We start from the raw sequence: 57,098 nt of genomic DNA, 5'->3' as shown, positions 1-57,098 counted from the left end.
GGCGGCCGCGATGCGCAGCTTGCCGTTGGCGTCGGTGGCCGGGGTGTAGATGCCGGTGCGGATGGCGCCGGTGCGGGTCATCACGCCCGCGAGGGTGCCGTCGGCATTGACCAGCACAGCCAGGTGGGCGTGCTTGGCCTCGAGCAGGCCGAAGATGTCGCGCGGGGAGGCGTCGGCGGGGGCGCTGACGAAGTTGGTGTCGGCGATCACGCTCAGGCGGGCGAAGCGGTCCACGTCGGCGCAGGCCGCCTCGGTGACCACGCCGACCGGCTTGCCGTTGTCGACCACGACGACCGCGCCGTGGGCGCGCTTGTGGATGAGGGCCAGCGCGTCGGAGACCGACTGCTCGGGATCCAGCACGACAGGGGTGTCGGCGGTGAGCGAGCGGCTCTTGACGAAGGCGATGGTGTCCGAGGCCGCCGCGATCGGCAGATCCTGCGGTAGCACCACGATGCCGCCGCGGCGAGCGACGGTCTCGGCCATGCGGCGGCCGGCGACGGCGGTCATATTGGCGACCACGAGGGGGATGGTCGTGCCGGTCCCATCCGTGGTGGAGAGGTCGACATCGAACCGGGACGCTACATCCGTCCGGCGCGGGACGAGGAAGACGTCGTCGTAGGTCAGGTCATAGGGCGGGGTCTGCCCGGGAAGAAACTGCACGTTGGACCATGGTAGCTGAATGCTGTGAGTTCGCCAGCGCTTTGCCCGGGAAAATATCGATTGCCGTGCGAGGCGCCCTGTCCTAGCGTTCGCGACCGTGACCGATCTTGCGGCGCTCGCCGATCGACTGGATGTCAGCGACACCATCACCAAACTCTTCGTCTACTGCGACCAGGCCCGCTGGGCCGACCTGCGCGAGTCGGTACTCGCGCCGGAAGTGTTCTTCGACAACGGCTTCGGCGGCCCCGCCGGCCCGCGGCCCGGCGCCGACATCGTCGACGCCTGGTCCACCGGCCTGGGTTCCCTGGACGCCGTCCACCACCAGGCCGGCAATCACCTCGTCGAAATCATCGGCGACACCGCCCTCGCCCACGCCGACGCCATCGCCGTTCACGTGAAGAACGATGCCACCGGCGGCACCACCCGCTGGTTCGTGGGCAGCTACGTGCTGGGTCTGCACCGCACCGAAAAGGGCTGGCGCATAGACCGTTTCGAATACCAGCTGAAGGTCATCGACGGCAACGCCGACCTGATCTGACCGTCGGCGCGGGGCGCGCGGGGCTCAGGACGCGGTGGGGATGAACAGCGCTTCGAAAGGCGGTTCACCCACCGCGACGGTCGTGTGACCGCGCCCCTCGGTGTCGGCGGCCAGCACCACGTCCCCCGGCGTGAACCGCCGGCACTCGCCGTCGGTGGTGGTCACCTCGATCGCGCCGCGCAGCATGACAACCCACTGCCGGGCCGGAGCTGGATGCGGTTCGCTGTCGAAGCCCTCGCTGCGCAGATAGGACACGCCCGCGGTCGAGGACATGTCGCCGACCGCCATGGCGGGTACGCCGACCGCGAGAGTTCTTTCCGCCAAACCGATCTCGGCTTCGGTGAACGTCGACCCGCCGTCGAGGGTGGAGGCGATCATCGTGTAGCGCAGGTTCTTTCGTTCGATCATAGTTCCGAGGCTCGTCGTCCGGTGCCCGCGACGCGATTCCCTGCTGGGAATGGCGCGGCGGATCGCTCGGAATTCGCCACCCACGCAGATTTGCTAAATGATTGCTGGAGCCACTTTCGCCCTCCGAGTTATCTCAATCTCGTCGGATTTGCCGGAAATGGGCCGCTATTCGAGTGGGCGTGTCGTATGAACCTACAAGCGTGTCGGGCTCAGCGGGACGAACGGCGGGCTGCGCCGGGTTTGCGCTTCTTGTTGTGCGGGCGGCTCTCGCCGCGCGGGCGCTGTTGGCGGAACCTCGGCTGCTCGGGTTCGGCCTTCTGCGCGGGGGCCGGCGGGGCGGCGGGGTCGGCGATCGGGCGGCCGCTCGGGCGGCGGGCGCCGGTGATCTCGGTGAGCGTGCGGTCGCCTGGGCGGACCTCGACGTCGGTGAGGGTCACCGAGGCGCGCTCGGCGAGACGGGCCGCCTCCTCGCGGTCGTCGGGGGTGACGATGGTGACGACTGTGCCCGACGCGCCCGCGCGGGCGGTCCGGCCGGTGCGGTGCAGGTAGTCCTTGGGGTCGGCGGGCGGATCGACGTGGACGACCAGTGAGACGTCGTCGATGTGCAGGCCGCGGGCCGCGACGTCGGTGGCGACCAGCACCGGTGCGGTGCCGTCGGCGAAGGCGGCGAGCATGCGGTTGCGCTGGTTCTGCGCCTTGCCGCCGTGCAGCGCGACCGCGCCGATGCCGATCTCGCGCAGCTTGCGCGCCAGCTTGTCGGCGCCGTGCTGGGTGCGCACGAACAGCAGGGTCCGGCCTTGCCGCGCGGCGATCTCACTGACCACCGCACGCTTGTCCGGCCGCCGGACGTGCAGGGCGTAGTGCGCGATATCGGGACCTGCGGCGACCTTCCCCATGCGGGAGGTCTCACCGCCCAGAGAATCCGCACCGGACTCCGTGGCGGCGCTCGTGCTCGGCGCAGCTGAATTCGCTACCGCCGCAGCCGTTCCCGCTTCGGCGTCGGCCGCCACCACGGCTGTGGCGATCGCGTGGGTGGCGGGTTCCCGCAGGTACTTCTGCACCAGCCCGTCGATCGACTCGTCGAGAGTCGCCGAGAACAACAGCTGCTGAGCGTCGTCGGGCACCTTGTTGAGCAAGGCGGTGAGCTGCGGCAGGAAGCCGAGTTCGGCCATGTGGTCGGCCTCGTCGACGGTGACGAGGCGAATATCGGCCAGCTGTACCGCTTTCCGCCCCAACAGGTCGGTCAACCGGCCGGGCGTCGCGATGACCACGTCCACGCCGCGCGCCAGCCGCTCCTCCTGCTTCTTGATCGGCAACCCGCCGACCGCCGTCGCCAACCGCAGGCCCAGCGACAACGCGGGCTCGTCCAGCGCCGCCTCGATCTGAATCGCCAGCTCACGCGTGGGTGCGAGGATCAGCCCGCGCGGTCGCTTCGGCACGCTCGGCGCACCGAAGAGCCGCACCAGCATCGGCAGCCCGAACGCCAAGGTCTTGCCGGAACCCGTTGCGGCCCGGCCCAGCACGTCGCGGCCCGCGAGAATGTCGGGAATGACCGCGGCCTGAATCGGAAACGCGCTATCCATCCCACCCCGCCGCAGCGCCTGCACCAGCACCGGCGGCAGACCGAGATCCGCGAATCGCGCCGCGGCTGGCCGACTGCGCTGGTCGGTTACTCCGGCCTTGCCGCCGACACCGCCCGCCGATTCCACGGGTGTCGCCGAGGCTTCCGTGGGTGCCGCGTCCGTCGTGGACGCCGGGTCGGGTGCTGATGTCGGGTCGGTGTGGATGGTGTCCTCCATGGCTGGATTCGGGTTTGATGCGGGCACGGCGGATCCAGCCGCGCCCGAGTCGGATTCGGGGGCGGGCGGATCGGATTCAGGCACGGCTGACCAGGCGGCTGAGTTCGACCAGCCAGGGGATCGCGACCGCGAGGGTCGGGACGACGAGGATGGCCATGGCGGCCAGGTAGGCGGCGACCGCGATGCGGAGGTCGCCGATGGGACCGGCCAGGCGCTGGATGCGGATCAGCGTGCTGGGGCCGCCGGCAGCCATGGCGCCTTGCGGGGCGGGCGAGTTCGAGCAGGCCACGAGTGCGCGGGCCAGCGGCGTGGGTCCGGTGACCTTGACCGCGGAGTCGTCGGCGAGCAGTTCGATGAGCAGCTTCACCGAGTCCAGCGCGGACTTCGAGCGCACCACGCGGGGGAAGGCCTCGTGGGCGGCGGTGAAGGCTTCCAGCACCAGGTCGTGGCGGGCGCGCAGGTGGGAGCGTTCGTGACTGACGATGGCGGTGAGTTCCTCGTCGGTCAGGTTGGTGACGGTGCCCTGGCTGAGCACCACGCGCCGGCGCAGGCCGGGCAGGCAGTAGGCGATCGGCTCGGCGGCGGCCAGTACCCGGATGTCGGCCGATTTGCGTTGCACGCTGGACTGATCGAGCAGGTCGACCAGCATGCGGTGGCGGGCGCGGCGGCGGCGGGTGTGGATGCCGACCCGGATCACCGACCAGATCAGCCGCGCCCCGACCAGCAGGGTGAGCGCGAAGACCAGCACGAGCGCGAGCCACAGCGGCAGGCCCAGGGCATCGATCTCTTTGCTGGGGGTGGTGGTCGGCCGTCCGTCGGGGCCGGGCACCAGCAGGCGGGAGGCGATGGCGAGGCCGGAGCCGAAGGCGCTGAGCACCGCGGCCAGCGCGATGGCCTGCCACAGCACCAGCGCCGCGCGCGGGCTGCGGAAGGGCCAGGTGGCTCGGCTGAGCAGCGCTGGCACCGGTCCCGCCAATAACAAGGCGAGACCGGCGAAAACCGGCGCTGTCCAGTCCACTGTCCTCAGCTCACTGCGTTGTGGGGCTCGGGCCGAGGGTACAGCTACCTGGACTCGGGATTGTCCTTGCGCGCGACCTCGGTGGCTTCGAGCTTAGCGAGTGCGGCGCGCAATGCGTCAGCCTCGTCCGCGCCGACCTGTTCGACGAAGTGCACCAGCGCGGCGCGGCGGCTGCCCACCTCGTCGGCTTGCTGCAGCGCGTCGAACATCAGACTGGCGACGAGTTCGTCGCGGGTGTGGACGGGTGCGTAGCGGTGTGCGCGGTCGTCGCGCTGCTGGACCACGAGGTTCTTCTTCGCCAAGCGCTGTAGAACGGTCATCACCGTGGTGTACGCGAGTTCACGACGCTCAGCGAGGGCTTCATGGACCTGCCGGACGGTTTGCGGTTCGTCGGCCGACCACAACTGGTCCATGACCGCTTTCTCGAGTTCACCAAGACCTGCCATCCCACAAGCTTACGGAGACAACGACAGCAATGCGTACTACAGGTCGTCGTAACCGGCGAGTTGCTGGTGTGGGATTCCTCATACCCGGACGTGCCGGCTGCCGATCGGCACGATCATGGGCCGCCCCGACACCGGATCCTCGAGCACCTCGGCGCGCAGACCGAACACTTCCTGCAGCAGCTCGGCGCTGATGATGTCGGCGGGCGCGCCCTGAGCCACGATCCGACCGGCCCGCATCACGATGAGACGATCGCTGTAGCGGATGGCCAGATTCAGGTCGTGCAGCACCATGACCACGGTCCGGCCCAGATCGTCGTGCAGGCGATCGACGAGATCCAGCACCTCGAGCGCGTGGGTCAGATCCAAATAGGTGGTCGGTTCGTCGAGCAGCAGGATGTCGGTGCCCTGGGCCAGGGCCATGGAGATCCAGGCGCGCTGGCGCTGTCCGCCCGACAGCTCGTCGAGGGTGCGCCCGGCCAGGTCCGCGATGCCCGTCTGGGTGAGAGCGGCCAGTACTTCGGTCTCGTCGTCGGCCGACCACTGTCGCAGCCACGACTGATGCGGGTGGCGGCCGCGGGCGACCAGATCGGCGACGGTGAGGCCCTCGGGCGCGACCGGTGTCTGCGGCAGCATGCCGACCACGCGGGCGATGTCCTTGGTCTTCATGGTGGCGATGGCCTTGCCGTCGAGCAGGACCCGGCCCGCCTTGGGGCGTAGCAGCCGGCCCAGCGACCGCAGCAGGGTCGATTTGCCGCAGCCGTTGGGGCCGATCACGGTGGTGACCAGCCCGGGTTCGATGGTCAGCGACAGTCCGTCGACGATGACCCGGTCGCCGTAGCCGAGGGTGATGTTCTCCGCCGCGAGAGTCACAGTGCCGCCTTCGAAGTCACAGTGTTGCCTTCCGAAGTCACAGTGTCGCCTTCCGGTTGGTGCGAACGAGCAGATACAGCAGGAACGGTCCGCCGACCGCCGCGGTGACCACGCCGACGGGCAGCGATACCGGGAACGCGGTGCGCGCGAGCAGGTCCGCGCCCACCACCGCGATCGCCCCGACCAGTGCCGACGCGATGATCGGCTCGCCGGGCGTGCGCAGCAGCCGGCGCGCGATCTGCGGCGCGGCCAGCCCCACGAAGCCGAGCGGACCGACCGCGGCGGTCGCCAGTGCGGCGCAACAGACCGCGGCGGCAAGAAGAATCGCCTGCTGGGTCTGGATGCGGACGCCGAGGATGCGGGTGGTGTCGGTGCCGAACCGCAGCGCGGCCAGCGTGCGCGCCGACCCGGCGGTGACGAGCAGCGCCACTCCCAAGCCGATCGAGGCGGGGATCAGGCTGGACCAGTCGGCCATGTTCAGTGATCCGGTCAGCCACTGCTGGGCGTGGGCCGCGTCGTTGAGGGTGGCCCGGGTCAGCAGCCAGCTCACCACCGACAGCAGCGCCGCGTTCACGCCGATCCCGATGAGCACCAGCCGAAATCCCATCACCCCGGCGTCCCCGGAGGCGGTCCGTCCCCAGGCCAGCAGGTAGATGAGGACCGCGGTCAGCAGCCCGCCCGCCAGCGCCGCCCCCGAAACCCCCAGCGCCGCAGCGGTCCCCGTTCCGGCCCCGCCGAGTCCGACCAGTACCGCGACCGCTCCGACGCTCGCGCCGGAGGTGATCCCGAGCAGGTCGGGGCTGGCCAGCGGATTGTGCAGGATCGACTGCGTCACCGCGCCCGCCAGTCCCAGCGCCGCCCCGACCACCACGGCGGTCAGGGCCCGGGGCAGCCGCGAGTCCATGATCACGAACCGCTGCGCCCGAGTTCCCCCGCCGCCCAGCACATCCAGCACGCGCCCGACCGGAATCCGGAACTCGCCCACCGCGATATCGAGGGCGAACAGTCCGAACAGCAAGGCCGCCAACCCGATCACTGTGACCAGCGCGACGGGCCGCAGCACCGTCGACGCCCGGCCCACCCGCACGGCAGGGCGAACAGCGCGCAGACTGCCTGCGGCAGCGGTGCGCTCGGCCGCTGTGGGGTTTGCGGTGCGATCGCCGGAGCTCACCGCGGTTCCGGCGGCGTTGGGAGGTGTCGGGAGTGTCACAGGCTCACCAGCTTTCGGCGGCGGACGAGCAGCAGGAAGAACGGCGCGCCGAGCGCGGCGAGGGTGATGCCCGCCTGGAGTTCGCCCGGGCGGGCGATCAGGCGGCCGGCGGTGTCGGCCAGCAGCAGCACCACAGCGCCCAGCAGCGCCGAGTAGGGGAGCAGCCAGCGATAGTCGGGGCCGGTGACGGCGCGGGCCAGGTGGGGGACGATCAGTCCGAGGAAGGCGATGGGGCCGACGGCGGCGGTCGCCGCGCCCGCGAGCAGCACGACGGCGGTCAGGCCCAGGGCCCGGCTACGGGTGAGGTTGACGCCGAGGCCGCGGGCCACGTCGTCGCCGAGGCCGAGCAGGTTCAGGGCCGGGGCGCAGGCCAGCGCCAGGAGCGCGCCGACCAGCAGGAAGGGCAGGATCTGGCAGATGGTGGCGGCGTCGTGCCCGGCGACGTCGCCGACCACCCAGTACCGGTAGGTGTTGAGGGCCGTGCCGTCGAGCAGGACCACGATATTGGTCATGGCCTGCAGGAACGCGGTGACGGCCGCGCCGGCCAGGACCAGGCTCAGCGGGCTGGCCTTGCCGCCGCCCAGGGCGGAGACGCCGAAGACGACCAGGCCTGCGAGCAGTGCGCCCGCGAACGCGAACCAGATGTACTGGGCCGGCGCGGTGAGTGCGAACAGGTGGATGCTCAGGGCCGCCAGGAACGCCGCGCCCGCGTTGATGCCGAGTAGTCCGGCGTCCGCGAGCGGGTTTCGGGTGTAGCCCTGGATGAGTGCCCCGGCCATGCCGAGCGCGAGTCCGGTGCTGAGGGCGAGTCCGGTTCGGGGGAGCCGCAATTCGCGCACGATCTGGGCGGCGGTGTCGGTGGCGGGGCACGAAAGTGGCAGTCCACCAGGGCAGATGATGGCGTCATAGACGGTTCCCAGGCCCAGATTGCGGGTGCCGAGGGCGATGCTGGCGGCGACCGCGCACAGCAGGAGCACGGCGAGGACGAGAAGTCCGGACAGACGTCGCCGTCTGGTGGTGACTACGGCGGGCACGGTGACGAACTACTCCTGACACGCTCTATGGTCGGCAAGTCTGGTAAGCCTAACCTATCTTTTGAACTCGTTGTCCATGCTCCGCGCTCTGTGTCCCCGCATTGGCCGGATAGTCGATGAATGAGGAGGTTCGATGCTCGAACCCGTAACCGTGTGCCCGCCGCGCGATTCCAGGCTCGCCTTCGGGACGGCCTGTCACCGCCTGCGCGCGCTGCAACCCGACCACCCGCGCGTCTACGCCGTCGCCGCCATGGCCGACCAGGGCAAACGTCGCTGGTGGCGGCTCGCGGACGGGATCCGCGAGGGTCGCATCGAAGTGATGTACCGGCGGCACGCCGCGGAGATGAGCAATGCCGACATCGCCGCCGAGGTGGTCGCCACCGCGCTGATCCACGCGGTCGTGGGCCGGGTGATGGCCATGGTGGTCTCCGAGGCCCGCGCCTGGGATCCGGGCCTGGAGAACCTCTGGATCCACTCCGACAACGACGGCGGCATCGACTGGGCCGGCTTGTCCGACACCACGATCCGTGTGCTGGACGGTGATCCGCTGGCCGAGGAGGACGGCGTGGTGGCGCTGCCGTGTGAGCGGGCGCTCTACGTCTGGCTCGTGCACCGCTGCCTGCCCGCGCTGACCCTGATCCAGGACGCGATGGCGCATTGCGCCGGGTTGAGCGTGCGACGTTTCTGGAGTCTGGTCGCGGAATCGGTGGTGGGTGCGGCGACCTATGTTCCCGCCCTGGCGAATACGTCCTCGTCGGAGGGTGCGCGCCGCGGCCAGGCCATGCTGGCGGCGTTCGAGGACCGTGGTCTGCCGGTCCGCCGCGTCTGCGTCCGGTAGCGCCGAGATCGGTCCTGCCGAAGGTTAGCTGTAACCGATGAGGTGATGCCTTACCGTGCCCGCGCGGGCGACGCAAGTCGACTGTGCGGCAAACGATCTTGATGCACTGACCCTGCAAAATGACGACCGCCACCGGGCGCGCGCGAGCGACGTCCGGTTTGGTTTGCTGCCCACTTGCTGCTGCTACTGTTCCGTCCGCGGTGCCCGATTTCTCGCGAGAGATGTGCGGCGGCACAGCGGTAGTGGATCGAACTGGTGGAGGCGTGGATGGCGGTCGTGTTCGACACCGCGGTGTTGGCTCGGCACGAGCGCGCGGACGCGATGGCGGCCGTCGCCTCGGAAACGGTGGCCGCCGCCGATGTGCGATTCGCCGAACGCGATGCGGCACACGGTCGTATGGAGGCGTGGACGTTCGGGCCGGTGGAGCTGCTGCGCACCGAGACCTCGGGTGTCGATCTGATCAGGACGGCCAAACACGTGCGGACGAGTCCGGCGGGGCTGTTCTCGGTGACGCGGCAGATCGGCGGCACCCGGATCCATGAGCATTTCGGCGTTCAGGAGGCGCTCGCCCCGGGGGACTGCGGCGCCATCGACTATGACAACCCGTTCACGGCGGTGATGCGGGGCGCGTCGATCGGCGTGAGCCTGCGTCTGTCGGTGGACGAGCTGGAGTTGCCGGGTGACATCGTGCGGACCGCGGCGCTCGCGCTGCGTACCAGCCCGTTGTGCCCGATCGTGTCCACGTTCATCGCCGACCTCGTGGATCGCGCCGACACCATCGAATCCGATCCGGGCGCATCCGATCTGGGGCGGGCGGGGGTGGATCTGGTTCGCGCGCTGCTGTTGTCGGCGGCCGGCGCCGAGTCGGCCGAGGGCCTCGCGGCGGGTCTGCCCGCGCCGCTGTTGTTGCGTCAGATCGAGACCTATCTGCGCGCCCATCTGCGCCGCCGGGATCTGACTGCCGAGGAAGTCGCTGCCGCGCACCATATCTCGGTGCGCAGGCTCTACCGGCTGTGGTCGGATCAGGGGCTGTCGATGCGGCAGTGGATCATCACCGAACGTCTGGAGCTGGCCAGGCGCATGCTGGCCGATCCGCGGCATGCGGAGCGCACGATCGGCTGGATCGCGCGCACCGCGGGATTTCGCGACGCCAGCCACTTCACCCGCCGCTTTCGCACCGCCTACGGCATCGGCCCGAGCGAGTGGCGGGCCGAGGCGCGCGGTGCGGCCCGCGGGACCGCGGGCTAGCGGTCAGGCGGTGGCCGCCGCGTAGCGCCAATCCCGCGGTGTCATCCCGTACGCGGCCCGGAACCGACGCGTGAAATGCGTGGCGTCGCGGAAGCCGACGGTGTGGGCGATGGCGCTGATGGTGCGCCCGCCGTGCGCGGGATCCACCAGCAGGGCGCGCGCGGCCGCCAGTCGTTCGCCGATGATCCACTGCTCCAAGCGGATTCCGGCGCCCGCGCACAACCGGTACAGATAGCGGGCGGACATGTTGTGGGCCGCGGCGATCTGCTCGACCCGCAGGTCCGGGTCATTGAGGTGGCGGCGCACGTAGCTCTGCACGTCGCGGACCACGGCCTGCTGGTGGGCCGGGGTGTCGTCGCCGGTGGTGGCGGGCCCGGATGCGGACAGCAGCAGGGCGCGCACCATTTCGACGCAGCACTGGCCGACCATGACCGCGGCGGGATCGCGTTCGAGGGCTTCGGCGCCCTCGATGAGTTCGGTGATCTGCCCGGCGATCATGTCGTGCAGCGGGCTGTGCCGGAGGCGTCCGGTGGCGGCGGCGAGGGTCTCGCTCGACAGTCCGAGGCGATCGCGCGGCACGGCGATGCACCAGGATTCGCCGAGGCCGTCCCAGCCCACCTCGAAGGGGGTCGCGAAGTCCCAGACCGCGCATTCGCCCGGTGCGGTGACCGTGTGCCGGCCGTTCTGGTAGTGATGGCGGACCGCCTGCTTCTGCAACACCACGGCCACCGCCGAGGAGGGCGTGCGGAGCACCTGCGCCGGGGTGCGGCGGACTCGGACCGCGGAGATCTGGATCCGGTGCAGTGTGGCCACACCGAGCCGCCACTTCTCGTGGCGAGTGACAACGCGTTCCGGTGGATCGAGCAATTCCGCATCGACCTGCAGCGCCACCGACTTCGCGAGGTCGGTGACCAGGCCGTGCCGATTCTCGATCGGGCACGACTCCGTATCCAAAAGGACAGCCATCTCAACTCCCCTCGGAACCCGCCCGACTCGGGTTCCAGCTTTCGTGCTGAACAATGTGACCGACCTGATTTTAGGAAGCGCGAGGCAAACTCCATGCATGCGCCGACCGGCCATTATTAGGAGCGGATTACTGAAAAGTCCGGCAAATAGAACCGATCGGTCATTCGACCAGTGACTTCACGAGCAGGACTCGACTGTGTGTGCCCTGCGGAGTGGCACTCAGAGGCGACAATCGTGCGCCCACAGCAAAACTGCGGGCAGCGCTCGACGTGTCGGTAGCAGCATTCCGCACATCGCCCGGTCGGGGCCCGCAATGTGCGCTGCAGGCACAATGCGCGGCACACAAGGCACGCTCTTGCACCGTTCGTGGACCTGTCCGACGATGCGGTGCGGAGGTGGGCACAGCTCGGCCCCCGCCCCGAATATCGAGGAGCGGGGGCGAGGCATTCTTCAGCGGTGGGTACGTGCGAGTACCCGATCACGGGATCCGGTGCGGAATGCCGAGTCCGGTGCGGTGGGCGACTCGATCGGCCCGAATCGCACCCGTTCCACGGCCATCACCGGTACGCCCGCGGCATCGGCGCGGTAGCCGCCCGCGCTGCGGTGAACGGTGTCGACGTCCACGCAACCGGGTAGCAATACCAGTCGATCGATCGACAACCGCTGCGCGTCAGCACCTTCCGAACCGAGCCGCGCGTCCTCCAAGATGGCCGCCAGCGCTGGGTGCGGCAGGCACGAGCGTGGCGCGCCGGGCGTGCACCACAGATCGGCGTCGCGGTGCGGCGATACCGCGCCTCCGTCGGCGACCACCGGCTCGTAGGCGAGCGGGACGGGATGCTCGGCATACCTCAGCGTCATCGCCCCGATTCCGGCGACCGTGACCCGCACCGTCCACAATCCTTCCGACCACGCGCCACGGGCGGTGATCCCGACGTCGTGTGCGGTCTCGCGGGACAGCCGCAGGGCCGGCAGATCCACGGTGAGATCGCCGATCTCGAGCAGATGCTGCCGAGCGCGGTTCTCCGGCCGCACCCAATCTCCCGCCGCGAGCACGTATTCCAACAGCATGGCCGTCGACAACTCGGCTCCGGCCAGATGCGGTTCGGAATCCGGGGTGAGCCGGTGGCGGGTCGCGAACACCCGATGCTCGTCGAAGGTCTCGACCGTGCCGAGCAGTCGCCGTGCGGTGGCGAAGCGCTGCGCGTCGGGATGCCCTTCGGGCAGCACGATATTGCGCAGCGTTCCGGGACGCCACACGACGCCGAGCCGTCCGAGGTAGGTCACCTCGCCCGACCGGCCCGCGTCCGGGTCGTGCGGTGCGATGAGTTCGGCCTGCCAGTGCGCGACCGCCTCCTCGGGGAGCACCGTCGAGCAGTACTGCGCCGCGCCTTCGTAATTGACGATGTTCCCGACTCGCTCCCAGGTGGGCCAGCAGATGGTGCGCACCGGGATGCCGTACCGGCGGGCGGCCCAGCAGCCGAGCTGAGTGAGGGCATTGTTGGCCGCGGCGTACGGGAAGTGGCCGACCATGCCGCCGAAGCGGCCCGAGACCGAGCTGACCCCGCAGACCATGCGGGGCGTGGTGTGCAGCAGGGTGGCGGCCAGCAGGTTCTCGAAGCCGACCACCTTGGTGTCCATGGTGACGGCGAGGTCGGCGTCGGTCTGGGCGGGAATGCGCACGCCGCGGTAGACGCCCGCGTTGTGGACCAGAATCGTCGGTGGCCGCTCCAGCCGGGCGAACAGCGCGTCGACGCTGGCCCGGTCGAGAACGTCGCAGACCTCGAAGTCGATCGTCAGTCCCTCGGCGCGGGCGTCGTTCAGGTTCCGCTGCAGCTCGCGGAGCCGATCGGTGGCCCCCAATTCCTGGACAGCGGAACGGATTCGGTCGGGATCGCCGGATCCGGCCGCGGCGTCGCGCAGGACGTCGCGATGATGGGCCGCGTAGCCATCGTCATCGGTGAGCGGTCCGTGCGGGCACGGCGTGCGTCCGGTGACCACGACTGTCGCCCCGGTGCGGGCCAGTGCCTTGGCGAGTTCGAAGCCGACCCCGCGCCCGCCGCCGGAGATCAGCACGCAGTCCGCGGGTCCGATGGCCTCGGCGTCGTTCTCGGCTGCGAGCAGTGGTGCTTCCCGCATGGTGAGGACCCGTCGGACGCCGTCGCGGTAGCCGACCTCCAAATCGGTCCAGTCGCCCACCTCGGCGCACATGATCTCGACCGCCGACGGCGCATCGGCTCGATCGAGGTCGATGGCTTTGACCGCGACCGCCGGCAATTCGATCGGCAGGGTCTTGGCGACGCCGGTCCACGCGCCGCTGAGCGGTTGTGCCGGAACTGCGTCGGATCGGCCGAAGACCCCGTCCTGATGCCCGACCGCCAGATAGAAGTGGCACGCGAGCCCAGACTCGGTGAGCCAGGACGGGTAGACGAGCTTGATCGCGGTGACGGTCCGGTCGTACGCCTCGCGCCAGGCGGCGTCGCCCAGCACATAGTCGGCTCCACTCGTGACACCGAGATCGACGATCCCGTCGCAGGTTTCGACGGCGCGGGCGGCAGCGCCGAGCTCGTCGCGGTCGGTGGCGGTGTGCACCGTGACACCGCGGGCGCGCAGGTGCGTCGCGGTCTGCGCGGTGAAGTCGTTGGGAAGCCCGAGCAGCAGAACGGTTTTCCCGGCCAGCCGATCGCCGTGCGGGTCCGCGAGCGGACGGGGAATCGGATCCGTCACGTAGCGGCCGACCGGCCTGGCGAAGTTATGTCCGTCGTAAGCGAGCAGGTTAGGGCGCACCGCTGGTTCGTCCTCGGCCGGCGATGCCGGCTGGTCGTCCGGTGTCGAGACGGGAACCGTTGTGGGCCTGCCCTGCTCGTAGTCGGCGGTGGTACGGAACTCGCCCGTTTCGCGGTGCACGTAGCCGATGACGTCGCCGGTGAGGTCCGACATCCGCAGCAGGAGGCGGCCGTCCGCGGTGGTCACCGCCGCCCAGTCATTGGTGTAGGTCTCCGGGCCGGGTCGGGGCGGGCGGGTGTACAAGTTCAATTCGCCGTCGCTGACGGCGAAATCGTTGCGTCCGCCGTAGACGTCGATGCGGCGAACCGAGCGCGGCACCACGATGGCGCTCCACTCGTCGCCCCGGACGGCGACGGCGGCTTGGGCGACGGCGTCGCACAGCACGGCGGGCACCAGTGCTCCGGAGAACCACCGCGCCAGCCGATCCCGGTTCAGCCGCATGCGCGCCCGGTTCCCGGCCGCGCCTACCCCGACCCGGTCGAATGCGGCGAACACGCCACCGAGGCGGGCGAAGGGACTGTCGACCTGGTAGGGGTTGCGCAGCTCGACCGCGTCGGTGGGGGACGGCAGCAGTCCTGGATCGGGCCGCGGGCACGCGGGTGGGGCGTCGCGCAGGACCACCCGCATCCTGGCGTGCAACTTGTCTCTGGCCAGGACCGTGCCGTCGGGTGCGATCAGGTCGCAAAGGATCCGTACGTCGACGACCGAGCGGCCCTCGGCGCCCGGCTCGTGGCCGATCAGCGTGGCGACGAGCTTCTTGCGGTCGGGCCGGCGCGCGGTGCGGTAGACGCGCAGGAATCGCTCGAAGGCCAAGTCCTCGAACGCGACCGGAACCCGGCCGGGCACGAGTTCGGCGGCGGCCTCGGCGGCCACCTCGGTGAGGACCAGTCCGGGCATGGTCGGGTGGCCCTGGATCAGGTGGTCCTCGAGATAGCCGTCGCGTTCGATGGTGAAGTCGCGGTGGACAACCAGGCGTTCGGGGGTCCGTTCGGCGACCTCGTCGACGAAGAAGCGGCCGCCCGTGGAAGTCGGTGCCGTCCGGGTGGATGATGTCGTCGGAGCGGGTTCGAACAGTGCGCGCCACCGGGGCCGGTCACGGTCGAGGGAGGCGCGCTCGGTGTCGCCCAGAAAGGCCGGGCAGACACCGGGTTCCGCGAGCGCGAGTTCGCCGAGCAGATGTCCGATGCCTTCCGCGGTGGGCATGCGGGCGAGGTCGGCGTTGTCGTCGAGCATCTTGCCGATGAACGCCTCGGTGCTGCGGCCCACCTCACCCCAGAGCCCCCAGCCGAAGCTCACCTCTCGGTGGCCGCGGGCCGCTTCGAACCCGCCGCTGCTGAGCAGGAACGCGTTGCCCGCCGAATAGTCGGTCTCGCCACGGATTCCCAGCACTCCGGCCAACGAACTCGTATTGATCCAGGTGTGCGGCGGATGCGCGGCGAAGGCTTGTTTGAGGTTGCGGTAGGAACTCACCTTGAGGTCACGCACGGCACGGAAGTCGGCCAGGCGCTTGTTCTCGAGGTTCGCGGTGCGGTTGATGCCCGCGAGATTGAACAGCAGATCGACCCGCGGGCCCGACAGCCGGTGGATCTCGCCGGCCACCCGGGCCACCGCGTCGGCGTCGGTGAGATCGCAATGGTGATAGTGCACGCGGTTCGTGCCGGTCCGTCGTTCCAGTTCTCGGAGATTGTTGCGAACCGTGCGTGCGTGCTCGAGGCGGGTCAGTTCGGCTCGGGCGGCGCGGATGCCGCCGGGCCGGTCGACAGCCTCGCGCAACAGTTTTCGCCGGCGTTCACCGTGGGAGTCCGCGTCCTCGGTGAGTTCGAGATCGTCGAAGCGGCGCAGGTCGGTCGACCCGATGATATGCAGGGTCGGCCGGTAGCGCTCGGCGACGGCCAGCATCATCGCCATACCGACGCCACGGCTCGCGCCCGCGCCGACGACCACCGCGTCGGCGGCGAGTTCGGGGGCCGTGGCGCCCTCCGGCAACGGTGCCGGCCGCAGGCGTTCCACTGCGCGGGTTCCGGCCGCGTGAATGACCACCGGCAGGGGGCGCACCGTCCGGCTTTCCAGTTCGAGTGCGGCGATTCCGGTGCCGGGGTCGACTTCGTCGGTGAGGAGAACGAGGTTGTCCACACCCGCGAACGAGGGTTCCGACCCGAGTGCCTTGGCCAGGCCGGTGTACAGACCGGCGTAGGGGTGCGGACGGCCGTCGGCATCCGCGCCGCCCAGGACAAGGACACGAAAGGTTGTGCGGTTGGCCGCGGCCCGTGCGGTGAGGAAAGCTGTCTCGTGGACGGCCAGGATCGCGTCGTCGCGTACCTCCGACCACTGCCGAACCGGGTCGAAGGAGACCACCACCCGGACATGCTCGGGATCGGCGGCGGCGATCGCGGCCGCCAACGCCGCCTCGTCGTGGTCGAGGCCGGTGGTGGTGCCGTGCGCGGTCATGATCCAACCTCGCCCGTCGGCGCGAAGCACCGCGGTGTCGGCGGCGAGCAGCTCCGGGGCGATCTCGACGTCTCCGGACACCACCAACAGGGTGCGCGGGGGAGCGAAGGGCGCGTCGGATCCGCTGCCGATGGGCGCTTCGGGCTCGTAGGTCAGCAGATGGCGTTCGAGGACCTTCGATGCGCTCGGCGACGAAGCCTGCGTGGCATTCGATGCCGAGTCGGCGGCGCGGGTTCCGGCCCGCTCGAGTCGCAGGGTGAGCGCGGACTGCCCGGCGGCCCCGGGCCGGGTGATCTGTGCGGAGTCCGCTGTGCCGGTGAGGAATTCGATCAGTTCCAGAGCGCCCTCGGCGCCCAGCAGCCGGACCTGGTCCGGGCGGCGGTCGGATGTCATGCGGGTTCTCCGATCGAGGTGTCCAGCCGGTACTCTCTGCCCGTCACCAGTGGTTCGGGCATCGCCGCACGGATGGGGACGGTCGCCCCGGCTTTCGGGTGCTCCGGCCGGCCATTGCTGACGCGGGGCGACTCGCACCGAGGCAGGGCTGCGGTGACAGCGGACGCGGTCGACACGTTCAGCGCGAAAGGCACGTTGTGCACGCAGCATTGGCGGATCAGGGCCTGGCAGTCGTGATCGTGGGGCAGGAAGCCGCTGGGGTCGTAGAGGAAGACGACTGCCGCGATCTGCCCGGCGGCCACCGCGGCCGCGATGGCGACGTCCCCGCCGTTCGGGCCGTGCCCGCAGGCGTTGACCGACCACCCGAACTCGTCGCGCAGCCGGGCGCCGGTGCTGTCGGTGGCCATGATGTCGTACCCGGACAACGTGGTGTGATTCCGCCGTGCGAATTCGATCAGGTCGCCCTTCATGTCGTCGTGCGCGACCAGCGCGATGGTTCGTCGCGCCGGACGGGCGGGCCGAACCGACTTCGAGTGCAGGTCGATGGTCATGCGGGTGCTCCGATCGAGGTTTCCAGTCGGGTGAGAATGTCGAGTCTCGCGGCACGAGCCACGGTTTCGCGGGTGACGGCGAACAGGTACGCGCCCTCGGCCACCGGGCGGGCCGGGTCCGCGCCGACCTCGGACGACCAGGCCGGCACGGCGTTGGCGCTCATCCCGGCGACGAGCGCCAGATCCAGGTCTCCGGAACGCAGATAGTCCTCGGCGGTCTGGAACACCTGCAGCAGTGCGGTTTCTCCGGTGTCCACCAACAGGTTCAGGCCGCGCAGATCGAAGTAGTTGCAGATGCGCGACGCGATCAGGTTGGGCATGGCGCCCGGATACGAGTCGGCGCTCAGCGGCGGCGCGGACGCTTCGACGGCCTGCCGGAACTCCTCCAGGAAGCGGGGAATGCCGGGGATGGGTTCGGCGGCCAGCACATCGGCGATGTCGTCCAGATGCGTGCGCAGCACGATGCCGCCCATCGCGTGGGTCTGCCCCATGAAACCGACGATCACACCGGTGGTCTCGCGATGCTCGGCGCAGAATTCCAGCACCGGTTCGGGTAGGGCCTGGACGCATTGGATCGCCAGCAGCTGTGACCGGTCGAGCGAGCGCACCAGTTGCGGTGGCATCCGGACACTTTGGAAAGGCGGTGGCGGGAACTGCTCGCCGAAGTCGAGGCCGTCGGGTTCACGCTTGGACCAGCCGACGATGACCAGATGATCGTCGGAGTGATCAGGACGTGTGCGGGGCGCGGGCGGTGTCGTTCGCGGAATGTAGTCGGAGACGACGACCGTGGCGTTGGTGCCGCCGAATCCGAAACCCGAGACGGCGCCGTGGCGCTGACCCTCGACCTGCTGCTCGCCGATCGGCCGGGGCCACGGTATCGGCTCGCGAGGCACCACCAGATGGGGAGCCTTCTCGGCGACCTCCGCGCGCATCCTGGTGAATCGGGGCTGGGCCGGGATTCGCCCGTGCCGCATGGCCAGCAGCAGGTGGATGATCGACAGCGCGCCGGCCGCCCAGCCGGTGTGCCCGATGATCGCCTTGTTCGCCACCACCGGGATCGGGCGCTCGCCGGTGTAAACCTCCGCGATGCCGAGCAGTTCGGCGGTGTCGCCCGCGATGGTGCCGGTGGCGTGAGCGATGACCAGCCCGATGTCACGCGCCGCGAGGCCGGAGTCGGCCAGGGCCCGCCGGGCCGCCGCCACCTGACCCGCGGTGGAAGGTGCGTTGATGGCCTTACCCTTACCGTCCGCGGACAGCCCGATACCGGAGATGATGCCGTGTACGCGGTCGCCGTCGGCCAGCGCCCGCGAGAGTCGTTTCAGGACCAGCAGTCCCGCACCGTCGGCGAAGAGCACGCCGTCGGCCGACTCGTCGAGAGACCGGACCTCGCCGGTCGCCGACAGTCCGCCGAGCTGGGCGAACGCCACCATATTGGCGACGCGCTGGGCATGCGAACCGCCGCAGACCGTGATGTCGGCGCGGCCCTCGCGCAGGTCGCGCACGGCGCGGTGCAGGGCGTACAGCGACGAGGAGCAGGCCGTGTCGACCACGAATACCGGTGTGGCGGTAGGCAGGATGCCCTCGATCGCGTCGGAGGCGATGTCGTGCGGCAGGGTGCGGGTCGAGGTGGCGCGCGGAAAACGTTTCAGCAGTGCGGTTTTCACCGTGGCGATCTGCTCGGCGGACATGGTGCCGCTCTCGGTGAGCGCCAGCAGAACCGATTCGACGAGGAAATGCTCACCGCGATGCTGGCTGCCGTCGCAGGTGAGCCCGACGCTCATGGTGAACCGGTCCGCGTCGCGGCGGGTGACCGATTCCAGGGCCTGGAACAGACTGTGCCGCAACCACACCGTATTGAAATCCCGTTCGACGTCCGGTTCCGCGGCGAGGCGGGGGTGGGGACGGAAGTCGGCGATGATGCCGCTCACCGGTTGGTAGCCCTTGTCGGGGACGTCGCGGCGGCCGGGGGTGAACGCCGAGGTCTGCCAGCGGTCGGGCGTCGCCTCGCTGAACAGGGCGGGGCCGTCACACAGCACCTGCCAGAACTCTTCGGGACTGTTGACACCCGGTGCGGCCATACCCATTCCGACCACCACGATCGGATCGTCACCGGCCTCGGGCGTGAAGTCTGGTTCGGTGGTCGTGGACGCCGTGCGGGGTGCGCTCGTCAGGTCTGGCGAATTGGCGGATTCGCGGCCACCAGGGGACATCTTCCCCAACGGCAGCCCGAGTCCGCCGTCGGCGGTCACGGTCTGCCCGGTCATCCACACCGACCGATCCGAAGCCAGGAAGCCGACCACCTCGGCGATCTCGGCTGCCTGCCCGAGCCGTCCGAAGGGGGTCCGGTCGGCCATGGCCGCGGCGAAGTCATTGCTGTCCGGGAACATGCGGGCACCGGGCGTGTCGAGCAGGCCACCGGATGCGGTGTTGACCCGGATGCCGTCGACGGCGAATTCGACGGCGAGATAACGGGTCAGGCTCTCCAACGCGGCCTTGGACAGGCCGATGGCCAGGTAGTCGCTCAGCACCCGGGTGGAGCCGACCGAGGACAGGTTGACGATCGATCCGCCACCGCCGGCCGCCATCAGTTCCCGTGCGGCCTGCGAACACCGCAGTGGCCCTTTGACATTGATGTCCCAGGTACGGTCGATATCCTTCTCGGTCAGGGTGGCCGAGTTGCCGAACAGGCCGAGCGCGGCATTGTTCACCAGCACGTCGAGGCGGCCCGACGTCGCTCGGATCTCGGTGATCATGCGTTCCACATGATCGGGTTTGCCGACCGATCCGCGCAGCACCCGCACGTCGTGCCCGGCGGCGGTGAGCTCCTCGGCCTGACGCCGCCCGGCCGCGAACGAGTGGAAGCAGTTCAGATAGACCGTGGCGCCCCGCTGGGCCAGCAGACTCACCACGGCACTGCCCACGCCACCGGCTCCGCCGGTGACCAGTGCGACCTTTCCCGCCAGCTCGCCCGCGGCCGCCATCAGACGGCCTGCGCCAGGTCGCGGGAACCGGCGGCAGCCAGTACGTAGTCGGCGATCTTGCCGAGAGTGTCGAAATCGACGGTGCGGATCGAGGAATCGGGTTCGGGCAGGCCGAAGAGCGTGCGAGCCCGGCCCATCAGGTCGGTCTGGCGGATGGAGTCGACGCCCAGGTCCGCCTCCAGCAACGCGTCCTCCTCGAGGACCTCGATCGGGTATTCGAGGGCCTCCGCGTACATTTCGCGCAGGCCGGCCAGCACCTGGGCGCGATCATGGATGGCGCCCTGCGCCGGGGCCGCGGCGGGCGGCGCGGTCACCGGAGCAGGGCCGACGGGGGCGACGGCTGTCACCGGTGCTGCCGCAATCGGAGCGGCGGCGGCCACCGGAGCGATGGGCGCGACGTGGGGGACAGCCGCGACCGGGGCGAGCGTGACGGCGGGCGGGCTCACCGGCTGGGCGACAACCGGGTCCGGCGTCGGAATGGACTGCGGCAGTGTGGTGTTCGTGGCCACCTGCGATACCGCGTGCAGCGGCGTGGCGACCTGGACGCCCGCGGGCAGGCATCCGGCGATCAAGGACGCCAGCACCGGTTTGCCGGTCGCCTCGGCGAACGAGTCGATTCCCGAGCGGAAGACCGCCAGGATGCCGTCGTAGAAGTGCACCGGGCGCACGAGATGCCTGCCGATCACCGTGCGCGCGTCGGCGGCGCTGCTCACCTCCCGCGTCAGAATGGGGGAGTAGACGGTGATCGCGGGCGCCGCGACGGAGATGTCGTCCACCGCGCCGGCGACGACATCGGCCGAATCACGCAGGATCCGATTGTGATACGGGTACGCGGCGGATACCCGGGTGGCCCGAATTCCGGCCGCCTGGGAGATGCGTTCGAGTTCCAGCAGGGCCTCGTGCGGGCCGGAGACCACGGACTGGCGAGGGCCGTTGTCGACGGCCATCGTCAGATCCGGCAGATTCAACAGTCCGACAAGGTGATTCGCACGCACCGCGCCGATGCCGAGCGCTGTCATTCCGCCCAGGCCGGTGCTCTGCCGCTGCAGGGTTTCGGCGCGCAGACAGACCAGTCCGGCCATGTCGGTGACCGACACCGACCCGGCCAGCGCCAGCACGGTGAGTTCGCCGAGGCTGTGGCCGATCAGGACGTCGGAGCGGATGCCGCGCGCGATGAGCCCGTGCCAGGCGAGCACGCCGCCGGCGAACAGGGCCAGATCCAGTGTCACCGGCCGGGTTCGGGCCAGTTCCTCCCAGGTCGGTGCGGCCGGGTCGCGCAGCAGGTCGGAGATGCGGCCGTGGCCGCGCGCCGCGCCCACGGCGTCGATGTCGGCGAGAACGGCGGACAGCCGCGGATCCTCGGTCAGGGCGGCGAGGGCGCCCGGGTGGTATGACCCCTGGCCGGGGAGGACTACGGCGGTACGAGTGCTCATCGAAACTCCTTCAGCGGGTGTTCGCTTGTGCAGGAATGCGAGGAGAGATGCCGGACGGTCCGTACCCGCGGGTGTGCGCTGGGCTTGCGCCCTGGATCGCGCTGGGCTGTCGCCTGGAGAATGGTGTGTGACAACCGGTGTCGTGTGCGGGTGAAATCCTGGTCCGCCGGAGTGCGGGCGTCGATGCCCGTCTCGTGGGACGCGTCCCACGAGGGGTTCTCTCGCGGCCGGCCGCACGATCACCGTGCAGGGCGGGTCAGCGTGGACGGCCGGCCGCGTTGTGGAACCGGGTGGCGAGGCGGCTCACTGCGTCGCTCACCCGAAATCGACCATAGGATGCGGCGGGATCGAAGCCCATGACCGTGAGTGCACAGCAGTCGGCTCAGAGTGACTGCGCACCAATCCGGTTCCCCAGCGGGCGCTCACCACAAACCGTCCTGTCGCTGTGAGCCGATTGGCTGGCACGGACAGCACCCTTTCCGACCCGGTCGTGCACATAACTTTGTCGGTGTCCGGGGTCACAGCCACTTGCGGGAGAAGCGGGAGACACATGGCGAACATGCAAGGCGTAGCGACGTTTTCGGTCATCGAGCCGCCCGCTGTGCACGGGACGGGCCGCCTGACATCGGATCTCGATGGTGCGGCCGTGCAGCCGCCGAGCTTCGGTGGGGTGCTGCGCCGGCTGCGTGACGAGCGCAGAGTGTCGCGCGAACGTCTGGGCATGGCGGCGGGTGTGAGCGCCAGCTACATCACCCACCTGGAACTCGGCCGCCGCGGCCGCCCCACCCAGGCCGTGGTCGAAGCCCTGTTCGCGTGCCTGCATCGGGTCCAGCCGGTTTCGCACCGCTCGCGGCGCTACCTCTTCGATCTGGCCGGCCTGCCCGACCCGGCCGCCCCCTCGCTCGCCGAACTGCGGGCCGCGATCGATCCGGCCAAGCTGCGCCGCCTCGAGCGGCTCGGCCCCGATCCAGCCGGGTACTTCGATTCCCGCTGGCACGTGCTGGCTTTGAACGACGCCGCCCGCCTGGCCTTCCCCGGCCTGAGCGAGGGCGGCAACTGGCTGATCTGGCTGCTCGAGGACTCCCGCGCCGCGACCGCCCTCCTCGACCGGGAAGCCGCGGCAGCCGCCTCGGTCTCGGTCCTGCGCGCCCGCATCGCGGCCTTCGACGTCCCGGAATGGTCCGGCGACTACCTCCGCGACCTCGGCCGCAGCCCGGAATTTCGTCGCCTGTGGTCGCGAGCCCAAGACCTCGACCACCCCGGTGAACGCATCATCCGCCTGCGCGATCGCCGCGGCGAGGTCCCCCTGGACATGCAGCTCTACGACGTCGAAAGCGCCCGCTACCCGGGCTGGATCCGCATGCTGTGGGGTATGACCTGCTGAGAATTCCCGCCCGAATACAGAGGTGGTGGGCCCTGTCGATCGATCACATTCGACAGAACCCACCACCGGCAGGGGATCGGGGCCACCGCAGCCCTCGGGGCCTCACACGATCCTGACGCCGGTCATGAGTGTAGGTCAGGCTTACCTAACTTGCAAGCACTTCGGGCTTCTGGTTCGAGGACGGTATTTCGGCTGGTGGTCACTCAGCGGGTGGGGCGGGGGCCGATGATGGAGGCGCGCTCCACGATTCGGGGCTGGGGCCAGTAGTCGCTGGCGGCGTAGTGCTGGACCGCGCGGTTGTCCCAGAAGGCGACGGTGTGCGGCTGCCACGTCAGGCGGACCTGGTGTTCGGGGTAGTCGGCCGCGCGGGCGAGGCGGTCGATGAGGGTATGGCTGCGGTCGGGCTCGTAGCCCACGATGTGGTCGGTGAAGATGCGGTTCACGTAGAGATGTTTGCGGCCGGTCTCGGCGTGGGTGGCGACGACCGGGTGTGTCACCGACGGGTTGCGGCGGCGCATCTCGGCCTGCTGCTCGGGCGAGGCGTGGGCGCCGAAGGCGCGGGTGAAATCGTGGACGGCATCGAGATCGTCGATCTCCGTTCGGGTTTCGGCGTCCAATGATTCGTAGGCGGCGTACATGTCGGAGAACAGGGTGTCGCCACCGATCGCGGGGACGGCCACCGCGTGCAGGATCGCTCCCATCGACGGCTGCTCGCGCCAGGTGACGTCATGGTGCCAGGCGTTCTCGACGCCGACCATCTGCGCGCCTTTCTCGAAGCGCACCAGTTCGGGCTGATCGGAGCTGGCGGCCAGGGCGGGATGGATCTCGAGTTCGCCGAAGCGCCGGGCGAAGGCGACGTGCTGGTCCGGAGTCAGCGGCTGGTCCCGGAAGAACAGCACCTTGTAGTCGTGCAGGGCGCGGCGCAGTTCGGCGATGACCTCCGGCGGCTGCGGGACGGTCAGGTCGACGCCGCTGATCTCCGCACCCAGGGTCGCCGCGACCTGCCGAGCGTCGAAATGCTGCCACCGCAGTGCGGCCAGCCGCTCGCGCTCGGCCCGCAGGTGGACGAAGGGCCCGGCCAGCAGCGGATAGTCACCCAGTTTGAAGGGCCGCACCCCCTGCTCGGCGCTGTCTACCGGTGTGGCCGTCATGGTCGATTCGGACATTCGACTCTCCTCACACTCACTGTAGTCGAGTGACTACAGTCGTATGAGAGCTACTGTAGTCGTGTGACTACAGAACCCGCTACCGATTCGATCCCGGAGATTTCAAACCCCACCGGACGGGACGAGGTGCGCGCGGCTGTCCTGCGGCACGCGGCGGACCTGTTCGCCGAACGCGGACCGGCCGCCACCTCGGTCCGCGACATAGCCGAACGCGCCGGCGTCAACCACGGCCTGGTGTTCCGCCACTTCGGCGCGAAGGAGAACCTGGTCGCGGCCGTCCTCGACCACCTCGGCGAGGAACACGGCACCGCCGACTTCACCGGCTTCGACTCCGGCACCACCCCCGCGGCCTACCGCCGCCATCTGACCGTCATCGCCCGCTGCCTGCTCGACGGCTACCCGGTCGGCCAAATGCAGCAACGCTTCCCGGTGATGACGGCCCTGGTCGACCACATCCGCGCAACCGGCGCCGACGACCGCACCGCCGCCCTCACCGCGGCCCACACCACCGCCCTCGTAATCGGCTGGGAACTCTTCGCCCCCTTCCTGCGCGCCGCCACCGGCCTCCAGGACATCCCCGAATCCGAACTGCGCCAAGACATCGCGGCCCGCGCCGTCGACATCCTGCACGCGGCGAACCCACCCGCCCAATAGCTACTGCCGGGATCGCCGACTCATCGGCCGCTAGGTTCACGACGCACGCCTCCGAGCATTCGATCACTCGGCCGTGTCAGCGGTCTGGGCTACGGCCCACGCCGCGATCTGCGCGCGCGAGGTGAAGCCCAGTTTGATGAGAATATGTTCTACGTGCCCCTGCGCGGTCCGCGGCGAAACGACCAGACGATCGGCGATTGCCTTGTTGGTCAAACCTTCTGCGACAAGGTTGGCGACCTGTCGTTCGCGCGCAGTGAGGCTCTCGGGCGAACGATCGGCCGACGAGGTGGCTCGGGACGGCTTGCCGAGAGCGTAAGCGACTGCGGCATCGAGACTCATCGAGGCGCCCTCTTGCCGGGCCGCATCGAATGCGCGTGCACCGAGCACTCGACGGCTGCGCTGCTCGCACTCGTCACGATAGGTGAGCATTTCGAGACGAACAATGGTGGAGGTGTCCGCCAGGCGTCCCAAGGCATCGGCCGCGCCCATGAGGACAGCCGCCCGCTGAGCATCGCGCTGCTCCGCGGCGATCCAGGCCAGCGTCGCGAGACAGCCTGTGGCGACGAGCGGATCAGCGGCCATGCGGGCCAATCGAATTCCATCCGCGAGCGAGCGTGTGGCACGGTCGGGCTCACCGCCGCGCCACGCGGCGAATCCCGCTGACCACAGTGCCCACGACCGATAGATCGTTTCACCGGCGGATTCGGTGAGGTCGAGTGCCTTCTGCAGACAGTCGAGGGCTCGGAGGGTATCGCCTTGCAGTGCATAGGCCCATCCCAGCGAGATCCGAGCGTCCAACTGCATTCCGCCGTCACCGCAGAGCTCGTAGGTGCGCAGCGCGTACTCCAGATCGGCAACCGCCCGGGACGGATCACCCTCGCCGACAGTGAGAGCGTAATTTGCCTGGGTGTGCGCGAGCAGCGCCGGGACCATCGGGTCGGTTGTCTGCTCGGTCAGGCTGGCCAGTTCCATAACCTGGCCGGCGGCGGTCTGCAGGTCACCCTGAAGCCCTGCCATCAAGCTGACGGCGAGGAGCGCCCGGGCCCGGTCCACGGTCCGGCCTCCGGACGGGCGGGCGAGAACCCGTTCGAACCACCGGCGGCCCTCGCTGATCCGGCCCCGCAACAGCCAGAACATGTACAGGGTGGTAGCGATCCGCAGCCCGCTGTCCGCGGATTCGGTCAGGCTGAACTCCAGCGCTTCCCAAAGATTCGGTAGCTCGCGCTCGAGCCGTTCGACCCAGTCCATCTGGCGCGGCCCGATCCAGTTGGCATCCGCCTCGCGCACCAGTTGCTCGCACCATTCCCGATGCTGTCGGCGCAGGAGGGGATACTCTCCGGACTCCGCGGCCTTCTCCTGACCGAACTCGCGGACCGTCTCTAGCATCTGGAACCGCACCGAGCCGGCCACTTCCTTGCGGATGAGGATCGATTTTTCCACCAGGCCCGACAACGTATCGTGCAAATCCGGCTCGGTCGTGTCGGCGGAGCACACGTGCAGGACCGCGTCGAGTTCGAACCCGCCGGTGAACACCGATAATCGACTCCACAGCCGCTGTTCGTCCAGTGTGCACAGGTCATAGCTCCAGTCCATGCTGTAATGCATCGTCTGCTGCCGCCTGGGTGCGCTCCGGCTGCCCCGAGTCAAGAGAGCGTAGCGGTCGTCCAGCCGGGCCAGAATCTGTTCGACGGACATCGTCCGCAGGCGCGCGGCGGCCAGTTCTATTGCCAGCGGTAGGCCGTCCAGCCGTGCACAGACCCTGGCGGCGGATAACCTGTTGTCGTCGCTCACCTCGAACATGGGCAACACTGCGGCTGCCCGTTCTGCGAAGAGTGTCACCGCGTCGTACCGTGCCACAGTCCGCAACGACGGATTGGCGGCCGGATCGGGTATATCCAGTGGCAGCAGCGGGTACACCGCCTCCCCCGGGATATCGAGGGCCTCGCGGCTGGTGGCCAGGATCCGCACGTCCGGGCAGGCTCGCATGAGCGATCCGGCCAGTTCTGCGACCGCCTCGACCATATGCTCGCAGTTGTCCACTACCAGGAGCAGATCATGGGGGGCCAGTAACTCGATCAGCGTGTCGAGTGTCGGTCCACCGCCGCGGTCATACACGCCGAAGACGGCAGCCACGACGCTCGGCAGCGACTCCTTGTCACGCAGGTCGCCCAACTCGATCAGCCATGTCCCATTCTTGAACTTCCGCTGCAGGTTGTGAGCGACCCGTAAGGCGAGCCGTGACTTGCCTACGCCGCCGATCCCGGTCAGCGTCACCAGCCGCGAGCCGGACAGCAGGTTCTTGACTTCGGACAGCGGGGTCCTCCGATCGACGAAGCTGGTCAGCTCCGAGGGGAGATTTCCCGTCCCCGCCCGCAATCCGTCGCTGCGGAAATACGGAACTATTTGTGGCACAGCATCTTTCGAAGTGGTGGCAGATTCCGGTGCTGCGTCGATCTCGGCAGACAGCGCCATCTCGTCGACCGAAAAACCGTGGTCTCGCTGTATCTGCCGCAGTTGCTCACCCACCTCCGCTGCCGTGGGACGGTCGTGCGGGTCACGAGCCATCGCCGCCTCGACGGTCGCGCACACGTCCTCGGCGATGCCGGACTCACGCAGGTCCGGGATTGGGCGGGTGGTGACCCGCACGAATTGAGCCACCATTTGTTCGCCGCTGCGGCGTTCGAATGCGGCGTGCCCGGTGAGTGCGCAGAACAATGTGGCGCCCAGCCCGTAGACGTCCGAGGCAGGACTCGGGGCCTGACCGCCGAGTACTTCGGGTGCGGTGAAGGCGGGCGAGCCTGTGATCGCACCCGACGTCGTCTGGTACCCGTCGGCGAAGTGGGCGATCCCGAAGTCCGTCAGCGCCGGCTCACCGTAATCGGTCAACAGAAGGTTGGCCGGTTTGACATCACGATGCAGGACACCCATCCGATGGGCCGTCTCCAGCGCCCCCGCGGTCTTCACTCCGAGGTGGAGGACCTCGGCGAGGGGAAGTGGACCGTTTCCCCGGATGCGTGCGTCGAGGGAGCCTCGGGAGTAATAGGGCATCACCAGATACGGACGCCCGGTTGCGGTCTGCCCGATCTCGAGCATGCCGGCGATATTCGGATGGCCGGTGAGTCGACCCATCGCGCGTTGCTCGCGTAGGAAACGCTCCCGATTCTCCTGAAGTTCGCCAGTGAGAACTTTGACTGCGACCGTGCGGTCAGCGGCGATCTGACTGCACCGGTACACCACACCGAAACCGCCCCGGCCGATCGCCTCAGCGCCTTCGAACCCGGCCTCGCTCAATTCCGTGATGACGTCGACCCCGACATCACGCTGCGTCTCGAGTGGGTCGCCGTCAACCATCTGTTGCTCGCAACCGCGGCACATCAGCCAGAATATGCCCGCCGATCGCCTCCGACCACGCCCTTCGCGCCGTCCGTCGGTCCGCTCGGGTGTAGCAGGGGCTTGGCATCGTGTGGCACATACACGCCCAGGCCGGCAGCATTCCCAACTCGGCCGAGGCCACCCCCGAGACGACCTTCAACCTTCTGAGGGACGAACTTCCCTACATCTCGCTGCCCGGCGACTACAAGTCACCTTTCGTGGATGTCCGAAACCGGGAGGTGCGCATGACCGATGGCAGCGGCTTCGTCGGCGAGGCTGAATCGATGTGAATCCTCGAAGATCCCTTCACGACCATCACAGCGGCAATCCTCGAGTGTGGTGCGCGGCCCAGTGGCGCACCACCCCCCTTGGAATCAATCGTCTAGGCCGTCACGCGCCCGGCACGGTTCGCGGATTACGCGAGTCGGCGCTGGAAGACGTTGGCGGACCGGCCGTTCGAGAGATCGACCGTGTAGACCCCCAGGTCGGCGGACGTGGGGGTCAGGTCCAGGACCATGAAGCCGAGGTCGGTGTAGTTCTCGTAGAGTGCGCCATTGACGGTGTGTTTGCCGCCCGCGTTGTAGGGTTCGCCGTGCACCGATTTCGCGGCCGCACCGGAGATGATCTGCCGGGTGCCCTTGGCAGCCGCATTGGGTTCGAGCACCTGCAGCGAGTGGTCGTGGCCCGACAGCAGGAACTGGCACCGGCCCAGCACGTGCGCCTCGAAGAAGTCCTTCACATAGCGGCCGTTGATCGGCTCGATGCTCAATCCCTCGTATTCTCCGGCGTTCCTGTGTGGCCCGTTGTTGAGGTACGGGTGGTGGGTGCAGGCGATCTTCCACTTCGCTGGCGACTCGTCGAGGGCCTGGTCCAGCCAGGCGGCCTGCTCGGTCATGAACTGGCCGTCGGCCGCCCAGTAGGGCTGGAAGAGCGGCGGCAGGTAGGCGGCGATGGGATTGAGGTCGAGCACGAAGAATTCGACGACCGGCTGCTGCTCAGGAATCCGCACCGAGTAATAGCGGGACGGCATGAACCAGCGAGCCGAGCGCGCGTGATAGGCCACCTCGTGATCGCCGCGCAGCAGCCAGCCGCCGTCGCCGGGCAGGATCGAGGAGTTGTCGTGATTGCCCTGCACCATGAGCCAGGGGAAATCGAGGTCGTGGTTGGGGTCCTCGAACTTGGTGGCGAACTGGGCGTCGTCGTCGGACCACAGGCCGTGCTCATAGACGTTGTCGCCGAGACCCAGGGCGAGGGAGAACGGTTCGCGCGCATGCTGTTCCCGCATGCCGTCGGCGACCTGCCATTGCGGGCGCTCGCCGGTGCCCGCGTCGCCGGTGAGGAGAATGCGCAGGCGGTCGGTGTCGGGGAGTGGGAATTTGCCGGTGGCCGGGGCATTCTCGGCGCGGGCGGGCGTACCGGTGGCCGCGAACGCGGCGACCCCGGCGGCAGTGGCGGCCGTGCCGGTCAAAAACCCACGACGGTCGACCGACATACGCCCACTCGTCGCCCCATCACCTTCCCGATACGGAGTCGCTTCGTGATGCTGCATTTCAATACCTTTCAACCTGGGCAATTGCCCAGTATTCTCAACTTGCAAATACACGGCAGCGTGCGCCGGGTCGGCCCACCCGGGAATTCTGCTCAGCGGTGCAGGAATTCGAGGATGAAGCGGTTCGAAGGCGTCCGGACGAGTGCGGCTATCCCGGGTAACTTGCTCGGACGCCTTGATCGCACGAGTGTTCCGTCGATGATGCGCCGCCGGTCGAGTCCGGGCGATTCATCGTCACAGTGACGGAATGGCCCGGGTTTCCTCTCAACCGGTCAGGGCGCGGGTGATCAGCATGGTCAGCTGCCGAACGACGTTGGTCGGGTTGTCCGATGCCCCGGGCCGAGGGCTGAATCCGGCCCCGGGGCACCGGCACAGCCGTCAGTGCTTACCGCTGCCGCTGCTGCTGCCACCGCTGGAACCGGTCGCCAGCTTGGGCACTCGCAGCACGGCGTCGGGCACACCGGCGCCGTCGGTGCCTTGTCCATCCTTGGCGTACTGGCTGTTGCCGGGTTCGGCGGCCAAGGTGTTCAGGTAGGTCTGTGCACCGGTTACCGCCGCGGCACCGCCGGCGAGAATGGTGCCCGCGAGGCCGCCCGCACCGGCGAACACCCCGATGATGGGCAGCCCGGTCAGTAGGCAGCCGATGGTGAGGACCACACACGACGCGAGTGCGACGACCGCCCCGATCACCGCGCCGGCGGCAGCGCCCGCCAGCGGGCCGATCGAGGATGCGAGTGACAGTTTCGACAAGGCGTCATTGGCGGCCAGCTGATTCTCCAGGGGCGAGGCCACCGGCTGCGCCGGCGGCGCGTTCCCGCCCAGATCGGCGGCCAGCCGCAGGGTGCGGCCGTCGTCTGAGATCACTTGCCGGACAGGGTATTCCCGGTCCGCCAGCCGAAACGCCAGGGGGATCTGGCCGACCGTCTGCCCACCGTCGTCGAGAATCACGATCGAGCCGCCGTCCGGTGCGGGTGCGAACTGTCCGGAGTCCAATGAGGTTGCCACCCAGCCGTTCTGCAGATCGGTGTGGAAGTCCACGCCCGGCTTGGCGGCGACGGGGTCGGCGGACGCCTGACCCGAGGCGACCGCGGCGGCGGTCGATACGGCCACCGCCGCGGCCAGCACCAGAGTCTTCTTGTGCAACCTCACTGCGCACCGCCATCGGCGGGCACGGGCTGGTTGAGACCGGGGAGCTGATCGGCGTACTTGCTGTGGCCCGGAGCCGCCTGCATGGTGGTGTAGTAGTTCCACAGACCCGCGGCCAGACCCGGTGTGCCGCCGAGCACGAGCCCGGCCAATCCGCCGACGCCGCCGAGCAGGGCCACGATCGGGACGACCGCGAGCACGCATCCGATGCTCAGCACCACGCAGGAGGCTCCGGCGACCGCCAGGCCCGCCCCGACCCCGATAACCGCGCCGACAACGGTGCCGATCAGCGATCCCGCCGAGAGTCCGAAACTCACCGAGTTGATCAGATCGTTCATGGCCAGCTGGTTCTCGAGCGGTGAGGCGACCGCGGTCGCGCTCGGGAGCCCGGACGGCAGCTGCGGAGTCAGCCGCACGGACCGACCGTCGGGCGCGATCTGGGCGTCGATCGGGAATTGCTGCCCGTCCACGGCAAAGGCCAGCGGCACAGCGTCCTTCACCGCACCACGCGGATCGCGCAGTGTCACAGCATGGGCGATACCGTCGAGTGTGAAGCTTCCGTTGGTGATCGTGGCGACCATGCTGCCGCCATCCGTAGTCGCCCGGTATCCGGCCGCGACGGCCGCCGCGACGCTGTCGGGCTGTGCCGGCGCCGGGTCCGCCTGGCTCGGGGTGGCGACAGCGGCCGCCGCGACGGCGATAGCGGCAACCGTGGTCGCCGTGCCGATTCCATTTCTAACCTTCATCGAATTCCTCATTGAGAATTGGGCGCGCAGAACTGAGGTGGCGGAAGAATTTCGCAACCAACGCGCTAGTAGCGAAGCGTAGATCGAATATCGGTCGAATGTCGAGTTTTTCGGATAACTCGGCTTGAATTTCTTGAATCAGAACCCGGGCCGACCAAAACGCACAGAAAAGGCCCGCGACCTGCACGAGGATGGGTCGCGGTTAATTGTTTTCGGTGCGGTGTGACTCAACCCGAAAAAGCCGCATCGCAAATATGCGCGAGTATTTCTATCGAATGAACAGGATTTTCGGTCACTGTCTTCGTCTGAACGTCGAACAAAGACGCCTAGCGACAGCACTCCGTCGGAGTGAACTCACTGTTCCACTAGTTCAATACCGTTGGTCGAGTACTTGCGTTGCTTCGCAGCCCTCCGCCGCCTGTTCGCTATGGCGCCGCTGACCGGCACCTGTCCGCAGTTCTCCTCCTACGGCATCGCGGGTTACCTCGCGGCACTGCAGGTTCGGGGATTCGACCCCGTAACAAGGTCGAGAACTCACCATGATGCATGTTGCCGAGCGCCGCCTTCAGGAAGGCCGCGACGGCACCGATGGCCCGGATACTCCGTGCGAATCTCGGCGGCGCGCTGACCGCCGAGCTCGGCGCTCCGATCACAGACCGGAGGATCCGCCCATGATCAAGAACGGGAGGCACGCCACCGTATCGATTGGCCGGTAAACATCGGGGGTTCTGGTCTCGTCCTGGGTATTGTCCGCCGCGTAGACATTCGGCATGGAAATTCCTTTCGGGGCGTACGCGTGGAAGCCCACCGACCTGGTGGTCTGGGTGGCTCTCCACAGGTGATCCTGGAAAGCGATGACACCGATGACATCGGTCGCCTTGGTGGTCGCGCGTTGATTGGCGACGGTTTGCGCCACACCTTGGGTGCGTGGATTTTGGCTCTCCACTTCGGCCATGGTGGCTGCTCCGACAGAGATGACGCCGCGCATTCCGTACTTGGATTTCAGGACTTCCGCGATCTCGGTCTGGGCATAGACGGGGATGGACCGATTGCCCAGAGTCGCGACAACCGTATCGGCCAGTTGTTCGTTGATGGTCCCCGGCGTGAACGTGCTCCCGGACTGTGCATACCCGAAGGCATAGGCGATCAGTGCCGTGAAATTGTCCACCGGCATGACCGGGGTAGTTCTCGCCCACGGGGCAATCAATTCCTGATCGGCAGACGCCGTCGCCGGCAGAGCCGACAGTCCTCCGAAGATCGCCAATGCCACCGATACTGCGGTAAATGCTCTCATTGCTCCATCACCTTCGACTCGGATTGCTCATGGTGGCTACCGAAACCGGCGTCCGGTAGAGCTCCCGCTGCTCGAGCCCGTACCCGGTGATCCGTGCAGGAAATCAGGGTTCTCGATGTCCTGTGGGCGGCAGTTGGCGGGCGCGTTCACCGGGTTGCAGCGCGCCGGGGTACCGCCGGGGACCTGGACGGAGTAGCCGGTGTTCAACCGCGGATCCGGCTCGGGGTAGTCGGTGCTGACGAATTGCGCGCCGGACGCGAACGCCGCGTCGCGGGCGGCTGGGTCGTTGGCGCGGGCCTCGACGGTGTTGCTGTCAGCGCGGGTGCGCACCATGTAGCCGGCCTCGACCAGCTGGCGGATCCGGGCGGCGTTCGGGACCGACTCGTCCTCCAGGATCACCGCGGCGTCAGGGTTGCCCGGCTGAGAGGTGGGGAACATGACGCGGCCGGACAGGCTGCCGTCCGCGCGCAGGTAGTCACGGCGATGCCGGTCACCGACGAGGCAGTTGCAGTCCACGAACATGAACTTGCCGCGCGACTCGGCGAGAGTCGGCCAATCCTTGGCGAGGACCGCTGCCTCCAGCGTGGGGTGGTTGCCCTTGACGTCGTCAGGCGTGATGAGCTTGTTGTTCGCGAGTACGGATCGGACCTCCGCGTCCACACGGTTGTAGTCCGCGGGTCCCCATTGCTGAATCGGCGGATGCGGAGCGGTACCCAGGAAGTCGACGTCCTTGAACTCGGTGAACACCATGATCGGCGCGTGCCCGGGATTCGCGTCCGACCACCGCTTGAGTTCGCCGAGGCAGGTGGTGAACTTCACGCAGGTGGTCTGCTGGTCGGCCTGCGGGATGTGAAAGACCTTGAGGCCGGGCTGGGCCCACGCGGGGTCGGCCATACGCGTCGGGGCACCCACCTCGGCGAGCATCGGGGTGTCGACGAAACTGCCGCCGTTGGGGTCGGCGTAGACGTCGAGCTCGACAGATCGCACCCCGAGCTGGCTCAGCTGCTCGGACAGCGGCTTGTGCTTGTAGTCGAGACCCATCGTGAGCCGCGGGTCCGGGTACTTGGCGAGCAGCGAGGGCGGCAGCCCCTGTGGGATCAGTCCCTGGTGATAGCTGTTATGGGTACCCATCGTCTGGATCTGGTTCAGGCGCAGCGTGTCGTCGAGCGGGTACGGTCCGCCGGCGCCCGCCGAGGTAAGCGCGGCGGACGCTATGACCGACGACAGGCTCGCGAGGACCGCGGCGCGCGCGATCCAGCGCAGGCGCGACCTATGTTTCGGCAATCTCATGGACAATCTCTCCGTTTCGAGTTGGAACGAATAACCGCAGTTCAAGGCGTCCGGTGGAAGGGCCTGCTGCCTTGTGAACGCAAATACTAAGTACTCACTTCATATTTGGGAAGACCCTGTGAACGATGGCCCCCCGGTCCGATCCGGGTGAGCCGCTATGCTCGAGACGGTCCGTCGGAAGTCGCTCGTGCATACAGGGGAGGTCCGCGATGGCATCGGATCGGCCGGGCTCCCCGGACGACGCGCTCCCACCGCGACGCAGGCCGCGGCGGCGGTATGCGCCGGGCGACGAAACCCACAAGCGGATCCTGACCGCAGCGGTCGATCACTTCTCCCGCTTCGGTTACGACAGGGCCTCCATCGCCAAGATCGCGGCGGACGCGGGCATCAGTGATACCGCAGTCATCCACCACTTCGGGACTAAGCAGGAACTCTTCCTCGCGACCATCGACCTGCGCGAGCAGCCGTTCATGCCCGTCTTCGCGCAGCTCCAGTCGGTGCGGGAGCTGTTCCGGCAGCTCGTCTCCTCGGTCCGCGAGAGCATGCAGTACCCGGAACTCGTGCGATTTCGCGCCATGCTCAACGGGGAATCACTGCGCGAATCCAACCCCGCGCGCGAGCGGATGCGTAGCGACATGGCCGGCATCCTTGCGGCGCTCATTCCGGTCTTCGAACGGGGTATCGCCGACGGTGAGCTCAAACCGAATGTCGATGCGCGCCAGGCGGTCCTCGAACTTCTCGCGCTCAACGACGGGATGCGATCTCAATGGGCGACCATGCCCGACGAAATCGACCTTCCCATGATCTTCGAGGTTGCGGCCGACGCCCTCTTGGCAAGGATTTCCTCCGATGGGCAAGGCATCTCGAAGATCAGCGACGAGAACGAGTGAAGGAAGCTGGGTCCGCGCCCGCAGCGCCGTGCCGGCACTGTTGACCCGGTCTGCCCTGATCGGGGCCTGTGAGACTGGTGAGATCGCGTATTCAACCGTCGCCGGCCGCGCCGACTCGCCCCATGGATCCGACCATGCCGTGCCGGTTGAGCGCGCGAACGAATCTCCTTGAACGAAACTGGCTTCCGCGGTCGGTGTGCAGAATGCAACCGGGTCGAGCACCCGGCGCGTCACCGCCACGGGAATCCCTTCGGCGGCAAGCTCTTTCACGAGCGGGTAGAGCCTTTCCCGGTATCTGCGCCTGCGGCAGATACGTCGCGGCGCGGCGCAGGTTGCGGTAGCCCAGGCGTGGCAACGCCAGCCGTTGCCTGTGCTCGGAGGGGTATCCCGGCATCGGTGCTGGACAGGACCGGGAGGCTTCGTTGTTCACGCTGTGACCGGCGCGAGACAGCTGTCAATCACCGGCTGGCTAGGCTCCATGCATGACCACTGGAGACCATGCAACTAACGGAATCGACGACTTCTCTTCGATCAAATCCCTGGCCGATGTGACGCCTGAGCTGATGAACAAGCTCAGTGAGGGGACGTTCACTGATCTGATCGGGTTGAAATTCACGGAGTTGAGTGGGGATGGGGTGGCTGCGGAGTGGGTGGTTACGCCGCAGCTGTTTCAGCCTGCAGGGATTGTGAATGGTGGGGTGTACTGCACGGTGATCGAGACGTTGGCCAGTGTGGCGGGTGGGGCCTGGTTGGGGGATCGGGGGACTGTTGTGGGGGTGAACAACAACACTGATTTCTTGCGGGCGGTGCGGGAGGGGAAGTTGACGGGGGTGGCTGCGCCCATTCATCGGGGGCGGTCGCAGCAGTTGTGGCAGGTCGTGATTACCGATGAGCAGGAGCGGACGGTGGCTCGGGGGCAGGTTCGGTTGCAGAATCTGGGCACGTAGAGGGGGTGGGCGGGGGGCGGATCGGGTGGGGCGCGGCGGGTCGGTTATCGCTGAAACATGCTGGTAACGCGGGTCGTGCCAGAATGACCGACGATTCGTCCCCGTGATGCCGAGGAGACCGCATGCTATTGACGCCGCATGAGCAGGAGCGCCTGCTGTTGAGTTACGCGGCCGAATTGGCTCGGCGGCGTCAGGCGCGCGGGTTGAAACTCAATCATCCCGAGTCGATCGCGATCATCACCGATCACGTGCTCGAGGGTGCGCGGGACGGGCGGACCGTCGCTGAGCTGATGGCATCGGGGCGGACCGTGCTCACCCGGGACGACGTCATGGCCGGGATCCCCGAGATGATCCACGACGTGCAGGTGGAGGCTACTTTCCCCGACGGCACCAAGCTCGTCACCGTCCACCACCCGATCGGATGACGCGGCCATGATCCCTGGCGAATACCTCTGTGCCGAAGGCACGATCGAATTGAACCCCGGCGCCGAGCGCATCGAACTCGATGTGGTCAACACCGGCGACCGGCCGGTGCAGGTCGGCTCACACGTGCATTTCCCGCAGGCCAACGTCGCGCTGGAGTTCGACCGCGACGCCGCGCACGGCCACCGCCTAGACATCCCGGCCGGCACCGCGGTGCGGTTCGAACCCGGTCTGGGGCAGCGGGTTTCGCTGGTCCCGCTCGGCGGCGACCGCGAAGTGCACGGAATCAGCCTCACCCCTCCCGGAAAGCTGGATGCCTGATGGCCGAACTGTCCCGCGCCCGCTACGCCGAACTGTTCGGGCCCACCGTCGGCGACCGAATCCGGCTGGCGGACACCGATCTGCTGATCGAGATCACCGAGGACCGCAGCGGCGGACCAGGACTCGCTGGTGACGAGGCCGTCTTCGGTGGCGGCAAGGTGCTGCGCGAATCCATGGGCCAAGCCCGCGCCACCCGCGCCGAGGGCACCCCGGACACCGTGATCACCGGTGTGGTGATCGTCGACCACTGGGGCATCATCAAGGCCGACATCGGTATCCGCGACGGCCGCATCGTCGCCATCGGCAAGGCCGGGAATCCCGACACCATGAGCGGGGTGCACCCGGACCTGGTGGTCGGGCCGTCGACCGAGATCATCGCCGGCAACGGGCGCATCGTCACCGCAGGCGCCATCGACTGCCACGTGCATTTCATCTGCCCGCAGATCCTCGACGAGGCGATGGCGGGCGGCATCACCACCCTCGTCGGCGGCGGCACCGGCCCGGCCGAGGGCTCCAAGGCCACCACCGTCACCCCGGGCGCCTGGCACCTGGCCCGCATGCTGGAGTCCACCGACTCCTGGCCGGTCAACATCCTGCTGCTCGGCAAGGGCAACACGGTGCGTGAGGACGCGCTGTGGGAGCAATTGCGCGGCGGCGCAGGCGGATTCAAGCTGCACGAGGACTGGGGCACCACCCCGGCCGCCATCGACCACTGCCTCACCGTGGCCGACGCCTCCGGCGTGCAGGTGGCCCTGCACTCGGACACCTTGAACGAGGCCGGATTCGTGGAGGACACCCTCGCCGCGATCGGCGGCCGGGCCATCCACTCGTATCACACCGAGGGCGCGGGCGGCGGTCACGCGCCCGACATCATCACCGTCGCTTCGCATCTCAACGTGCTGCCCAGTTCCACCAATCCGACCCGCCCGCACACCATCAACACCCTCGACGAGCACCTCGACATGCTCATGGTGTGCCACCACCTGAGCCCGTCCATCCCCGAGGACCTGGCCTTCGCGGAGAGCCGGATCCGGCCCTCCACCATCGCCGCCGAGGACCTGCTGCACGACCTCGGCGCGATCTCCATGATCGGCTCCGACGCCCAGGCCATGGGCCGCATCGGCGAGGTCGTCATGCGCACCTGGCAGACCGCGCACGTGATGAAGCGCCGCCGCGGCGCCCTGCCCGGCGACGGTGCCGCCGACAACAACCGCGTGCAGCGCTATGTCGCGAAATACACCATCTGCCCGGCCGTCACCCACGGCCTGGACGCCGAGATCGGCTCGATCGAGGTCGGCAAACTCGCCGACCTGGTGCTGTGGGAGCCCGCCTTCTTCGGTGTCCGTCCGCACGCGGTCATCAAGGGCGGCGCGATCGCGTGGGCCGCGATGGGTGACGCCAACGCCTCCATCCCGACCCCGCAGCCGGTGCTGCCGCGCCCCATGTTCGGCGCCGCGCCGAGTGTCGCGGCCGGCACCTCCCTGCATTTCGTCTCCGAGCAGGCCATCGAGGACGGCCTCGCGAACCGCCTGCGGGTGAACCGGAAACTGGTGCCGGTGGCCAACGTTCGCCGCCGCACCAAGGCCGACCTCCCCAACAACGACGCCATGCCCCGCATCGAGGTCGAACCCGACACCTTCACCGTCCGCATCGACGGCGAGGTGTGGAGTGAGCAGCCCGCCACCGAACTACCCATGGCCCAGCGCTACTTCCTGTTCTGACCGACCGCGGTTCCGAGAACGCCGATGCCCATCAGGGCATCGGCGTTTTTTGATGTTTTCATCATTTTTGCCTTGACAGAGGAAATGATCGTAATTGATGATTTCATCAACAATAGGCGAGGAGGTAGCTGTGACGGGCATCGACGGAGACGTCGCGACCGGACGGACGGTCCAGGTCGGCGGGCGTGAGATCCATGTCAGCGAGTCCGGATCGGGACCGGCGGTGGTGCTGCTGCACGGAGGCGGGCCGGGCGCGACCGGGGTGGCGAACTATTCGCGGAACATCAATGCGCTCGCCCGGCGGTTCCGGGTGATCGTCCCGGATCTGCCGGGATACGGCCGGTCGGCGAAGTGGATCGACCAGTCGGATCCGTTCGGCTACCTCGGGCGGTCCGTCGGCGGGCTGTTGGACGAACTCGGGGTCGCCTCGGCGCATCTGGTCGGGAACTCGTACGGGGGCGCGGCCGCCCTGCGGCTCGCCATGGATCGCCCCGAGAAGGTCGGTCGCATGGTGCTCATGGGTCCCGGCGGCGTCGGAACCACCCGGACGCTGCCGACCGGCGGGCTGAACGCGCTGCTGGGCTACTACCGAGGCGAGGGCCCCAGCCGCGACAAACTGCGCCGATTCATCCGCGAGTACCTCGTCTTCGACGGCGGCTCGGTTCCCGAGGAGCTCATCGAACAGCGCTACCTGGCCAGCGTCGATCCCGACGTCGTCGCCAACCCGCCGCTGCGCCGCCCGTCCGGACCGCTGGCGCTGCGGACGCTCTGGCGCATGGATTTCACCCGCGACCCACGGCTGCGCGATGTCGCTCACCCGACCTTGGTGGTCTGGGGCGCGAACGACAAGGTCAATCGACCCGAGGGCGGGCCGATGCTGGCCGAAACCATGCCGAACTGCGACCTGTACCTGGCGGCGAACACCGGCCACTGGGTGCAGTGGGAGCGCGCCGAGTTGTTCAACACCCTCGCGGCCGCGTTCCTCGAGGGATCATCATGAGCGAGTTGACGCGGCCCACCACGGACGGTTCCGTCTTCGGCGCGGTCCACCTGGGATACATCGTGGTGCAATCGGATCGGTTGCCGCGGTGGCGGCGCTTCGGCGCGGAGGCCATCGGCCTGCACGTCGACGAGATCGACGGTGGCGCACTGCGTTTCCGCCTCGATGACCGTGACTGCCGGTTCCTGATCCAGCGCGGTCCCGCCGAGGACGTGACCGGCCTCGGCTGGCAGATCGACGATCACCGGACCTTCGACCGGATCCTGGCCCGGGTCGCCGATCGCGGCGTGCCGATCATCGAGGGCAATGCGGACGAGACCGCGCTGCGCGGGGTGGAACGCCTGTGGCGGTTCGCCGGGCCGAAAGGCATTGCGCAGGAGATCTTCACGACGCCTCTCACCACACCCGCCCCGTTGCGCATGCTGAGCTCGGGCTGGGTCACCGGGGAGGCCGGGCTCGGGCATGTGGCCATCGTGTCGCGGGAACCGGAGGCCATGCGCGACTACTACCGGACCGTCTTCGACTCCCGGCTCACCGACTTCATCGACGAGAACGTGTCCGGCCTGAAGATGAAGATCCGGTTCCTGCGGGTCAATCAACGCCACCACTCGATCGCCATCGCCAATATCCGCGGCCTCAAGATCGACCCGATGCGAACACGGGTGCAGCACATCAACATTCAATCCGCGACCCTCGACGACATGCTCGCCGCGTTCGCGCGGGTCACCGAACTCGGCTTCCGGATGCAGTGGTCGGTCGGTCAGCACACCAATGACCGGGAGCTGTCCTTCTACTGCGTGACCCCGTCCGGATTCGAACTCGAGGTCGGCTGGAATCCGGTGGTCATCGGGCCCGAGCTCGAATCCACCTGGGAGCCCACCACCTATCAGGGCATCAGCAGCTGGGGCCACACCCAGGTGGGGGAGACCGTGCTGCACAAGCTCTCCCAATTCCGCCAGGCGGTGCGCACCGCCGCCACACCGGAGATCACCGTCCCGCAGCTGACCGGAGGACCCCGATGACCCACACCGGCTACGACGTCGTGATCGTCGGCCTCGGACCCACCGGCCTCACCCTGGCGAACCTGCTCGGCCGGCGCGGCACCAGCGTGCTCGTCCTCGAACGCGAACCCGAGTTCTACGGCATGGCCCGCGCGGTCTACACCGACGACGAGGGCCTGCGGATATTCCAGACCGCCGGGGCCGCAGACGAACTCGTCGCCGACATGAACGCCGACTCGGTCGTGCAGTGGGTGCGCGGCGACGGGCGGATACTGGCCCAGTTCCACCGCACCGACCGCCCGCTGGGCTGGCCCATCGTGAACTTCCTCTACCAGCCGTATCTCGAGAACAGCCTGGAGCGCGCGCTGGAACGGTACCCGCACGTGACGGTGCGCCGGGGCCGCGAGGTCCTCGGCTTCGAACAAGATGCCGGCGGCGTCACCATCGAACACGCGCGCTGCCACGGCACCGGCTACGGCAAGAATCCGCCCGACACCGACCCGCGGACCACCGAGGGCGTGCGCGCGCAGTTCCTGATCGGCTGCGACGGCGGCCGCAGCGTGGTGCGCACCCAACTCGGTATCGACATGAGCGGCACCAGCTTTCCCGAACGCTGGTTGGTGGTGGACCTGAAGGCGTGCGACGGCGAGGACCCGTTCCGGCACCTGCCCTACTTCGATTTCGTCTGTGATCCCGACCTGCCGATCGTCTCCTGCCCCCAGCCGGGCGGACATCACCGCTTCGAATTCATGCTCACCGACGGCCAGTCGAAGGAGGAGATGGAGAGCCCGGAAACGGTGCGCCGCCAGATCTCCCGCTTCGTCGACCCCGACCGGGTCGAGGTCGAGCGCAAACTCGTCTACACCTTCAACGCCGTGGTCGCCGACCGCTGGCGCGACGGCCGGGTCCTGATCGCGGGCGATGCCGCCCACATGACACCGCAATTCATCGGCCAGGGCATGAACTCGGGTGTCCGCGACGCCGACAACCTCTCGTGGAAGCTCACCGCCATCCTCGAACACGGCGCGGACCACCGCATCCTGGACAGCTACGAGACCGAACGCCGCCCGCACGCCAAGGCGATGATCGACCTGTCGGTCCTGAACAAACACCTGGTCTCCCTGGGCAACCCGCTCCTCGCCGCCGTCCGGGACCTGGGGCTCGCCACGGCCGTGCGGGTGCCCGGCGTGGGCGGCTGGATCCGCGCCGCGAAGATGAAGCCGGCACCGCGATTCCGTCGCGGGGCATATCTGGGACTGCCGCGGCGGGGATGGCGCGGCATCGAGGGCACGCTCGCGCCACAGCCGATGGTCCGCACCCACGACGGCCGCACCATCCGCCTCGATGAGGCGCTGGGCCTGGGCTTTTCGCTGCTCGGCTACGCAGTCGATCCGCGGGGCGGGCTGAGCGCCGAGGAGCTGGCGGCACTGCGGGCCGTGGGCACCCGGTTCGTGACGGTCTTTCCCCGCGGCGGCCGACCGCAGGGCCACCCCGGTCAGCGGAACGGGGACGACGATGTCGCCGACATCGAGGACCACACCGGCGCGATGACGAGATGGTTCGCCCAGGGCGGCGCGCGGCGCGGCAGCGTGACCCTGCTCCGACCGGACCGTTTCATCTTCGGCACGGTCGAGCAATGCCGGGCCGGGGAGCTCGTCGCGGCGCTCCGTACACAACTGTTCGCAGCGGACGACAGACCCGCCGGCTCGTCGCACCGGACCGGGGCGCAGAGCGAGCGCGGGAATGACTGGAAGAGCGCGCACCTGCCGGATGCGGTAGGCGCGCTGTTCGGATCGGAGGAGACCCGATGACAACGATCACGATCGAATCGGACCAGGTGCGGGCGGCGGCCGAGCGGCTCTCGCGCGCGATGCTCGGAGGCGAACCTGTCGCTCCGGTACGAGATCTCATCGGCCCGGACGATATGGCGACCGCGTATGCGGTGCAGCGCATCGGGGTTCGGGAGCGGGTGGCAGCCGGCGCCCGGGTGGTGGGGCGCAAGATCGGGCTCACCGCGCCGGCCGTGCAGCGACAACTCGGGGTGGATCAACCGGACTTCGGCGTGCTGTTCGACGATATGGACGCGGCCGCGATACCGGCGGGACGGCGGCCCCGGCTGCTGCAACCGAGAATCGAGGCCGAACTGGCGTTCGTGCTCGGCGCGGATCTCGACGCGGAACAGCTGGACCCGGTCGGGGTGCGCGGGGCCGTCGAGTACGCGGTCGCCGCACTCGAGATCGTGGACAGCCGGATCGCCGATTGGGATATCAGCTTCGGCGACACCGTCGCCGACAACGCCTCGAGCGGCTGGTACGTGCTGGGCGGGGACCGTCTGTCGATCGAGGAGTTCGAGCCGCGCGATATCGCCATGAGCATGACCGTCGACGGCGAGATCGTGTCCACCGGAACAGGTTCCGCGTGCCTCGGCGATCCGCTCATTGCCCTGGCCTGGCTGGCGCGCACCGCCCGCGCGGTCGGGGATCCCCTGCGGGCGGGAGAGATCGTGCTCTCGGGGGCGCTGGGGCCGATGGTCCCGCTGCGGCCCGGAGTCCGCGTGCGTTCCGAATTGTTCACCGGCACCGAGGTGCTCGGTGCCGTCGAGTTCACCCTGGAGGAACGATGAGGCGCACGAAGGTCGCGGTGATCGGATCGGGCAATATCGGTACCGATCTGATGATCAAGGTGCTGCGGTTGTCGCAATCGCTGGAGGTGGCCGCCATGGTGGGCATCGATCCCACCTCCGACGGGCTGGCCCGCGCGGCTCGACTCGGTGTTCCGGTCACCGCGGACGGTGTGGACGGGCTGATCGCCATGCCGCACTTCGACGAGATCGATATCGTCTTCGACGCCACGTCCGCCGGTGCGCACCACGCCAATTCGGCCGCGCTCGCACCGCACGGCAAACGCCTGATCGACCTGACACCGGCGGCACTGGGCCCCTTCGTGGTCCCGGCGGTCAACCTGGACGCACACCGGGACGCGATGAACGTGAACATGGTGACCTGCGGGGGACAGGCGACGATCCCGGTCGTCGCCGCCATCTCCCGGGTGACCGCGGTGCCCTACGCCGAGATCGTGGCCTCGATCGCGTCCAAGTCCGCGGGGCCGGGCACCCGCGCGAACATCGACGAGTTCACCGAAACCACATCGCGCGCCATCGAAGTCGTCGGCGGCGCGGCGCGCGGCCGGGCCATCATCGTCCTCAATCCGGCCGAACCCCCGCTCATCATGCGCGACACCGTACTGGCGCTCATCGACGATCCCGACTCCGAACTCGAAGCAGCCGTGCGGGACTCGATCACCGCCATGGTGGCCGAGGTCGCGGCCTACGTGCCCGGCTACCGGCTGAAGCAGGACGTCCAGATCACGCCGCTCGCCCCGGACGCCGCACTGCACACGCTGACCGGGACCACCCCCGTCACGCACCAGGTGTCGGTCTTTCTGGAGGTGGAGGGCGCGGCCCACTACCTCCCGGCCTACGCCGGCAACCTCGACATCATGACCTCGGCCGCGCTGCGCGTGGCCGAACACCTTGCCGTGGCCGAGATTCCGTCCGCGCCGACTCCGGAGCCCGCGCGATGACCGGCCTGTACCTGCAAGACGTGACCCTGCGCGACGGCATGCACGCGCTCCGTCACCGAATCAGCCCGCGGCTCGTCGCCACCATCGCGGCGGCCCTGGACGCGGCCGGGGTCGACGCGGTCGAAGTCGCGCACGGCGACGGCCTGCACGGCGGCAGCCTCACCTACGGGCCCGGCAGCCACACCGATTGGGAATGGCTCGAAGCCGCCGCGGGCGCGCTCACCAGGGCGCGGCTGACCACCCTGCTCCTGCCCGGCATCGGCACCGTCGAGGACCTGCGCCGCGCCCACGACCTCGGGGTGCGGTCCGTCCGAATAGCCACCCACTGCACCGAGGCCGATATCGCCGCCCAGCACATCGCGTGCGCCCGCGAGCTCGGGATGGACGTCTCCGGGTTCCTGATGATGAGTCACCTGAACAGTCCCGAAGGTCTGGCCGGGCAGGCGAAGCTGATGGAAAGCTATGGCGCGCACTGCGTGTACGTCACCGACTCCGGCGGCCGCCTCACCATGGACGGGGTACGGGACCGGGTTCGCGCGTACCGCGCCGTCCTGGGCGACACCACCGAGATCGGCATCCACGCGCACCAGAACCTCTCCCTCGCGGTGGCCAACAGCGTTGTCGCGGTGGAAGGGGGCGCGACCCGGGTCGACGCTTCGCTGGCGGGTCTCGGTGCGGGAGCGGGCAATACACCGCTGGAAGCGTTCGTCGCGGTCGCCGACCTGTCGGGCCTGCGGCACCGCGCCGACCTGGACGCGCTCACCGACGCCGCCGACGACCTGATCCGCCCGCTGCTCGAACGACCGGTACAGGTGGATCGCGAGACCCTCACCCTCGGCTACGCGGGCGTGTACTCGAGCTTCCTGCGGCACGCCGAGCGGGCCTCCGGGACCTACGGAGTCGATGTGCGGACGCTGCTGGTCGAAGCCGGACGCCGTCGCCTGGTGGGCGGTCAGGAGGACATGCTCACCGACATCGCCCTCGATCTGCTCGCGCGGAACCCACAGTGATGAACTCAGAGCTGCGGCTGCGGGGGCAGCTCACCGGTGGTCAGCTTCTCCGCCGCGCGCTTGGTCATCCCGAACATGCGCAGCATGTGGAAGGTCATCTCATCGGTGAGCGCGCCCGCGTCGGCTTCCGGTCGGGCGTCGAGCATCTGGAGCAGACCCAGCAGCGCGCCGCCCGCGGCCATAACCGCCATATCGGGATCCATCGGCTCGAAGCGGCCGGCCTCCTGAGCGGCCACGATGTCGTGGCGGGCCCGCGGGGCCAGACCCTCGTCGCGCAGCAGGATGGAGGTCCCCGAGTTCAGGATCACCCGGACCCCTTCGGGCAGTTGCCGTTGCAGTCGGCCGGTCATGCGGAAGCTGACCGCGAACACCTCGGCGGGGTCGGTGTAGAGCGCCACGATGTCGTCGCGCATCCCGCTGTAGATGTTCAGCACGGCGCGGACCGCCTCGTCGAAAAGCTCCTCCTTGGAGCTGAAGTGGTTGTAGAAGGAGCCGAAGCCGACATCGGCGGCCTCGGTGATCTCCTGGATGCTGACCGCGGAACGACCCTCCGACAGGAACTTCTGCGCCGCGCCCAGCAGCGCGTTGCGGGTGCGTTCGCGACGCCGATCGGTGCGGGTGCGCACCTCGGGTGTTGCGGCCATTCGCTCCCTCATTCCCTCCGGCACCGTTACTCGAATCGTATCTGAGGAAAACATCAGTAGCGATTTCGATCATGATCGAAAGGAGAACTCGATGGCGAACACTCGACCGGGATTCCGGACCGGCCTCACTCGGCGCACCGCACTCGGTGGTGGCCTGGCCGGGCTCGCCTCGGCAGCGCTGCCGGGAAGTCTCGTGACACCGGCGCGGGCCCAGCAGCCGGCGCCGGCCGGGAACTACCGCATCGACCTGCACGCGCACTTCCTGCCACCGGACTACCGGGCGGCACTGCTCGAGCACGGCCACCTCACCATCGGCGGCTACCCGACTCCGGAATGGTCGCCCGAACAGGCCATCGCCTTCATGGACTACTACGGCATTCAAGCGCAGGCGCTGTCGGTGTCCGACCCGGGCGTGTCCTTCCTGCCGGGCCGCGAAGCCGTCGACATGGCCGGCTACTGCAACTCCTATGCCGCCGGCCTGTTCACCACCTACCGAAAGCGGTTCGGCGCGTTCGCCGTCCTGCCGATGCCCGATATCGCCGCCTCGATCGCGGAGGCCATCCGCGCCCTCGACGAACTGCGTCTGGACGGCGTCATCCTGCTGTCCGCCTACGACGGCGTCTACCTCGGAGATCCGCGTTTCGAGCCGCTGATGATCGCGCTGAACCAGCGCAACGCCTACGTCTTCGTGCACCCGGCCGCGATCCCCGACAACGCCAAACCCGCGCTGCCGCTGCCGGACTTCCTGGAGGAGTTCACCTTCGACACCACCCGCGCGGCCACCATGATGATGGTCACCGGAATGACCCGGCGCTATCCCGGCATCCGCTTCCAGCTCGCACACGCGGGCGGCACCGTGCCGTTCCTGTCCCATCGCATCGGCGTCGCCTCACAGTCGGTACTGGGCCGACTGTGGCCCGAGGACCTGCCCAGGCCCTCCATCCTGGACACCCAGGCCCAGATCTCCCGGTTCTATTACGACACCGCGCTCAGCGCCTCACCGGCGGCCATGGCAAGCGTGCTGGCGGTCACCGGCCGCGACCACATCGTCTTCGGATCCGACTGGCCCTTCAGCGCGCTCACCCTGCCCCAGAGCGGATCCCACGACCCGGCGCCGGGACTGTCGGACGTCTTCGACGCCGACCAGCGCATGGAGATCGAGCACCACAATCCGCTGCGCCAACTGCCCCGGCTGGCGGACGCGGTCAACTCCTGAACGCGAAATTGTCAGCGTGAGCACAATCCTGGGCGGGCGTCCCGAGCCCTGGCAGACTCGGGGCATGACGAGCGCCGACTGGGCCGAAGTTGATCACTACCTCGTGGAAACCCTGGTGGGGGGCGAGGATTCGGAGACGTTGCGGGCGAACGCGGCGGCGGGGCTGCCCGCCATCGACGTGTCGCCGCCGCAGGGGAAGTTCCTGTATCTGATCGCGGCCTCGGTGCGGGCGCGGCGGGTGCTGGAGATCGGCACGCTGGGTGGATACAGCACCGCGTGGCTGGCTCGGGCGGTGGGCAAAGCCGGGCAGGTGGTGACGCTGGAGTTCGAGCCGCGGCACGCGGAGGTCGCGCGCGGCAACCTGGATCGGGCCGGGGTGGGGGATCGGGTGGACATCCGGGTCGGTGCGGCGCTGGACACGCTGCCGGAACTGGCTGTCGCTCAGCCCGAGCCGTTCGATCTCGTCTTCATCGACGCCGACAAGGTCAACAACGCGAACTACGTGCGCTGGGCGCTGCAGCTGACCCGGCCGGGATCGGTGATCATCGTCGACAATGTGGTGCGCAACGGCGGCATCGCCCACGCGGAGTCGGCCGACACGGCGGTGCGGGCCAGCCGGGAGGTCATCGAATTGATCGCCGCCGAACCGCGATTGGACGGGACCGTGTTGCAGACGGTCGGCGGCAAGGGCTGGGACGGCTTCGCCTACGCGCTGGTGCTGGGCGAGGAGTGACGCGCCCCGGTCCGTGAAACGGACCGGCGGGCAATCATTGTCGCGACTCGGGCAGGCTGTCCGGGTTCGCGGCCAGCTCCCGCCAATAGTCGACGTACGCCTGCTCGTGCATGATGCCCAGGCGCAGGATGCGGGCGCGCGAGGTGGCGCGCACGCTGTCGGCCGGGTCGATCTCGGCGTACAGATCGCGGTACATGTCGAGCCAATGCTGGTGTTCGGCCACCTGATTGCGGGCCAGCGCCACCACGTCGCCGGGGTCGCCCAGATCGGCGAAGAACAGTTTCAGCTGCGCGGGATCACGCGTCTCGGGCTGAGGCGAGGTCGGATCGCCGAGCCAGCGGGTGAGTTCGGCGCGCCCGGCGTCGGTGAGGTGGAAGACGCGGCGCCGCCGCCCGGACTCCTCGGCCTCCTCCCGCAGCAGCCCCTGATCGGCTAGTCGCGGCGGCACGCGGTACAGCTGCGCGTGCGGGATGGGCCAGAACTTGTCGACGCTCTCCTCCAGCCGCGCCTTGATGTCGTAGGGGGTCAGCGGTCCGTGCCGGGCGATGAGTCCCAGCACGATGTGGTCCTGCGGGCCGAGTTCGGCCATGACGCAACCCCTTCCGGTTGACACGGTATCGCTGAGACTATACCTTGGTACCAGTCAGACGGTATCAATGAGACTATGGAGTGACAATGCGCGACTACGCCATCGACCTGTTCGACCGCTGGACCCAGCTGTGGAACGGCGACTACGCCCTGGCCGACGAGATCATGGCCCCCGCGTTCACGCTGCGCTACGCCCAGCCGGGCGCGGCCGCGTACGACAGCATCCGGGACCGCGCGGCCTTCGTCGACGCCATCGACACCTTCCGCAAGGAACGCCCGGGCCTGGTCTTCTCGACCCAGGGCACCCCGGTCGTCGAAATGGATGACACCCGAACCGGAATCATCGCCCGCCCCTACGGTGCTCAGGTCATCGATTCGGCCGGGACCGTCGTGCGCGACATCAGCGGCACCGACATCCTGCGCGCCGAGAACGGGCAGATCGTCGAGGTGTGGTCGGTGTCCGGCGGACTCGAAGGACGCAGCTTCTACGCTTAGGCCCATGTCCAAGCGCCGCGAAAACCGTCCCGCGCCCGAAGGCTGCCCGTGCGGGCTGCCCGCCGCCTACGCCGACTGCTGCGGGCGGCTGCACCGCGGAGAGCTGATGGCCACCACCGCCGAACAATTGATGCGGTCGCGCTTCAGCGCCTTCGCGGTGCGGGACGAGGCGTACCTGCTGCGCAGCTGGGATCCCGAAACCCGGCCCGCCGAGGTCGATTTCGATCCGGCCATGCGCTGGGATCGGCTCGAGATCCTCGGCGCGACGGGCGGGGGACCGTTCCACACGGAGGGGACGGTGGAATTCCGGGCGCACTACCGCGTGCACGGGGCGGCGGGAGAACTGCACGAGAACAGTCGTTTTCGCCGTGATCAGGGGGCGTGGGTGTACCTCGACGGTGACATCGAGCGCTGACCGAGCGTCGAACGCCTTACCGCCCCTGCGCATTCGCGCACCACGCGAGTGTGCACGACCGGCAATCGTGCACTGCATGCCAGAACGGCCGCACGCGGGCCGGTGATCAGCGGAATTGCCGACCACCGCCCCGGACACTCGGCTCAATCGCGCGAGAACGCCGCAGCCGCCGCCATTTCCAGATCCATGTACGGTTTCCCGCTCACGTCCTCGATGACCTGGTGCATGGTCCCGCCGGTGAACGGGAACGGTGACCGGTACCGCGCCGACACGGACTGACCGGTGTCTCGGCCGATCCGGACACCCTCCCCGACACCGGAGAACACGGTCGGCTGGATCCGCATGTCATCGAGGGAACCCACCGGGTTCTCGTCGATGTAGAGGACGGCCTCACCCGTGGGCGTGTAGTGGTCGGGCCGGGTGCCGTGCCGTTCGTACCGCACCCCGAGGATGTGATCGCCGACCGGTACCCGGCAGTCGGAGACGATGGCCTGCTCTTCCTCGCCGAGGAAGTTGTAGACGTAGCAGAGGTGACCGTCCTGGACGAACAGGGCGTGCCCGCCTAGCCGCCCGCCGTGGGCGAAGAGCACGCCCTCGGCGTCCGGGCCGGCGATCGTAGTCTCGGCCAGCAGCGCGAACGAGCGGCCCAGGATCTCGAGTGCCGCGCCCGGTCCGACTTCCGCGCTGTCCGGGTAGTAGACGGCACGGTCCAGGCCTCTGGCGTACGTCGGCCGATAGCGCACCAGCGCGGAGACGATGTCGAGATCATTGAGCGGCATCCCGTTGTATTTCTCGGCCTCGGAGAACCACAGCGCCTTCATCTCCTCCAGCTTCTCGGGATGCGCCTCTGCCAGGTCGTGCATCTGGCTGCGGTCCTGATCGATATGGAACAGCTCCCAGCGGTCCTGGTCGAAGTGTCCCCAGCCGGACGGACAGGCCGCGTGCACGGTGTCGGCGAACCAGCCGCGATGCCAGATGCCGCGGGTGCCCAGCATCGAATAGAACTGGGTGTGCTTGCCGACATCGGCGTCGGCGTCGTCGAACAGGGCCCGGAAGCTGACCCCTTCCAAGGGTCGCTGCTTCACGTTCTTCACCGTGTCCGGCGGCGTGATGCCCAGCAGGTCGTAGACGGTGGGGGTGACGTCGCAGACGTTGAGGTACTGGTGGCGGATCTCGCCGCGGGCCGGGATGCCCGCCGGCCACGACATCACGCAGGGATCGGCGATGCCGCCTTCGTGCGACGCGTACCGCTTGTACAGCTTGTAGGGGGTGTTGAAGGCCATCGCCCACCCGATGCTGTAGTGGTTGTAGGTGGTCGGCAGACCCAGCTGGTCGAGCTTGGCCAGGCTGTCCTCGATGGTGTCGATGTAGCCGTTGAAGAACTTCATCTCGTTGACCGAACCGTTCGGGCCGCCCTCGCCGCTGGCGCCGTTGTCGGAGAAGGCCACGATGATGGTGTTGTCCAGCTGGCCGGTCTCCTCGAGGTAGTCCAGCACCCGGCCGATCTGGGCGTCGGTGTAGGACAGGAATCCCGCGAACACCTCCGCCTGGCGGGCGAAGAGCCGTTTCTCGTTCTCCGACAGCGAATCCCAGGCCCGCACCGTGTCCTGCGCCGGCCACGGCTTGCCGTCGGCGCTGGTGACGTCGCTGTACGGGTTCATGGGCGACAGCTCGGTGTTCTCCGGTATCAGACCCATGCGCTTCTGGTTGTCGAGCACGATCTCGCGGTACTTCTCGTAGCCCATGTCGAACTTGCCGCGGTATTTGTCGGCCCACTCCTGGGCGACATGGTGGGGAGCGTGTCCGCATCCCGGGCAGAGGTACATGAACCACGGTTTGTCGGGGGCGATGACCTTGGCGTCGCGAATGAACTCGATCGATTTGTCGGCCAGATCCTTCGACAGGTGATACCCGTCCTCCGGCGAATACGGCTGCGCGATCGGGTGATTGTCGTATACGAGGTTCGGATACCACTGGTCGGCCTCGCCGCCCAGGAAACCGTAGAACCGTTCGAATCCGCGCCCCAGCGGCCAATGCCGCTTCGACGCCGCGAGATTCTCCTCTTCCAGGGGCGTCATATGCCATTTGCCGACGGCGTAGGTGTTCCACCCGCGTTCGCCCAGCACCTCGGAGCACAACGCGGTGTCGGCGGGTATGCGCCCCGACAGGCTGGGGAATCCGTCACTGAATTCCTCGATGGTCGCCATGCCGACCGACGACGCGTTGCGCCCGGTCAGCAGTGAGGCGCGGGTGGGTGAACACAGTGCGGTGGTGTGGAATTGCGTGAACTGCACGCCACTGTCGGCGATCCGTTTCATGTTCGGCATGTCGACCAGGCCGCCGTAGCAGTCCCAGGTGGCGATGCCGATGTCGTCCCACACCAGATACAGCACGTTGGGTGTGCCCGGCGGGGCGGTCGGTTCCGCGTACGGTCCCCAGTCGGCGACCGAATCACGAATATCGAGCGCGATATGTCCTTCGAACTTCCTGGCCATCATTCACCTCGGGATAAGGAGAATCGTTGGAAGTGATACCGGGCTCCGGCGTTACCGCCGGAGTTCATCGACGCGTCGGTGACCAAGCGGTTCCTGGACTCGGCGTCCGGAACCCGCGCGAATCACCGGCCCTTCGCACCCCTGAAAGAGTACCGACCGGAATGGATTCGCGGCGGCGGTTGAACGAGCCCGATACCGAACGGTTTTCGGGCGGATCAGTGCGCGGCGGCGCGGGCCTCGAAGCCGTCGCAGAGCGCGGTGAGGCCGGTGTCGAGCAGATGTTCCGGATCCAGCAGGGCGGTGTCGCCCGTTCCGATGAGACCGGCCAGTGGGGATGGGGTGGGCCAGCGCGGGTCACCGTCGAGCAGCGCGCTGAGCCCGGAGCGCTCGTCGGCGCTGCTGTCGCGGTCCTGCAGCAGACGGGCGCTGACCTGCTGCAAAGCGACCCCGGCGATGTAACTCCACACCGACAGTGACATGCGGGTGGCCTCGCGGGCGTCGACGCCGAGTTCGGCGAAGCCCTCGACCAGCCAGCTCAGCACGATCAGACTGTGTTCGCCGAAGTTGTAGCGTGGCACCGCGAAGGTGAACAGCACCCAGGGATGCTCCTGGTAGAGCCGCCAATCCACCTCGGCGGCGATGCGCACCCGATCCCGCCAGGTCCAGCCCTGGCCCTCGGCCGGGGGGTAGAGATTGCGGCGCGAGACCTCGTCGGTCATGGCCGCGAGCAGGGTGTCCTTGTTGGGGATGTGCCGGTAGAGCGACATGGCCCCGGCGTTCATCCGTTCGGCGATGCGGCGCATGGACAGGGCGTCGAGTCCGGATTCGTCGGCGAGGGCGATGGCGGTGTCGACGATGGCGGCCCGGGTGAGCTTGGCCTCGGTCATCGGACGAATTGTTCCCTTCCGGCGCGGGGTGTGCGTACACTGTACTCGCGCTCGTGCGTACGTTGTACGCGCGGGCGCCTTCCATGACCAGGGCCGCGTGTGGCCCAGAGCAGCCCGAAGGATAGGACATGACGAGTACCCTCGCGCGCCCCGCCGCGAAGACGCAGCGCCGCGCCTGGGCCGGCCTGGCCGTACTGCTGCTGCCGGTATTGCTGGTGTCGATGGACATGTCCGTGCTCTACCTGGCCATGCCCACCCTGACCCAGAGCCTGGATCCCTCCGCCACGCAACAACTCTGGATCCTCGACATCTACGGCTTCATGATCGCCGGACTGCTCATCACCATGGGCAACCTGGGCGACCGCATCGGCCGGCGCAATATCCTGCTGGCCGGAGCCACCGTCTTCGGAATCGCCTCGGCGCTGGCCGCTTTCGCGCCGAGCGCGGGCGTGCTGATCGCGGCCCGGGCGCTCATGGGCCTCGGCGGCGCGACCCTGCTGCCCTCCTCGCTGGCGCTGATCTCCACCCTCTTCCCCGAGGACCGGGCGCGCGCCACCGCCATCGGCGTGTGGACCGCGTTCTTCGCGGGCGGGTCGGCGGTCGGTCCGATCATCGGCGGCGTTCTGCTGCACCACTTCTGGTGGGGCTCGGTCTTCCTCATCAACGCACCGGTATTGCTGGTGCTGCTGGCCTTCGGCCCGCTGCTGCTACCCGAACACCGCGCCGCGGTGCTCGGCCGCCTCGACTGGGTGAGCGTGCTGCTGTCGATCGGCGGCATCCTGCCGATCGTGTACGCCGTCAAACACCTGGCGGCCGAGGGCTTCGACCTGCCGGCGGTGGGCTTCGGCATCGTCGGCGCCCTGCTGCTGACCGCGTTCGTCCGCCGCCAGCGCCACCTCGACGACCCCCTGCTCGATCTGAGCCTGTTCCGCCGCGGACTGTTCTCGGTGGCCATCGGCTCCAGCACGGTCGGCATGCTCGCCCTGGCCGGGATGAGCTACCTGACCAGCGTGTACCTGCAATCGGTGACCGGCCGCGACCCGCTGCAATCGGCGCTGCTCGGGATTCCCGGCGCGGTCGTGGTGTTCGTGTTCTCCATGAGCGGCGCGCGGATCGGCCGCGTCTTCGGCACCAAGACCACCTTCGTGCTCGCGCTGGTCATGGCCGCCCTGGGCAATCTGATGCTGCTCGGAGTCGGCGTGCACGGCGGAATCGGCTGGTATGTGGCCGGTTCCGTGGTGGCGGGCGCGGGCTTCGGCATCGCCTTCACCCTGGTGTCGGAGGTGGCGGTGTCCTCGGTGCCGCCCGAACGCGCCGGGTCGGCGGTCGGCATCTCCGAGACCAGTTTCGAACTGGGCAACGGCTTGGGCCTGGCCCTGCTGGGTTCGCTGGCGGCGTTGGTGTTCCGCTCCGGCGGCGATTTCGGGTCCACCCTGGGTGAGACCATCGCCCACGCCGGCGACGACACCGCTCTGATCGAGTCGGCCCGGGAGTCCTTCGTGACCGGCATGCACGTGGCCACCACCGCCGGCGCGGTCCTGCTGGCCACGATGGCGGCGATCGCGTTCTTCGCCAAGTCGGGGTCGCCTGCGAAAGATGCCGCGGCGAAGGTCGGAAACTAGCCGAACAGGGTGGTCCACACCTCGCTGATCCGGGTGCGCCAGGGCAGGATCACGCGCTGATACACCCGACGGACCGGATCGGCGAGGGCGTGCCAGGCGCGGGCGATGGCTGCGGCCAGCGGGCGCAGGACCGTTCGATGCAGCCAGCGGCAGGGCGCCACGACTGTGACGGCGACGACGGTCGTGGCCACTCGCCAGCCGAAGACGACGATCGCGACGATCACGACGAGCAGCGGTCGCAAGATCCAGCGCCACACCTGCTTCGCGGGCCAGATGATCAGCCAGGTCACCAGCGGTTCGATGACGGCGGTCAGCAGCCAGCGGCCGCCGGGCCGCAGCGCGTACCGCCACAACGCCGAGACCGGAACCGCGACGAGCCATTTCCAGGTCGTCGTGATCGTCCAGACGATCGCCTCGGCAATGGGTTTCACGATGTTGCGGAACACCCAGGGGATTCCGGGTTTCAATACCCGCCGCCACAGCCATTCCTCGATGGCGCGCTGGATCGGGCGCAGAAAGTAGGCCAGCAGGAATGCCCCGATCGGGGTGAGCACCATGCCGAACAGCAGCTGCTGGATCAACAGGTGCCAGAGATAGTTGCGCACGAAATTACGCAGTGGCCGGAAGACCCAGTCCCGGAACAAGATTGCCAGCGGTTTCGCGAGATGCTCGGTGAACAGCCGGAAGGCCGCCGCGATGAGGCGCGGTATCCGTTTGAGGCCCTCCCACAGCAGTCGCGGCGGCACGAACACCACCAGCACCACCGCGCGGGCGCACCAGCCCCAGAACGTGACCGGTTCCGGCGTCGGCCGCTCCGGCGCTCGAGTCGTCATCATTGGTTCCTTCCCCCGGATATCGTCCTTATCCTGGTGCAGGAATCCGCATCGCGGCCAGGGTATTTCCACTCATTCGCGATCACATACCGGTCCGGCGGTTAGGCTCGGAAACGTGGCTGAGCACGACGCCCCGAACCAGCCGGCCGGACCGAACGGCCGACCGTTGGCCGAACGCGTGGCGACCAGAATCTTCTATCCGACCTCCCGGCCGCGCGAGAAGGCCCTGCGCGAGGCCGTGTCGGGCACGGTGATCCTGGTGACCGGGGCCTCGCACGGCATCGGCAAGGCGGCGGCCCGGAAGCTGGCCGCCGCGGGCGCGACGGTCCTGCTGGTCGCGCGGTCGGTCGAGGACCTCGACGAGGTGGCCGCCGAGATCACCGCCGCGGGCGGGGTGGCGCACGTCTACCAGTCCGACATCACCGAATTCGACGCGGTCGAGGAGCTGGGGCGGCGCGTGCTGGCCGAGCACGGCCGGGTGGATGTGGTGATCAACAACGCGGGCCGCTCGATTCGCCGCCCGATCGACGAATCCTATGACCGCTTCCACGATTTCACCCGCACCATCGACGTCAACTACCTCGGCCCGGTCCGGCTGCTGCTGACCCTGCTGCCCGGCATGCGTGAACGCGGCCGCGGGCACATCGTCAACATCTCCACCTGGGGCGTGCGGATGCCGCCCGCGCCGCGCTGGTCGGCCTACGGTGCGTCCAAGGGCGCCTTCGACATCTGGTTGCGCACCGTGGCGACGGAGATCGCCGCCGACGGCGTCACCACCACCTCCATCTACATGCCGCTGGTGCACACCCGGATGAGCGCACCCACCGACTTCTCCGGCATTCCCGGCCTGACCGCCGACGAGGCCGCCAACCTGGTCTGCCACGCCGTGGTCACCAGGCCCATCGAGATCTCGCCCTGGTGGACCGGCGCGGTACAGGCCTGGACCGATCTGCGGCGCGGAGCCGCGCAACGGTTCATGGAACGCAGCGCCGGCCGCCGGTCAGGGGAGTAGCACCACCTTGCCGGTGGTCGCGCGGGACTCCAGGGCGTGATGCGCGGCCGCGGCTGCGGCGAGCGGGAACGACTGGACCGCCGGGCGCAACCGGCCCGCCGCGGCCTCGGCCAGCGCGCGAGTCTCCAAGGCGCGCAAGCCACCCGCGCGAGCCGGCATGGGCGGTCCGAGCACGAACTGCGAGGTGATGCCGCGTTCGGCGAGCGCCGGCTCGTCGAACGCGACCTGGCCGCCGGACCAGCCGAACACCAGCCGCACGCTACCCTTGCCGAGCAGATCGACCGCGGCGCGGGCGATCTCGCCGCCGACGCCGTCGAACAGCAGCGTGGCGGGCCGCTCACCGAACCGGGCGCGGACGGCCTCGGTCCAGGCCGGGTCGAGGTAGTCCAGAGCGAGGTCCGCGCCGTTCTCGAAGACCTGGTCCGCCTTGGCCTTACCGCCCGCGAGCCCGATGACGGTCGCGCCCGCCGCGGCCAGATACTGCACCAGCAGCGTGCCGATCCCGCCCGCGGCCGCCGGAACGATCGCCACGGTGTCGGAATCGACTTCGGCGAACCCGAGAATCCCCAATGCCGTGCGCCCGGTGCCGATCATGGCGACCGCCGTCCCCGGATCGAGGCCGTCCGGAATCGCGTGCAGCCGTTCGGCTTCGGTCACCACCAGCTCGGCGTATCCGCCCGGCGCCTGCCCGAGGTGCGCGACGACCGCGCGCCCGAGCCAGCTCTCGTCGACACCGGGCCCGACCCGATCGACGGTCCCGGCGACCTCGCGCCCGGGGATCGTGGGGAGCTCGGGCAGCGGCATCGGGCCACCCGCGATGCCCGCGCGGATCGAGGTGTCGATCAGGTGCACACCGGCCGCGCGCACGGCGATGCGCACCTGCCCGGGCGCGGGCTCGGGGTCCGCGACGGTCTCGTGCCGCAGGTTCTCGGCGGGCCCGAACTCGTGAAGGCGGATGGCGTGCACGGCGACTCCTCTATATCGATGGCGATCTGCCCGGTCAGCCTGCAACCTGAACTTTCCTCGAGGTCAAATCA

49 protein-coding genes and 1 pseudogene (1 of these 50 running past the window's edge) are annotated in these 57,098 nt (G+C 68.5%); 23 read left to right on the top strand and 27 right to left on the bottom strand.

Annotated elements, in window-relative coordinates:
• Positions 1–660: the 5' end (the start) of a GuaB1 family IMP dehydrogenase-related protein gene (locus tag ACYVKL_RS00555; RefSeq protein WP_379170085.1), read on the bottom strand. The gene continues 777 nt to the left of window position 1, outside the view; 660 of the gene's 1,437 nt are visible here — the first part of the coding sequence; it begins with the start codon at positions 658–660; its stop codon lies beyond the left edge, outside the window.
• A gap of 97 nt (positions 661–757) precedes the next feature.
• On the opposite strand from ACYVKL_RS00555, the gene ACYVKL_RS00550 reads away from it, so the two are divergent.
• Positions 758–1,198 carry a nuclear transport factor 2 family protein gene (locus ACYVKL_RS00550; protein ID WP_379170083.1) on the top strand — a complete coding sequence of 147 codons (441 nt, stop codon included), beginning with the start codon at positions 758–760 and terminating at the stop codon, positions 1,196–1,198.
• Positions 1,199–1,222: 24 nt separating this feature from the next.
• Here the strand turns inward: ACYVKL_RS00550 and ACYVKL_RS00545 are convergent, their stop codons facing one another.
• From ACYVKL_RS00545 to ACYVKL_RS00515, 7 genes are all read right to left on the bottom strand, one after another.
• Entirely contained in the window at positions 1,223–1,606 is a 384-nt protein-coding gene (locus ACYVKL_RS00545) for a cupin domain-containing protein (RefSeq protein WP_379170081.1), read from the bottom strand.
• 209 nt (positions 1,607–1,815) lie between these two features.
• A complete protein-coding gene (locus ACYVKL_RS00540; RefSeq protein ID WP_379170079.1) occupies positions 1,816–3,405 on the bottom strand; it encodes a DEAD/DEAH box helicase in 1,590 nt (529 codons plus the stop codon).
• Positions 3,406–3,481: 76 nt separating this feature from the next.
• Positions 3,482–4,423 carry a M56 family metallopeptidase gene (locus ACYVKL_RS00535; protein ID WP_357200743.1) on the bottom strand — a complete coding sequence of 314 codons (942 nt, stop codon included), beginning with the start codon at positions 4,421–4,423 and terminating at the stop codon, positions 3,482–3,484.
• 44 nt (positions 4,424–4,467) lie between these two features.
• Positions 4,468–4,869 (bottom strand): BlaI/MecI/CopY family transcriptional regulator, encoded by a 402-nt coding sequence (locus ACYVKL_RS00530; RefSeq protein WP_213555057.1) that lies wholly within the window; start codon positions 4,867–4,869, stop codon positions 4,468–4,470.
• Between the two features lie 78 nt (positions 4,870–4,947).
• The gene (locus ACYVKL_RS00525) at positions 4,948–5,739 is read right to left on the bottom strand and encodes an ABC transporter ATP-binding protein (protein ID WP_357200737.1); all 792 of its coding nucleotides are present in this window, start codon (positions 5,737–5,739) and stop codon (positions 4,948–4,950) included.
• 37 nt (positions 5,740–5,776) lie between these two features.
• Positions 5,777–6,910, bottom strand: a complete 1,134-nt coding sequence (locus ACYVKL_RS00520) for a FecCD family ABC transporter permease (protein WP_379170077.1) — start codon at positions 6,908–6,910, stop codon at positions 5,777–5,779.
• Between the two features lie 35 nt (positions 6,911–6,945).
• Positions 6,946–7,983 (bottom strand): FecCD family ABC transporter permease, encoded by a 1,038-nt coding sequence (locus ACYVKL_RS00515; RefSeq protein WP_379170076.1) that lies wholly within the window; start codon positions 7,981–7,983, stop codon positions 6,946–6,948.
• Positions 7,984–8,116: 133 nt separating this feature from the next.
• Here ACYVKL_RS00515 and ACYVKL_RS00510 point away from each other — a divergent pair, with 133 nt between their 5' ends.
• Positions 8,117–8,821 carry a hypothetical protein gene (locus ACYVKL_RS00510; RefSeq protein ID WP_379170074.1) on the top strand — a complete coding sequence of 235 codons (705 nt, stop codon included), beginning with the start codon at positions 8,117–8,119 and terminating at the stop codon, positions 8,819–8,821.
• A gap of 267 nt (positions 8,822–9,088) precedes the next feature.
• Positions 9,089–10,069, top strand: coding sequence for a helix-turn-helix domain-containing protein (locus ACYVKL_RS00505; RefSeq protein ID WP_379170072.1), 981 nt, complete (start codon positions 9,089–9,091; stop codon positions 10,067–10,069).
• Between the two features lie 3 nt (positions 10,070–10,072).
• Here ACYVKL_RS00505 and ACYVKL_RS00500 read toward each other — a convergent pair whose 3' ends face one another.
• The 5 genes from ACYVKL_RS00500 to ACYVKL_RS00480 all read right to left on the bottom strand — a co-directional run bounded on the left by ACYVKL_RS00500 (position 10,073) and on the right by ACYVKL_RS00480 (position 21,625).
• Complete coding sequence (locus ACYVKL_RS00500) at positions 10,073–11,035, bottom strand: helix-turn-helix domain-containing protein (RefSeq protein WP_379170070.1); 963 nt, start codon at positions 11,033–11,035, stop codon at positions 10,073–10,075.
• A 450-nt stretch (positions 11,036–11,485) separates the two neighbouring features.
• Positions 11,486–16,660 (bottom strand): SDR family NAD(P)-dependent oxidoreductase, encoded by a 5,175-nt coding sequence (locus tag ACYVKL_RS00495; protein ID WP_379170068.1) that lies wholly within the window; start codon positions 16,658–16,660, stop codon positions 11,486–11,488.
• On the bottom strand, positions 16,657–17,211 hold the full coding sequence (locus tag ACYVKL_RS00490) for a methylglyoxal synthase (protein ID WP_379170066.1): 555 nt from the start codon (positions 17,209–17,211) through the stop codon (positions 16,657–16,659). Before ACYVKL_RS00490 ends, ACYVKL_RS00495 begins: the two co-directional genes overlap by 4 nt.
• On the bottom strand, positions 17,208–20,192 hold the full coding sequence (locus ACYVKL_RS00485; protein WP_379170064.1) for an SDR family oxidoreductase: 2,985 nt from the start codon (positions 20,190–20,192) through the stop codon (positions 17,208–17,210). The genes ACYVKL_RS00490 and ACYVKL_RS00485 overlap by 4 nt, the downstream gene beginning before the upstream one ends.
• Positions 20,192–21,625, bottom strand: coding sequence for an acyltransferase domain-containing protein (locus tag ACYVKL_RS00480; RefSeq protein ID WP_379170062.1), 1,434 nt, complete (start codon positions 21,623–21,625; stop codon positions 20,192–20,194). Before ACYVKL_RS00480 ends, ACYVKL_RS00485 begins: the two co-directional genes overlap by 1 nt.
• A 550-nt stretch (positions 21,626–22,175) precedes the next feature.
• Between ACYVKL_RS00480 and ACYVKL_RS00475 the strand changes: the two genes are divergently transcribed.
• Complete coding sequence (locus tag ACYVKL_RS00475; RefSeq protein WP_379170060.1) at positions 22,176–23,009, top strand: MmyB family transcriptional regulator; 834 nt, start codon at positions 22,176–22,178, stop codon at positions 23,007–23,009.
• 203 nt (positions 23,010–23,212) lie between these two features.
• Here the strand turns inward: ACYVKL_RS00475 and ACYVKL_RS00470 are convergent, their stop codons facing one another.
• The gene (locus ACYVKL_RS00470) at positions 23,213–24,175 is read right to left on the bottom strand and encodes a TauD/TfdA dioxygenase family protein (RefSeq protein ID WP_379170059.1); all 963 of its coding nucleotides are present in this window, start codon (positions 24,173–24,175) and stop codon (positions 23,213–23,215) included.
• A gap of 63 nt (positions 24,176–24,238) precedes the next feature.
• Between ACYVKL_RS00470 and ACYVKL_RS00465 the strand changes: the two genes are divergently transcribed.
• Positions 24,239–24,829: a TetR/AcrR family transcriptional regulator gene (locus ACYVKL_RS00465; RefSeq protein WP_379170057.1), complete on the top strand. Its 591-nt coding sequence runs from the start codon at positions 24,239–24,241 to the stop codon at positions 24,827–24,829.
• A gap of 63 nt (positions 24,830–24,892) precedes the next feature.
• On the opposite strand, the gene ACYVKL_RS00460 is transcribed toward ACYVKL_RS00465, so the two are convergent.
• Entirely contained in the window at positions 24,893–28,180 is a 3,288-nt protein-coding gene (locus tag ACYVKL_RS00460) for a protein kinase domain-containing protein (protein ID WP_379170055.1), read from the bottom strand.
• A 110-nt stretch (positions 28,181–28,290) separates the two neighbouring features.
• Between ACYVKL_RS00460 and ACYVKL_RS00455 the strand changes: the two genes are divergently transcribed.
• The gene (locus ACYVKL_RS00455; RefSeq protein WP_379170053.1) at positions 28,291–28,491 is read left to right on the top strand and encodes a hypothetical protein; all 201 of its coding nucleotides are present in this window, start codon (positions 28,291–28,293) and stop codon (positions 28,489–28,491) included.
• A gap of 125 nt (positions 28,492–28,616) precedes the next feature.
• Here ACYVKL_RS00455 and ACYVKL_RS00450 read toward each other — a convergent pair whose 3' ends face one another.
• The 5 genes from ACYVKL_RS00450 to ACYVKL_RS00430 all read right to left on the bottom strand — a co-directional run bounded on the left by ACYVKL_RS00450 (position 28,617) and on the right by ACYVKL_RS00430 (position 34,226).
• A complete protein-coding gene (locus ACYVKL_RS00450; RefSeq protein WP_379170051.1) occupies positions 28,617–29,693 on the bottom strand; it encodes a metallophosphoesterase in 1,077 nt (358 codons plus the stop codon).
• Positions 29,694–30,128: 435 nt separating this feature from the next.
• Complete coding sequence (locus ACYVKL_RS00445; protein WP_379170044.1) at positions 30,129–30,899, bottom strand: DUF8020 domain-containing protein; 771 nt, start codon at positions 30,897–30,899, stop codon at positions 30,129–30,131.
• Positions 30,896–31,642 carry a DUF8020 domain-containing protein gene (locus tag ACYVKL_RS00440; protein WP_379170042.1) on the bottom strand — a complete coding sequence of 249 codons (747 nt, stop codon included), beginning with the start codon at positions 31,640–31,642 and terminating at the stop codon, positions 30,896–30,898. Before ACYVKL_RS00440 ends, ACYVKL_RS00445 begins: the two co-directional genes overlap by 4 nt.
• Positions 31,643–32,291: 649 nt before the next feature.
• The gene (locus ACYVKL_RS00435) at positions 32,292–32,936 is read right to left on the bottom strand and encodes a hypothetical protein (RefSeq protein WP_379170040.1); all 645 of its coding nucleotides are present in this window, start codon (positions 32,934–32,936) and stop codon (positions 32,292–32,294) included.
• A 36-nt stretch (positions 32,937–32,972) separates the two neighbouring features.
• Positions 32,973–34,226: a Ca2+-dependent phosphoinositide-specific phospholipase C gene (locus ACYVKL_RS00430; protein ID WP_379170038.1), complete on the bottom strand. Its 1,254-nt coding sequence runs from the start codon at positions 34,224–34,226 to the stop codon at positions 32,973–32,975.
• A 209-nt stretch (positions 34,227–34,435) separates the two neighbouring features.
• On the opposite strand from ACYVKL_RS00430, the gene ACYVKL_RS00425 reads away from it, so the two are divergent.
• Positions 34,436–35,116, top strand: coding sequence for a TetR/AcrR family transcriptional regulator (locus ACYVKL_RS00425; protein WP_379170036.1), 681 nt, complete (start codon positions 34,436–34,438; stop codon positions 35,114–35,116).
• 97 nt (positions 35,117–35,213) lie between these two features.
• On the opposite strand, the pseudogene ACYVKL_RS00420 reads toward ACYVKL_RS00425, so the two are convergent.
• A pseudogene (locus ACYVKL_RS00420) lies at positions 35,214–35,321 on the bottom strand (IS3 family transposase); the annotation flags it as partial.
• 358 nt (positions 35,322–35,679) lie between these two features.
• On the opposite strand from ACYVKL_RS00420, the gene ACYVKL_RS00415 reads away from it, so the two are divergent.
• The 10 genes from ACYVKL_RS00415 to dmpG all read left to right on the top strand — a co-directional run bounded on the left by ACYVKL_RS00415 (position 35,680) and on the right by dmpG (position 45,121).
• On the top strand, positions 35,680–36,063 hold the full coding sequence (locus tag ACYVKL_RS00415; protein WP_379170644.1) for a PaaI family thioesterase: 384 nt from the start codon (positions 35,680–35,682) through the stop codon (positions 36,061–36,063).
• Positions 36,064–36,185: 122 nt separating this feature from the next.
• Positions 36,186–36,488 (top strand): urease subunit gamma, encoded by a 303-nt coding sequence (locus tag ACYVKL_RS00410; protein ID WP_379170034.1) that lies wholly within the window; start codon positions 36,186–36,188, stop codon positions 36,486–36,488.
• A gap of 7 nt (positions 36,489–36,495) precedes the next feature.
• Positions 36,496–36,807, top strand: a complete 312-nt coding sequence (locus ACYVKL_RS00405) for an urease subunit beta (protein ID WP_379170032.1) — start codon at positions 36,496–36,498, stop codon at positions 36,805–36,807.
• The gene (locus tag ACYVKL_RS00400; RefSeq protein ID WP_379170030.1) at positions 36,807–38,528 is read left to right on the top strand and encodes an urease subunit alpha; all 1,722 of its coding nucleotides are present in this window, start codon (positions 36,807–36,809) and stop codon (positions 38,526–38,528) included. The genes ACYVKL_RS00405 and ACYVKL_RS00400 overlap by 1 nt, the downstream gene beginning before the upstream one ends.
• Before the next feature lie 97 nt (positions 38,529–38,625).
• The gene (locus ACYVKL_RS00395) at positions 38,626–39,528 is read left to right on the top strand and encodes an alpha/beta fold hydrolase (protein WP_379170028.1); all 903 of its coding nucleotides are present in this window, start codon (positions 38,626–38,628) and stop codon (positions 39,526–39,528) included.
• Entirely contained in the window at positions 39,525–40,550 is a 1,026-nt protein-coding gene (locus ACYVKL_RS00390; RefSeq protein WP_379170026.1) for a VOC family protein, read from the top strand. Before ACYVKL_RS00395 ends, ACYVKL_RS00390 begins: the two co-directional genes overlap by 4 nt.
• Positions 40,547–42,340 (top strand): bifunctional 3-(3-hydroxy-phenyl)propionate/3-hydroxycinnamic acid hydroxylase MhpA, encoded by a 1,794-nt coding sequence (mhpA, locus tag ACYVKL_RS00385; RefSeq protein ID WP_379170024.1) that lies wholly within the window; start codon positions 40,547–40,549, stop codon positions 42,338–42,340. The genes ACYVKL_RS00390 and mhpA overlap by 4 nt, the downstream gene beginning before the upstream one ends.
• Positions 42,337–43,152, top strand: a complete 816-nt coding sequence (locus tag ACYVKL_RS00380; protein ID WP_379170022.1) for a 2-keto-4-pentenoate hydratase — start codon at positions 42,337–42,339, stop codon at positions 43,150–43,152. Before mhpA ends, ACYVKL_RS00380 begins: the two co-directional genes overlap by 4 nt.
• Entirely contained in the window at positions 43,149–44,111 is a 963-nt protein-coding gene (locus tag ACYVKL_RS00375; RefSeq protein ID WP_379170020.1) for an acetaldehyde dehydrogenase (acetylating), read from the top strand. Before ACYVKL_RS00380 ends, ACYVKL_RS00375 begins: the two co-directional genes overlap by 4 nt.
• The gene (dmpG, locus tag ACYVKL_RS00370; RefSeq protein WP_379170018.1) at positions 44,108–45,121 is read left to right on the top strand and encodes a 4-hydroxy-2-oxovalerate aldolase; all 1,014 of its coding nucleotides are present in this window, start codon (positions 44,108–44,110) and stop codon (positions 45,119–45,121) included. The genes ACYVKL_RS00375 and dmpG overlap by 4 nt, the downstream gene beginning before the upstream one ends.
• A 5-nt stretch (positions 45,122–45,126) precedes the next feature.
• Here dmpG and ACYVKL_RS00365 read toward each other — a convergent pair whose 3' ends face one another.
• Positions 45,127–45,765 (bottom strand): TetR/AcrR family transcriptional regulator, encoded by a 639-nt coding sequence (locus tag ACYVKL_RS00365; protein WP_379170016.1) that lies wholly within the window; start codon positions 45,763–45,765, stop codon positions 45,127–45,129.
• Positions 45,766–45,856: 91 nt separating this feature from the next.
• On the opposite strand from ACYVKL_RS00365, the gene ACYVKL_RS00360 reads away from it, so the two are divergent.
• Positions 45,857–46,981 carry an amidohydrolase family protein gene (locus tag ACYVKL_RS00360; protein WP_379170015.1) on the top strand — a complete coding sequence of 375 codons (1,125 nt, stop codon included), beginning with the start codon at positions 45,857–45,859 and terminating at the stop codon, positions 46,979–46,981.
• 64 nt (positions 46,982–47,045) lie between these two features.
• Positions 47,046–47,714 carry an O-methyltransferase gene (locus ACYVKL_RS00355; protein ID WP_379170013.1) on the top strand — a complete coding sequence of 223 codons (669 nt, stop codon included), beginning with the start codon at positions 47,046–47,048 and terminating at the stop codon, positions 47,712–47,714.
• Between the two features lie 34 nt (positions 47,715–47,748).
• On the opposite strand, the gene ACYVKL_RS00350 is transcribed toward ACYVKL_RS00355, so the two are convergent.
• The gene (locus ACYVKL_RS00350; protein WP_213555069.1) at positions 47,749–48,303 is read right to left on the bottom strand and encodes a PadR family transcriptional regulator; all 555 of its coding nucleotides are present in this window, start codon (positions 48,301–48,303) and stop codon (positions 47,749–47,751) included.
• 86 nt (positions 48,304–48,389) lie between these two features.
• Here ACYVKL_RS00350 and ACYVKL_RS00345 point away from each other — a divergent pair, with 86 nt between their 5' ends.
• Both ACYVKL_RS00345 and ACYVKL_RS00340 read left to right on the top strand, forming a co-directional pair.
• Complete coding sequence (locus ACYVKL_RS00345; RefSeq protein WP_213555070.1) at positions 48,390–48,797, top strand: nuclear transport factor 2 family protein; 408 nt, start codon at positions 48,390–48,392, stop codon at positions 48,795–48,797.
• A 4-nt stretch (positions 48,798–48,801) separates the two neighbouring features.
• Positions 48,802–49,212, top strand: coding sequence for a YchJ family protein (locus ACYVKL_RS00340; RefSeq protein ID WP_357200667.1), 411 nt, complete (start codon positions 48,802–48,804; stop codon positions 49,210–49,212).
• 143 nt (positions 49,213–49,355) lie between these two features.
• Here ACYVKL_RS00340 and ACYVKL_RS00335 read toward each other — a convergent pair whose 3' ends face one another.
• Positions 49,356–51,707, bottom strand: coding sequence for an arylsulfatase (locus ACYVKL_RS00335; RefSeq protein ID WP_379170011.1), 2,352 nt, complete (start codon positions 51,705–51,707; stop codon positions 49,356–49,358).
• A gap of 215 nt (positions 51,708–51,922) precedes the next feature.
• Positions 51,923–52,594 (bottom strand): TetR/AcrR family transcriptional regulator, encoded by a 672-nt coding sequence (locus ACYVKL_RS00330; RefSeq protein WP_379170009.1) that lies wholly within the window; start codon positions 52,592–52,594, stop codon positions 51,923–51,925.
• 128 nt (positions 52,595–52,722) lie between these two features.
• Here ACYVKL_RS00330 and ACYVKL_RS00325 point away from each other — a divergent pair, with 128 nt between their 5' ends.
• A complete protein-coding gene (locus ACYVKL_RS00325) occupies positions 52,723–54,216 on the top strand; it encodes an MFS transporter (RefSeq protein WP_379170007.1) in 1,494 nt (497 codons plus the stop codon).
• Here ACYVKL_RS00325 and ACYVKL_RS00320 read toward each other — a convergent pair.
• On the bottom strand, positions 54,213–55,049 hold the full coding sequence (locus tag ACYVKL_RS00320) for a hypothetical protein (RefSeq protein ID WP_379170005.1): 837 nt from the start codon (positions 55,047–55,049) through the stop codon (positions 54,213–54,215). The genes ACYVKL_RS00325 and ACYVKL_RS00320 overlap by 4 nt on opposite strands.
• A gap of 115 nt (positions 55,050–55,164) precedes the next feature.
• Between ACYVKL_RS00320 and ACYVKL_RS00315 the strand changes: the two genes are divergently transcribed.
• Complete coding sequence (locus ACYVKL_RS00315; RefSeq protein WP_379170004.1) at positions 55,165–56,061, top strand: SDR family NAD(P)-dependent oxidoreductase; 897 nt, start codon at positions 55,165–55,167, stop codon at positions 56,059–56,061.
• Here ACYVKL_RS00315 and ACYVKL_RS00310 read toward each other — a convergent pair.
• The gene (locus ACYVKL_RS00310; protein ID WP_379170002.1) at positions 56,050–57,027 is read right to left on the bottom strand and encodes a zinc-binding dehydrogenase; all 978 of its coding nucleotides are present in this window, start codon (positions 57,025–57,027) and stop codon (positions 56,050–56,052) included. The two genes, ACYVKL_RS00315 and ACYVKL_RS00310, sit on opposite strands and share 12 nt — an antisense overlap.
• Between the last annotated feature and the right edge of the window lie 71 nt (positions 57,028–57,098).

The sequence above is a fragment of the Nocardia tengchongensis genome (genome assembly GCF_054781395.1).
This window is presented reverse-complemented; position numbering and strand designations above follow the sequence as displayed.

What these genes read in the sequence shown, in the direction of transcription:
- ACYVKL_RS00480 (WP_379170062.1), bottom strand. Translation starts at nt 21,625, where the DNA reads ATGAGCACTCGTACCGCCGTAGTCCTCCCCGGCCAGGGGTCATACCAC.
- ACYVKL_RS00495 (WP_379170068.1), bottom strand. Translation starts at nt 16,660, where the DNA reads ATGACATCCGACCGCCGCCCGGACCAGGTCCGGCTGCTGGGCGCCGAG.
- ACYVKL_RS00345 (WP_213555070.1), top strand. Translation starts at nt 48,390, where the DNA reads ATGCGCGACTACGCCATCGACCTGTTCGACCGCTGGACCCAGCTGTGG.
- ACYVKL_RS00460 (WP_379170055.1), bottom strand. Translation starts at nt 28,180, where the DNA reads ATGGTTGACGGCGACCCACTCGAGACGCAGCGTGATGTCGGGGTCGAC.
- ACYVKL_RS00415 (WP_379170644.1), top strand. Translation starts at nt 35,680, where the DNA reads ATGAACAAGCTCAGTGAGGGGACGTTCACTGATCTGATCGGGTTGAAA.
- dmpG (WP_379170018.1), top strand. Translation starts at nt 44,108, where the DNA reads ATGACCGGCCTGTACCTGCAAGACGTGACCCTGCGCGACGGCATGCAC.
- ACYVKL_RS00365 (WP_379170016.1), bottom strand. Translation starts at nt 45,765, where the DNA reads ATGGCCGCAACACCCGAGGTGCGCACCCGCACCGATCGGCGTCGCGAA.
- ACYVKL_RS00485 (WP_379170064.1), bottom strand. Translation starts at nt 20,192, where the DNA reads ATGGCGGCCGCGGGCGAGCTGGCGGGAAAGGTCGCACTGGTCACCGGC.
- ACYVKL_RS00395 (WP_379170028.1), top strand. Translation starts at nt 38,626, where the DNA reads ATGATTTCATCAACAATAGGCGAGGAGGTAGCTGTGACGGGCATCGAC.
- ACYVKL_RS00425 (WP_379170036.1), top strand. Translation starts at nt 34,436, where the DNA reads ATGGCATCGGATCGGCCGGGCTCCCCGGACGACGCGCTCCCACCGCGA.
- ACYVKL_RS00400 (WP_379170030.1), top strand. Translation starts at nt 36,807, where the DNA reads ATGGCCGAACTGTCCCGCGCCCGCTACGCCGAACTGTTCGGGCCCACC.
- mhpA (WP_379170024.1), top strand. Translation starts at nt 40,547, where the DNA reads ATGACCCACACCGGCTACGACGTCGTGATCGTCGGCCTCGGACCCACC.
- ACYVKL_RS00430 (WP_379170038.1), bottom strand. Translation starts at nt 34,226, where the DNA reads ATGAGATTGCCGAAACATAGGTCGCGCCTGCGCTGGATCGCGCGCGCC.
- ACYVKL_RS00450 (WP_379170051.1), bottom strand. Translation starts at nt 29,693, where the DNA reads ATGTCGGTCGACCGTCGTGGGTTTTTGACCGGCACGGCCGCCACTGCC.
- ACYVKL_RS00410 (WP_379170034.1), top strand. Translation starts at nt 36,186, where the DNA reads ATGCTATTGACGCCGCATGAGCAGGAGCGCCTGCTGTTGAGTTACGCG.
- ACYVKL_RS00505 (WP_379170072.1), top strand. Translation starts at nt 9,089, where the DNA reads ATGGCGGTCGTGTTCGACACCGCGGTGTTGGCTCGGCACGAGCGCGCG.
- ACYVKL_RS00325 (WP_379170007.1), top strand. Translation starts at nt 52,723, where the DNA reads ATGACGAGTACCCTCGCGCGCCCCGCCGCGAAGACGCAGCGCCGCGCC.
- ACYVKL_RS00340 (WP_357200667.1), top strand. Translation starts at nt 48,802, where the DNA reads ATGTCCAAGCGCCGCGAAAACCGTCCCGCGCCCGAAGGCTGCCCGTGC.
- ACYVKL_RS00540 (WP_379170079.1), bottom strand. Translation starts at nt 3,405, where the DNA reads ATGGAGGACACCATCCACACCGACCCGACATCAGCACCCGACCCGGCG.
- ACYVKL_RS00490 (WP_379170066.1), bottom strand. Translation starts at nt 17,211, where the DNA reads ATGACCATCGACCTGCACTCGAAGTCGGTTCGGCCCGCCCGTCCGGCG.
- ACYVKL_RS00500 (WP_379170070.1), bottom strand. Translation starts at nt 11,035, where the DNA reads ATGGCTGTCCTTTTGGATACGGAGTCGTGCCCGATCGAGAATCGGCAC.
- ACYVKL_RS00375 (WP_379170020.1), top strand. Translation starts at nt 43,149, where the DNA reads ATGAGGCGCACGAAGGTCGCGGTGATCGGATCGGGCAATATCGGTACC.
- ACYVKL_RS00350 (WP_213555069.1), bottom strand. Translation starts at nt 48,303, where the DNA reads ATGGCCGAACTCGGCCCGCAGGACCACATCGTGCTGGGACTCATCGCC.
- ACYVKL_RS00390 (WP_379170026.1), top strand. Translation starts at nt 39,525, where the DNA reads ATGAGCGAGTTGACGCGGCCCACCACGGACGGTTCCGTCTTCGGCGCG.
- ACYVKL_RS00330 (WP_379170009.1), bottom strand. Translation starts at nt 52,594, where the DNA reads ATGACCGAGGCCAAGCTCACCCGGGCCGCCATCGTCGACACCGCCATC.
- ACYVKL_RS00405 (WP_379170032.1), top strand. Translation starts at nt 36,496, where the DNA reads ATGATCCCTGGCGAATACCTCTGTGCCGAAGGCACGATCGAATTGAAC.
- ACYVKL_RS00360 (WP_379170015.1), top strand. Translation starts at nt 45,857, where the DNA reads ATGGCGAACACTCGACCGGGATTCCGGACCGGCCTCACTCGGCGCACC.
- ACYVKL_RS00355 (WP_379170013.1), top strand. Translation starts at nt 47,046, where the DNA reads ATGACGAGCGCCGACTGGGCCGAAGTTGATCACTACCTCGTGGAAACC.
- ACYVKL_RS00475 (WP_379170060.1), top strand. Translation starts at nt 22,176, where the DNA reads ATGGCGAACATGCAAGGCGTAGCGACGTTTTCGGTCATCGAGCCGCCC.
- ACYVKL_RS00335 (WP_379170011.1), bottom strand. Translation starts at nt 51,707, where the DNA reads ATGGCCAGGAAGTTCGAAGGACATATCGCGCTCGATATTCGTGATTCG.
- ACYVKL_RS00470 (WP_379170059.1), bottom strand. Translation starts at nt 24,175, where the DNA reads ATGTCCGAATCGACCATGACGGCCACACCGGTAGACAGCGCCGAGCAG.
- ACYVKL_RS00440 (WP_379170042.1), bottom strand. Translation starts at nt 31,642, where the DNA reads ATGAAGGTTAGAAATGGAATCGGCACGGCGACCACGGTTGCCGCTATC.
- ACYVKL_RS00435 (WP_379170040.1), bottom strand. Translation starts at nt 32,936, where the DNA reads ATGAGAGCATTTACCGCAGTATCGGTGGCATTGGCGATCTTCGGAGGA.
- ACYVKL_RS00510 (WP_379170074.1), top strand. Translation starts at nt 8,117, where the DNA reads ATGCTCGAACCCGTAACCGTGTGCCCGCCGCGCGATTCCAGGCTCGCC.
- ACYVKL_RS00380 (WP_379170022.1), top strand. Translation starts at nt 42,337, where the DNA reads ATGACAACGATCACGATCGAATCGGACCAGGTGCGGGCGGCGGCCGAG.
- ACYVKL_RS00530 (WP_213555057.1), bottom strand. Translation starts at nt 4,869, where the DNA reads ATGGCAGGTCTTGGTGAACTCGAGAAAGCGGTCATGGACCAGTTGTGG.
- ACYVKL_RS00320 (WP_379170005.1), bottom strand. Translation starts at nt 55,049, where the DNA reads ATGACGACTCGAGCGCCGGAGCGGCCGACGCCGGAACCGGTCACGTTC.
- ACYVKL_RS00545 (WP_379170081.1), bottom strand. Translation starts at nt 1,606, where the DNA reads ATGATCGAACGAAAGAACCTGCGCTACACGATGATCGCCTCCACCCTC.